This is a genomic window from uncultured Winogradskyella sp., assembly GCF_947495255.1.
GTDB lineage: Bacteria > Bacteroidota > Bacteroidia > Flavobacteriales > Flavobacteriaceae > Winogradskyella.
Map to the genome: position 1 here is coordinate 173,015 of NZ_CANLYI010000006.1, position 57,671 is coordinate 230,685.

A 57,671-nucleotide genomic window follows, 5' to 3' on the forward strand; every position below is an offset into this window, starting at 1 on the left:
GCAACTTCAGCAATATTTCTAGCACAAAGTTCTACATATTTTAAATCTGCAGCCATACCTTTTCCTTTACCATAAGTTTTGGTTGGAGTGTTAACTGAGATAAAAATCATTTCAGATTCTCTAATTGTCTCATCTATATCAGTAGAGAAAAATAGGTTTTTTCCTCTTGTTTCTTCAACAATTTCAGCTAATCCTGGTTCGTAGATTGGTAATTTAGATACATCTTTGTCGTTCCATGCAGCAATACGTTCTGCATTGATATCTACAATTGTAACTTTTATATGTGGGTTCTTTTTTGCAATTACGGCCATAGTAGGTCCGCCTACATATCCAGCACCAATGCAACAGATTTTTGTGATTTTCATTGTTTTAAAGTTTATTTAGATTTGAGTTGAATTTGTAAATGAATGCAAATTTGACTGAAATAAGTTTATTGAGGCAATTTTTTATACCAAAAACACTTTTTTACGATTAAGTATTATTTTTTTGTAAAAATAAGAACAATAGTTAAAAACAGGAACTTAATTATAAAAGTTTTTAAACCAATCAATAAATGATTTTACACCATGTTTAATTGATGTATTCGGTCTATAATCGTAATCCTTGATTAATGCATCTACATCTGCCCAAGTTCGTTCTACATCTCCTGGTTGCATTTTCATCATGTTTTTAGAAGCTTCTTTATCTAGGTTAACTTCTATCTCTTTAATAAAATCTAAAAGTTTAACTGAATTGTTATTTCCAATATTATAAACCTTGTATAAGTTATTAGATTCAATTCTTGTTTTTGGAGATTTTTCAATAATCCTAACAACACCTTCTACAATATCATCAATATAAGTGAAATCACGCTCCATATTGCCGTGATTAAACACATTAATTGTTCTATTATTTACAATAGCATCTGTAAATAGAAACATTGCCATATCAGGCCTTCCCCAAGGACCATAAACAGTAAAGAACCTTAGTCCTGTAGTTGGTATTTTAAACAAATGGCTATAAGTGTGTGCCATAAGTTCATTACTTTTTTTAGTTGCTGCATACAAACTTATAGGATGATCAACGTTATCATCTGTAGAGAATGGAATCTTTTTATTCATTCCATAAACACTAGAGCTACTAGCATAAACTAAATGCTTAATGTCGTTATTTCTACAACACTCTAAGATATTTAAGAAACCTACTAGATTAGAGTCTACATATGTTTCAGGATTTTCTAAACTATATCTTACACCTGCTTGAGCAGCAAGGTTACAGACAATATCAAATTTTTGTGATTTAAATAATTTTGGAAGTTCTTCTCGGTCTTCAAGATTCATTCTTACAAATGAGAAATCATTCGAAGAACTATTACAAAGTGTATTAAATTCGGCGGCTTCATTTTTATCAATACCTAACTCATTAAGTCTAGAGTATTTTAAGTTAACATCATAATAATCATTAATATTATCTAAACCAACAACACTATGACCTTTAGACGTTAATATTTTTGAAACATAGAACCCGATAAATCCTGCTGCCCCTGTTACTAATACTTTCATGATAATTAAGGTTTTACTTATTTCGTTTTCAAATATTAAAATTTAGTTTGAGAACTCTAAATTTTATTGTTATCAATTTCAACAAATTAGATGTTTGTATACTTAATATCGAGGAGTGTCGCTAAAGAATCACAATTTTGAATTTTTAACTCCATTTCTTGCTCTTTGAAGCTATTTTCTATAAGGTATACCTTACAAGAATCTAATTTAGTTTTACTCTCTGAAAAATTCACGTTTCCAAACTTAACTAAGTTAATAATAGTAGCAGAATCTAATTGTTGCTGATTAATAAATTTAAAAGCCTTTTCTGAGTATTGAATTGGCTTAGAGCTTATGTTTTTTGTAGTTCTAGCATTAGGGCTATAATCACAAGAGGCATCTTTACCATTTAAAAAAAACATTAGTAAAATTAAACCAATAGCAAATCCGCCAAGATAGTAACCTAAACGATGTATAAATTTCATAAATAAAAATAAGATTCCGTCAGTTCAATCGCAGTTGAGAACTGAATTTTAAAAAATCAGTAAATTAGCATCATTGTAATCTAAACCAAACCATTCTGCAACTGATTTATTAGTTAAAATGCCGTGGTAAAAATACAACCCATTTTTTAAACCTCGATCAAAACGAAGTGCATTTTCTATACCACCATATTCACCAATTTCTAAAAGGTAAGGTGTGAAGATGTTACTTATAGAAACTGAAGCCGTTCTAGAATAACGTGCAGGAATATTTGGAACACAATAATGTATTACACCATTATGATTAAATACAGGCTTATCATGTGTAGTAACTTCGCTTGTTTCAAAGCAACCTCCCATATCAATACTAACATCAATTACTACTGAGCCAGATTTCATGTGGTCTACCATATTTTCAGTAACTACAATAGGAGCACGGTTTGTACCTCTAACTGCACCAATAGCAACATCACAACGTTTTAAAGCTTTAAGTAAGTTTTTAGGTTGCATGGTTGAAGTATAAATAGTACGACCTAAATTATTTTGAAGTCTACGTAACTTAGTAATTGAACTATCAAAAACCTTAACGTTTGCACCTAAGCCAATTGCAGAACGTGCCGCAAATTCACCAACAGTTCCTGCTCCCAAAATAACGACTTCTGTTGGAGGTACGCCATTAATGTTACCCATCATTAAACCATTTCCACCATTAACATTAGATAGTAATTCTGAAGCAATTAAAATAGAAGCAGTACCTGCAATTTCACTTAAAGAACTTACAGCTGGATATTGTCCATCATCATCTTTTATGTATTCAAAAGCTAAAGCTGTAATTCGTTTTTTAGCTAATGCTTCGAAATATGATTTACTTTGAGTTTTTATCTGAAGAGCAGAAATTAAAAGTGTTTGCGGATTAATAAGTTTAATTTCGTCTAACGATGGCGGCTCTACTTTGAGTATAATAGGGCAGGAGTAAACCTTAGCAGTATCTTTGGTTACTTCTGCGCCAGCTTCACTATAATTTTTATCTTTGAAATTTGCACCTTCACCAGCACCAGATTCTAATAACACGCGATGTCCATTGGCCGTTAATGCAGAAACAGCATCAGGAGTTAAACAAACGCGACGTTCTTGAAAATGCGCTTCTTTAGGAATACCTATAAACAGCTCGCCTTTTTGTTTTAGAATTTCTAAAGTTTCTTCTTGAGGTAATAATTGGGCTTTGGTAAAAGGTGATAAAGATTTACTCATCGAAGTTATTGGCTTTTGTTTACCATTGCAATATAATGAATAACGTTATATAATTGGTTGTTAAATCTAAACTTCAAATTACAAATAAAAATTAAATAATTTTTAGAGTTCTAAAAATACTGTTTAACTTTTCCCCAAACACCTTTAGGTTTAATCATAAATTCTTCCTCGAGCTCTTCAAGGGTTTTGTCAGCAGTGTTAATTTTGTTGAACATTTTTGCTCTAATAAGATAAATTGAAGGGACCACAAGTACTAAAATTGGTAATAATACAACAAATGTACCCTCATCAATATTCCCAGCTTCTGCATTCCAGCTATTAACCCCTTGAAAAGCAAACATTACTATAGGTACCAGAATTGCATGATACCACCAATGTCTGCAAGTAAAAAACCAAATTACAAGTAGAATAAGAGGAATAAGTTTACTAGTATATACCCACATGGCATATTGTGCCTCTTTCCAAGCTCCACTCTTATAAGTAAATAAAAAAGTGTCCCAAACCTCTGTGGTCGGAACACTTTCGTGTAAAGAATATAAAAGCGGGGTAGAAGCAATTATTGTAGCGATTATTGTTCCAACTACAGCACTTCTACTTAATCTTTTATTAGCCGTTTTTAATGAGCTTTCTGAGTTTCTTTTCAATTTTTGTAGTGGTTTGTCCATCTAAATCAATAATGTTTGTAGCTTGTACAGTAAATAACATTCCTCCGAAGATAGCGATTGCCAATACTAGATTTTTTTTGTTTTTCATAATTCAAGGGATTTAATTAATTACAACAAAAATAAAAGCATTGCTAAGTGCTTACAAATGTTAAATTGTTAAAGTCCAATAAATTTTGAGACATTGATTACGGTTTTACCGTAACTGTTGTGTAATCTTGTAGGAATATTAATAAAATTTTAATTAAAATTTCACTGTTTTCATGGCTATATTTTTGGTTAAATGATTTGTGCTTATGGTCAACTTTAGGGATCTTATGTTAGTATCTAAATCAGTAATAGTAATTGTTTGGCTATCTTCTGGGATTAAATCTTCAATACGCTCTGGCCATTCCATAAATAGCCAATGATTACTACTTAAATAGTCCTCTATTCCAAAATTATAGGCTTCATCTAGTGATTCAATCCTGTAAAAATCAAAATGATATACTTTATCATTAGGTAAAACATACTCATTCACTATCGAAAAGGTTGGGCTAGTAGCAACATCATTACTTTGCATTGCTCTAAGTAATGCATTAATAAATGTTGTTTTGCCAGATCCCATACTGCCATTAAAAAGCACAGTTTTAGAATCTAAGTGTTCTAACACACTTGATGCTATAGCGTCAATATCTTTTAAATGGTATGTAAACTCAATTGTTTTCACTATTCGATTATAATCTCATGGGAAGCAATGTTAATGATAAAATCTGACTTAACCAAGAAAAACATGTATTTCATCGGTTTTTTTTGCGTTTTAAAGGGTTTTCTGTCATGATTTTGAAATCTTGTTTTATTCAAAAGCAATTGATTATTAGTTATATATATTAAAAAACCATAGAATCTATTTTGGATCCATAACGACAAAAGGAATAATCATTTCCTCTAAAGAAACGCCTCCATGTTGATATGTATTTCTGTAGTAATTTACATAATGGTTAAAATTATTAGGGTATGCTAAAAACATATCGCCTTTTGCGAAAATGAAAGAACTACTCATTGTTAATGACGGTAGATGTATCGATTTTGGATTCTTAATAGCTAAAACATCTTTTTCTTGGTATGTTAAGCTTCTACCAGTTTTGTAACGTAAATTTAGACTTGTGTCTCTATCTCCAATGACTTTAGAAGGTGCTTTTACATTTATGGTGCCGTGATCAGTAGTTAAAATTAATTTAAAACCAAGTTGTTGAGATAATTGAATCATTTCTAACAATGGTGAATTCTTAAACCAACTAACAGTAAGTGAACGATAAGCCTTATCATTAGAGGCTAATTCTTTAACGACTTCCATTTCTGTTTTAGAATGCGAAAGCATATCTACAAAATTATAAACAATTACATTGAGGTCGTTATCTTTTAAAGATTTAAAGTTCTCTACGAGTTTTTTACCAGCTTTTAAATTCGTGATTTTATGATATTCATGTTTTAAATTACCTAAACCTAATCGTTTTAATTGTTCTCTTAAAAAATCACCTTCGTGCATGTTTTTTCCTCCTTCGTCAGTATCATTTTTCCAATATTGAGGAAATAAACTTTCCATATCTGCAGGCATTAATCCAGAGAAAATTGCATTTCTGGCATATTGTGTAGCTGTAGGTAAGATGCTGTAAAATGCTAATTCTGAAGCTTTTTTGTAATAATTATTTACAATTGGCTCAAAAGCTTTCCATTGATCATAGCGTAAATTGTCTATGACGATTAAAACTGTTGGCTGTTTGTCACTTAATTCTGGTACAACTTTATCTTTAAACAGTGTGTGCGACATTACAGGAGTATCTGTGTTTGGCTGAAACCAGTCTTCATAGTTTTTTTCAATAAACTTACCAAATTGCATATTAGCTTCTGTTTTTTGAGAATCTAAGATATCTGTCATTCCGGCATCTTCAATGCCTTCTAGTTGTAATTCCCAATAAATCAATTTTTGGTATAATTCCACCCATTCTTCATAAGAATTAACCATAGATAAATCCATAGCTATCTTTCTAAATTCTTGCTGATAATTAGAAGTTGTTTTTTCAGACACTAAGCGAGAATGGTCCAAATTCTTTTTCAAACTCAATAAAATTTGATTTGGATTTACGGGTTTAATCAAATAATCAGCAATTTTATTACCAATTGCCTCTTCCATTATATATTCCTCTTCACTTTTGGTAATCATTACCACAGGTAAATTAGCACGTCGTTCTTTAATTTCATTTAAAGTTTCTAGACCTGTTAACCCAGGCATATTCTCATCTAAAAAGACAATATCGAAATTAGTATCCGTAATAATTTCTAAAGCTTCAGTACCACTTTGACACTTGGTTACCGTGTATCCTTTTTGCTCTAAAAAAATAATATGTGGCTTTAATAAATCGATTTCATCGTCAACCCAGAGAATATTTATCATGTTATGGTATATTTGTTTATTAATTTTTGAATTCTATAATTTTGCCTACAAAAAATAAGCTTAAAATCTTTAACGACCCAATTTACGGATTTATTACTATTCCGAACTCGTTAATTTTCGATATAATTCAGCATAAATATTTTCAGAGATTACGTCGTATTAGTCAAATGGGATTATCATATTTGGTATATCCTGGTGCACATCACACACGTTTTCATCATGCATTAGGCTGTATGCATTTAATGCAAAAAGCTATTAATGTGCTTCGTTTTAAGGGAGTTACCATTTCTGATGACGAAGAAAATGGATTATTAGTAGCTATTCTTTTGCATGATATTGGACATGGTCCGTTTTCTCACGCTATGGAACATAGTATTGTAAATGATGTTTCTCATGAGGAGATTTCACTCCGTTTTATGGAAGAACTAAATATAGAGTTTAACGGAAGTTTAACGTTAGCCATCTCTATTTTTAAAGGAGAGTATCCTAGACAATTTATGTGCGAGCTTATTTCTAGTCAATTAGATATGGATAGAGCTGATTATCTCAAACGAGACAGTTTTTATACAGGTGTTGCGGAAGGGAATATTAATAGTGAGCGTTTAATAACAATGCTCAATGTGGTTGACGACCAATTATTAGTAGAAGAGAAAGGTATTTTGAGTGTAGAGAAGTTTTTAATTGCCAGACGATTTATGTATTGGCAAGTCTATATGCACAAAACAGGAGTTGTTGCAGAACAATTACTAATGGGTGTTTTAAAACGGGCTAAAGAATTAGTGCAACAAGGCGTAAAGCTGAATTGTAGTGATGCTCTATTTTATTTTTTGTTTTCTGAAATAAATGGTGAAAGTTTTACAAATGAAACTTTAATGGTTTTTTCAAAATTAGATGATTATGATATTGTTGCTGCATTAAAAGATTGGCAAAACCATGATGATTTTGTTTTAAGTAATCTTTGTCAAATGATTTTAGACAGAAATCTATTAAAAGTAAAGTTGAAAAACAAAGCGATAAAACCTTCAGAGTTAAAAGCACATTCAGATGCGCTAATAAAAAAGCATAATATTTCTAAGCATGAAGCTTCATATTTTGTGTTTCATGGAGAACTAACCAATCAGGCGTATCAGAATAAATTTCAGAAGATTAACATCTTATTTAAATCCGGAAAAGTTAAGGATATCGTTAAAGCATCAGACCAATTAAACTTAAAAGCGCTTAGTAAACCCATCACTAAATATTATATGTGCTATCCTAAAAAGAAAATGTAATCCTTTTTTTCTATTTTTGCGTAAACATCTATGACAATTAAATAATATCCTTTGAAATTTACAGCTGAACAAATTGCAGGTATATTAGACGGAACCGTTGTTGGTGACCCTAACATAGAAGTTTCTAAACTTTCTAAAATAGAAGAAGGAACTTTGGGCTCATTAACCTTTTTATCTAATTTAAAATACACACCTTATATATATACTACAGAAGCTTCTATAACTATTGTAAATGATAATTTTGAACCTGAAAAACCAATTTCAACTACACTTATAAAAGTTGAAGATGCTTATGAGGGGTTTTCAAAATTATTAGAGTATTATGATAGAATTAAAGCAAACAAATTAGGCATAGAACAACCTTGTTTTATTAATGACACCGTTAAAATTCCAGAAAACATCTATATAGGTGCATTTGCTTATATTGGTAATAATGTTGAAATTGGAGATAATGTAAAGATTTATCCAAATTCGTATGTTGGTGATAATGTGAAGTTGGGAGATAATACTATTATATTCCCTGGAGGAAAGATTTATTCTGATTGTGTCATTGGAAACAATTGTGTCATTAATTCTGGTGCTATTATTGGAGCTGATGGATTTGGTTTTGCACCAACGAAGGATGGTGGCTATTCTAAAATACCTCAAACAGGAAACGTTATTTTAGAAGATTACGTAGATATTGGTGCAGGTACTACAGTAGATAGAGCTACAATGGGTTCTACAATTATTAGGTCTGGTGTAAAATTAGATAATCAAATACAAATTGCTCACAATGTAGAAATTGGAAAGAATACCGTAATTGCTGCACAGACAGGAGTTGCTGGTTCTACTAAAATTGGCGAACATTGCCAAATAGGAGGACAAGTTGGAATTGCTGGGCATTTAGTAATTGGAAATAATGTGAAAGTACAAGCGCAATCTGGTATTGGTAGAAATGTAAAAGACGATGAAGTTTTACAAGGCTCACCATCTTTTGGATATTCTGATTGGAATAAATCTTATGTTTATTTCAAAAACTTACCTAAGCTTGCAAAAACTATTAATGAATTAGAAAAGAAAGTAGATGGCAATAATTAAAACTGATATCAAGCAAAAAACCATTGAAAAAGAAGTAACCCTTTCAGGAGTTGGACTTCATACTGGCGCAGATGTAAAATTAGTATTTAAACCAGGTTTGGAGAATTCTGGTTTTGTATTTGTTCGTGTAGATTTAGAAGGAAGTCCTAAAATGCAAGCAGATGCTAATTTTGTTACAAGTACACAACGTGGTACATGTTTAGAAAGAAATGGTGTTACAATTCAGACTTGCGAGCATGTTTTAGCGGCATTAGTTGGTTTAGATATTGACAACGCTGTTATAGAATTAGATGCTTCAGAGCCACCAATTATGGATGGTTCTTCAAAGTTTTTTGTAGAAGCAATTGAAAAAGCAGGTATAGTAGAACAAGAAGCTTTTAGAGAAGAATATGTTGTAACACAAGTTGTATCTTATGCAGATGAAGAAACAGGAAGCGAAATAATTTTAATGCCTTCTAATTCTTATCAAATTACAACAATGGTAGATTTTGGGACTAAAGTTTTAGGAACTCAAAATGCAACATTAAATAATGTTTCAGATTTTAAATCTGAAATTTCAAATGCTAGAACGTTTAGTTTTTTACATGAAATTGAGATGCTTTTAGAGCATGGCTTAATTAAAGGTGGTGATTTAAATAATGCTATTGTTTATGTAGATAAAGAATTGTCTCCTGAAACTATGGAGAAATTGAGAGTAGCATTTAATAAAGATAACATTGCTGTAAAACCTAATGGTATTTTAGATAACCTTACGCTACATCATCCTAATGAAGCTGCACGTCACAAATTATTAGATGTCGTTGGAGATTTAGCTTTAATAGGTACGCGTATTAGAGGAAAGGTTATTGCAAATAAGCCAGGACATTTTGTAAATACTCAATTTGCTAAAAAACTGTCTAAACTTATAAAGAACGAAAGACGAAATAATGTACCACAAGTTGATTTAAATGCAGTTCCATTAATGGACGTAAATCAAATTATGGATATGTTACCACATAGACAACCATTTTTATTATTAGATAAAGTTTTTGAATTATCTGATAACCATGTGATTGGAATGAAAAATGTGACTATGAACGAAGAGTTCTTTAGGGGGCATTTTCCAGGAGCACCAGTTATGCCAGGTGTTTTAATTGTTGAAGCAATGGCACAAACAGGTGGTATTTTGGTTTTAAGTACTGTACCAGACCCAGAGAATTATTTAACATTTTTCATGAAAATGGATAATGTGAAATTCAAACAAAAAGTAGTACCAGGAGATACCTTAATCTTTAAGTGTTCATTAATTACACCTATTAGAAGAGGTATTTGTCATATGCAAGGTTATGCCTATGCTAATGGTAAATTATGTGCAGAAGCTGAATTAATGGCACAAATATCAAAAGTAAAGTAGAAATAAGTTTAGCCTCGTAACTTTCCGCATAATAATTAAAGAAGATTATAAAGCTTCAAAAGCGAACATTTTTTAACGCTTTAGAAATATAAAATATAGAAAAATGAACCAACCGTTAGCATACGTACATCCTGGAGCAAAGATTGCTAAGAATGTAGTAATAGAACCTTTTACAACAATACATAATAACGTAAAGATTGGAGAAGGCACTTGGATTGGAAGTAACGTAACAATTATGGAAGGTGCTCGCATCGGAAAAAATTGTAATATTTTTCCAGGTTCTGTAATTTCTGCAGTACCTCAAGATTTAAAATATAATGATGAAGATACAACCGTAGAAATTGGTAATAATGTTACTATTCGAGAATGTGTTACAATCAACAGAGGTACAACAGATAGAATGAAAACAATTGTAGGTGACAATTGCCTTATAATGGCTTACTGTCATATTGCTCACGATTGCATTGTGGGTAACAATTGTATCTTTTCTAATAATAGTACACTTGCAGGACATATAACTGTTGGTGATTATGTTATTTTAGCAGGTATGACTGCTGTACATCAATTTTGTTCTATAGGAAATCATGCTTTTGTAACTGGTGGATCATTAGTTCGTAAAGATGTTCCTCCATACGTGAAAGCGGCAAGAGAGCCTTTATCTTATGTTGGTATTAATTCAGTAGGATTAAGAAGAAGAGGATATAGTACTGAAAAGATTAGAGAAATTCAGAATATTTACAGAATGCTCTATCAAAAAAATTACAATAATACACAAGCTTCAGATTTAATTGAAGCAGAAATGGAAGCCACTCCAGAGCGTGATGAAATTTTACAATTCATCAAAAACTCGCATCGTGGTATAATGAAAGGATATTTTAAATCGAATTAATTTCGAAAATATTCAAATCAAAAACAGCTTTAAACTTAGAATTAATAATTAAACAACAATAATGGCAAGTACTTCAGATATTAGAAACGGATTATGTATAAAGTATAATAACGACATTTATAAAATCATAGAATTTCTTCATGTAAAGCCAGGTAAAGGACCTGCTTTTGTAAGAACCAAAATGAAAAGTGTAACTACTGGTAAAGTTTTAGATAATACGTTTTCTGCAGGTCATAAGATTGAAGATATACGCGTAGAAACTCATAAGTTTCAGTATTTATATAATGATGGTGAATTTTATCATTTTATGAATGAAGCAGATTATACGCAAATTAGATTATTAGAATCTGCTTTAGATAGACCAGATTTAATGAAGGAAGGTGAGGTTGTAACAATTCAGATTAATACTGAAGATAACATGCCACTTTCAGTCGAATTACCTGCTTCGGTTGTTTTAGAAATTACAGCTACCGAGCCTGGTGTTAAGGGAAATACGGCAACAAATGCTACTAAACCAGCAACTGTAGAGTCTGGCGCAACTGTTAATGTACCATTATTTATTAACGAAGGTGATAAGATAAAGGTAGAAACGGCTAAAGGGACTTATAAAGAACGTATTAAAGAATAATTAAGTAGAAAGCAGTAACTGATGACTTACTTATTGAAGACTGAAATATGAAATTCCCAATTCCACATTCCTTAAAACAAATAGCATCCTTAATTGATTGCGAATATAAAGGTGCTGAAGATTTTGAAATTTTAGGTATTAACGAAATTCATGTTGTTGAACCAGGTGATATTGTTTTTGTTGATCATCCTAAGTATTATGATAAAGCTCTAGAATCTGCGGCAACTATTGTTTTAATCAATAAAGATGTTGAATGTCCTGTAGGGAAAGCCCTTTTAATTTCAGACGACCCATTTAGAGATTTTAATAAACTTACTGAACACTTTAAACCATTTAAGGCATCTCATAGTGCAATTGCAAGTGATGCAATAATTGGAGAAGGTACAGTAATCCAACCAAACTGTTTTGTTGGTAACAATGTAACAATCGGTAAAAATTGTGTCATTCATGCTAACGTTAGTATTTATGATGATGCTATTATTGGAGATAATGTTACCATACATGCAGGCACCGTTTTAGGAGCAAGCGCATTCTATTATAAAAATAGACCAGAGGGCTATGACCAATTAAAATCTGGTGGTCGTGTAATTATTGAAAACAATGTAGATATTGGTGCTTTATGTACAATTGATAGAGGTGTTACAGGTGACACAACTATTGGAGAAGGCTCAAAATTAGATAACCAAATTCAGATAGGACACGATACCGTAATTGGTGAAAAATGTTTAATAGCTTCACAAACCGGAATAGCAGGTTGTGTTGTTGTTGAGGATAATGTAACTATTTGGGGACAAGTTGGTGTTAAAAGTGGTATTACAATAACTAAGGGTACTGTTTTATATGCACAATCTGGTTTAGGTCATACAACAGAAGAGGGTAAAACATATTTTGGATCGCCTGCAATAGAAGCAAGAGCATTTTTTAAGGAACGTGCTTATGTGAAAATGATTCCTGAGATACTTCAGAAATTGAAAAAATTGTAATCTTACTACGATAAGTTATTAAAGATTTTTACAAGGAAATAAAATTATAAAAGAGGTCGCTTTTGCGTAATAAATCTCTTATTTTTGTGCAACAAAATTATAAAACTTAAAAACAACAATATCAAATGAGCGTTTTAGTTAATAAGAATTCTAATATTATAGTTCAAGGTTTTACAGGTAGTGAAGGTACTTTTCACGCTGGTCAAATGATTGAATATGGAACAAATGTTGTAGGTGGTGTAACTCCAGGAAAAGGAGGACAAACACATTTAGACAAGCCTGTTTTCAATACAGTTTCTGAAGCTGTTGAGAAAGTTGGAGCTGATACTACAATAATTTTTGTACCACCAGCTTTTGCTGCAGATGCAATTATGGAAGCTGCAGATGCAGGTATTAAAGTAATTATTACAATTACTGAAGGTATTCCTGTTGCAGATATGATTAAAGCTGCAGACTATATTAAAGATAAAGAATGTCGATTAATTGGCCCTAACTGTCCTGGTGTTATTACTCCTGGCGAAGCTAAAGTTGGTATTATGCCAGGTTTCGTATTCAAAAAAGGTAATGTTGGTATTGTTTCTAAGTCTGGTACTTTAACGTATGAAGCTGCTGATCAAGTTGTAAAACAAGGTTTAGGTATTACAACTGCTATTGGTATTGGAGGAGATCCAATTATCGGAACTACTACAAAAGAAGCTGTAGAGCTATTAATTAATGACCCAGAAACTGAAGCTGTTGTAATGATAGGTGAAATTGGAGGTCAGTTAGAAGCTGATGCTGCAAACTGGTATAAGGAAAGTGGAAGTAAAAAACCAGTTATTGGTTTTATTGCTGGAGAAACTGCTCCTGCTGGTCGTACAATGGGACATGCTGGTGCTATTGTAGGTGGTAGTGATGATACTGCACAAGCAAAAAAGAAGATTATGAGAGCATGTGGAATACATGTTGTTGATTCGCCTGCAGAAATTGGCAAAAAAGTAGCTGAAGTTTTAGGTTAAGCTTCTGTTAAAATATATACAAAAACTTTACGTTATAAATCCATTGGCTATATTTTTAGCTAATGGATTTTTTTTATTCAATTAATCAACTAAAATCAAAAAATGAAAATCACTAAATCAGTCTTACTGCTACTATTAGTTGCAGTGGTTTTTGGGTGTAAAACCGAAAACGATTCCAAAAAACTCGGTTATTCAACCGAAACCAATCAAGATGCTAATGGCTTTAATTATGAAACCGTAGCAAACGACCCAACTGGCTTACGCCTTTATACTTTAGACAATGGTCTTAAAGTTTATTTGGGTAAGAATGAAGAAGAGCCTAAAATTCAAACTCTTATTGCTGTGCGTGCAGGTTCTACTTATGACCCTGCAGACAATACAGGTTTAGCGCATTACTTGGAGCATATGGTTTTTAAAGGTACAGATAAATTTGGTACTCAAAATTATGAAGAAGAGTCTAAGTTAATTAAGCAAATATCTGATTTGTACGAAGAGCACAAAGCAGAGAAAGACCCAGAAAAGAAAAAAGCACTTTACAAGAAAATTGACGAGGTTTCATTAGAAGCATCTAAATTGTCTATTGCTAATGAATATGATAAAATAACAAATTCATTAGGAGCAGAGGGTACAAATGCCTTTACATCTAATGAGCAAACAGTATACGTCAACAAAATCCCTTCTAACGAAGTAGATAAATGGTTAAAAGTAGAAAGTGAGCGTTTCAGTAAATTAGTATTACGTTTATTTCATACAGAATTAGAAGCTGTTTATGAAGAATTCAATAGAGGTCAAGATAACGATGGACGTAAGCAATACTTCGCTACTTTAGAAGGTCTGTTTCCAACACATCCATACGGAACACAATCAACAATTGGTATTTCAGAGCACTTAAAAAATCCTTCAATGGAGGCTATTAATGCTTATTTTGATAAATACTATGTGCCAAATAACATGGCAGTAATCATGGTAGGTGATTTAGATTTTGATTCAACAATTAAAAAAGTAAATGATGCTTTTGGAAGTTATGAGAAAAAAGAAGTTACTCATCCTACTTTTCCAGAGTTAGAGCCAATTACAGCTCCTGTTAAAAAAGAAGTATTAGGCCCAACTGCAGAATCAATTTACATTGCTTTTAGATCAAAAGGAAAAGGATCGGACCAAGAAGTTATTCTAAACCTTGTAGATTATATGTTAGCTAATTCTCAAGCTGGTTTAATAGATTTAAATCTTAACCAAAAGCAATTAGTACAAAGAGCATCGTCTTTTACAAATTTCAATAATGATTATGGATTTCATTTACTCTATGGTTCGCCAAAAGCAGATCAAACTTTAGATGAAGTTAAAGGTTTGTTATTGACACAAGTCGATAAAATTAAGAAAGGTGAATTTGAGGATTGGTTATTAGATGCAGTTATCAATGATATGCGTTTATCTCAAATTAAAGAGTACGAGAATGGTTCTGCTACAGCTTACGCATATTTAGATGCTTTTATTGGAGAGCAAGAATGGAAAAACCGTTTAGAAATATTAGATGAAATGAAAAAAATCACAAAACAAGAAGTTGTTGATTTTGCAAATACATTTTATGGCGATAATTATGTAGAAGTACATAAACTACAAGGTGAAGACACATCAATTGTAAAAGTTGAAAATCCTGGGATTACACCTATTGAGTTAAATAGAGGTAAAGAATCTGATTTCTTAAAATCTATAAATGCAATAGTTTCTCCAGATTTAAAACCTCAGTTTATAGATTATAAAACCGCAATTAAAGAATCTAAAACAGATAATGGACTTAAGCTTTCATATATAGAAAACCCAAACAATGATATTTTTGATTTGAATATCATTTTTGATATGGGACAAGACAATGATAGAATGGTGTCTCTTGCAGCTGGTTATTTAGATTATTTAGGGACTGATAAATATACGCCAGAGCAGTTAAAACAAGAGTTTTACAAAATAGGAGTGAGCTACAATGTGTTTTCATCTAGTGATAAGACTTATGTAGGTATTTCAGGTCTTAAAGAAAATTTAGATGCTGGTTTAGCATTGTTAGAACACTTATGGAATAATGCGGAAGCAAACCAAGAGTCTTACGATAAGTATGTTCAAAGTATTTTAAAAGGTAGAGAAGATGGTAAAACTCAAAAAGGAAACATTTTTTGGAATGGTTTAATGAGTTACGGACAATATGGTGAGAATTCTAGATTAAGAAATATTTATTCTGAAGCAGAATTAAAAGCAATAAGTCCAACAGAATTAGTAAATAAGGTAAAGGAAATGCGTGCATATAAGCAACGTATATTTTACTATGGTAATGCACAAGATGAAGCAAAAGCAGCTTTAAATAAGCATCATAAAATTCCTGAAACATTATTAGATTATCCTGAAAAAGTAGAGTACACTAATTTAGAAACTGGTGGAAATGTTTACTTTGTAGATTACGATATGGTACAAAGTGAGATTTTATTATTAGCTAAAGGCGAAGAATTTAGTCCGGAGAAAATGGCAGCTTCTCAGTTGTTTAATACATATTTTGGTAGAGGGTTATCTTCAATTGTTTTTCAAGAAATAAGGGAATCTAAATCTTTAGCTTATTCTGCATTCTCTAGCTATAACATGGCAAGTGAGCAAGGAAAGCCAGATTACACAATGGCTTATGTTGGTACACAAGCTAATAAATTAGAGCAAGCAGTTAGTGCAATGATGGAGTTAATGACAGATATGCCAGAAGCAGAAGATCAATTCAATCAAGCAAAAGAGGCTACTTTAAAGAAAATTGCAGCTAAGCGAATTACTAAGTCTAATATATTTTGGACGTATGAAGGGTTAAAAAAGCGTGGAATTGATAATGATAATCGTGAGGAAATTTACAATGCTATTAAAAACATGACGATGGATGACCTTAAAGCATTCTTTAATAATAACATTAAAGGTGAAAACTATAATGTTATGGTTATAGGAAACAAAAAGGACATGGATTTTGACGCTTTAAGTAAATTAGGAACGATAAAAGAAATGGATATCGATTATCTTTTTAATTATAATCAACCAGAAGAGTTAAAGCAATAAGAATAAATCTTTAAACTTAAATTAAACCTCATATTGATATAAAAATATGAGGTTTTTTTATGTCTTAGAATTTTTAATTTATAGTATATTTGAATTGAAGTGTTAAGTACAATCTTAAGTAAATTAGATTTGTGCTATACTTCTCTAATAAAGACAACACTAACTAAACGATTATATTAATATGAAACTTTTAGAAGGAAAAACAGCTATTATAACAGGTGCAAGTAGAGGTATAGGTAAAGGAATTGCAGAAGTCTTTGCAGATCATGGTGCTAATGTAGCCTTTACATACAGTTCTTCTGTTGAAGCAGCAAATGCTTTAGAAAAAGAATTAAACGCTAAAGGAATTAAAGCAAAAGGTTACCAAAGTAATGCCGCAAATTTTGATGAAGCTCAAAAACTAGCAGCTGATGTTTTAGAAGAATTTGGAGCTATTGATATTTTAATAAATAATGCAGGTATCACAAAAGACAACCTTTTAATGCGTATGCAAGAAGCTGATTTTGACAAAGTGATTGAAGTGAATTTGAAATCGGTTTTTAACATGACTAAAGCTGTACAGCGTACCATGTTAAAACAACGTAAAGGTTCCATTATAAACATGAGCTCTGTTGTTGGTGTAAAAGGAAACGCAGGACAAACAAACTACGCAGCTTCTAAAGCCGGAATCATTGGTTTTTCTAAGTCTGTAGCTTTAGAATTAGGTTCTCGTAATATTAGAAGTAACGTCATCGCACCTGGTTTTATAGAAACTGAAATGACGGCGAAATTAGATGAAGAGACTGTAAAAGGTTGGAGAGCTGGTATTCCTTTAAAAAGAGGAGGTACACCAGAAGATATCGCTAACGCTTGCGTGTTTTTAGCAAGTGATTTAAGTGCTTATATTACAGGACAAACTTTGAATGTAGATGGAGGAATGTTGACTTAAGTTATAATTAAAATGCATAAAACAAAAACAGCGCTATAATTAGCGCTGTTTTTGTTTTTTACAAATAAACATTTAAGTTTTAATTTAAATATTAAGACGACTATAAACCATAGATTTATAGCTTTCTCCAATCGGAATTCTTTCGTCTTTAATTACAATTCTATTTTTCTGAATGGATGTAATTTTATTAACATTAACAATGTATGAGCGATGGACTCTAATAAATGTATTTTCAGGTAATTTATCTTGAATTTCCTTAAAGCTCATTAAGGTTAATATAGGTTTGGATGCTTCAGAATGAATTTTTAAATAATCTTTTAATCCTTGAATATGCTTAATTGATTTAATGTCAATCTTTAAGTTTTCGTATTCAGATTTTACAAAAATAAAATCATCTTCATGAGGTGCTGATGCAGTTGTTGTTTCTCCACCTGCAGAAGACACATTGAAAGAAGTATTAACCTCACTCAGCTTCATCATTTCTTTCACTCTGTTAACTGCTTTTAGAAAACGAGGAAATGGTATTGGTTTTACGAGATAATCCACAGCATTTAAATCAAATCCTTCTAATGCATATTCTGGATAAGCTGTTGTAAATATAAAATAAGGTACTTTTCCTTCTAATGATTTTATAAGTTCAATGCCTGAGATATTTGGCATTTCAATATCGGAGAATACTAAATCAATACAGTTACTATTTATAAAATCTAAAGCTTCAATGGCATTTGTAAATGTGCTTATAACTTCTACTGCGCTTAAGGCTTTACAATAAGATTCAATAACATCTATAGCTAATGGCTCGTCATCAATTATTATACATTTCATTCTTATTTAGATTTATAGTTAAGTAAACTCTATAATGAGTTTTGTCTTGCTCAATAGTTAATTCGTGATTATTACTATACAAATGGTTCAGTTGATTTTTTATGTTCTCTAAACCAACGCCCGAATTTTTATCATCGCGTTTATATAAGCCTACTATATTTTCTACATTAAAAATGAGTTTATCGTTTTCCACAATAATTTTAATGTCAATATGTGTGTTTCCTTTATAGTCTGTGCCGTATTTAAAAGCATTTTCAATAAATGAAATTAATAACAAAGGATAGATTTTTAGGTGTCTTGTCTCACCTTTTATGTTAAGTTTAACAGCTTCCGTGTTTTTTAGTCTTAACCGTTGTAAAGCGATGTAGTTTTGTATGTAATTCATCTCCTTTTCTAATGGTACTTGTTCATCACCAGCTTCATATAACATATAACGCATTAACTCAGAAAGTGTAATTACAGCTTCTGGTGCATTATCAGATTTACTTCTAACTAAGGAGTAAATACTATTAAGTGAGTTGAATAAAAAATGTGGGTTTAATTGATTTCTTAAAAATTGAAGTTTTATTTCTTTCTGTTCGTTCTCAAGTTCTTTAGACTCGCGATCTCTTTTATAAAAATCAACCACTAAACTAAAAATTCCGCCTAAAAGAAATATTGATAACGAAAAAACAATAGGTATAGCATGTCTTATTCCAAATGGTCCACCTCGCATATTTGGAGGTCTGGGCATATTCCTAAATTCGTTAGCAACAGTGTTAGAGATTAGCTCTACACTTACATAATTGTAAAGAATTAGAAAAGCAATTGAAAGAATTATATATAAAAACAACTTTCGTTTCAATAAAAAATAAGGAACAAGAAGGAGGTAATTAACATAAAATAGAATAGGACGTATAGCTTGCCTAAAATATAAGTCTGCTGGTATTTCGCCTAAATCAATGTAAGCTGTAAATAAGGGGAATATGCTTATACATAACCAAACGAAGATATGTATTAGAAGTTCTTTATGTGAGATGTTTTTTATCAAAATTGAATAATTAATGCAAACTAAATATGTTCAAAATTAATGTTATTATCATTAAGGTCGTCCTTGCTTATTACGGGAAATACATTTTTAGAAAGCTTACTAACTACAAGATTACCAATTTTTTCAGCATCTTTCTTTGTTTTAAAACTTTGTTTACCATTAACTGAAGGAATATACTCTTGTCTAATAAACAAACTGTCGTTATTATAGATTTCATATATCCAAGAACTGTCTTGCTCTATTACTTGCAAAGTATAAGGCGAATTGTTTATTTCTGTAGTTTCGTTTCTAGTGTTTTTCAAATATAAAAACAGAATAGTTAGTGTTGAAATCACCAAAAATGCCAAGAAGTAAGTATATAATTTTTTCATAATGTTGTTTTAAAAAATAAGAGTCAGAAAAAATGAAGGATACCCAACATTATCCTGACTCTAAGGTTGGCTATTAACCAGTGTCTAAAAAGCTAATAGCCCATTTCAATCAATCTAAACAATGCTTTATATTTTAATTGTCGTCGTCGTCTTGTTCTGCATTTGGGAAAAACTCCATGTTATCATCTAGATATAACGTTCCGTTTCTTCCTAATGCTACAAATGCTCTTGATCCATTACTAAATGAAATCGCATCTCTTCTTGCGTACAATTCAAACTCCGTTTTTTCTTCCCATTCTTCTGTACTTGGTGTGTATTCATAAACCGTATTTGTACTCCCTCCATATTCACCGCAAGCAACATATCCTTTTCCATCTATAGTGAAGGCAACAGCATTAGATCTATACACGTAATCATCATCATCTTCATCGATATCTTCAAGCTCTGTCCATGTTTCAGTATCTAAGTTAAATACCCAGAAATCTGTTTCGTAAACACCATTACTAATTCCTGTTCCCAAATACACATCACTACCAATAGTAAATGTTATACCATCTCTTCTTTTATCACCTCCAAAACCAAAAACTTCAGTCCAAGTATCTGCAATAGGGTCGTATTTCCAGAAATCTTTTTTGTCGCTACCATCATAACCCGTCCCAACGTAACCATAGTTGTCAGAACCAAAGCCTACAGTTCCGTATCTCGCTGAACCACCAAAATCTGCAATTTGTGTCCAACTATTTGTATTTGTATTGTATTTATAAAAATCTGATAATTCTTCGTTAGAGTCACCGTTATAACCAGTTCCCATATAACCTTCATTATTAATTACAAATGATGAAGCAGAACTACGTTCTACACCAGGAAAATCTGATAATTGTTGCCAAGAGTTAGTGTCCATATTATAGCTCCAAAAATCATTGTAGTAATCATCACCATCATAACCAGTTCCCATGTAACCGATATTATCGATAGTGAAGGCAGAAGAACTACTTCTTGCTTCTTCATTAAAGGTAGATTTCTTAACCCAGTTTCCTGAAGTGTCATCACTGTCATCATCACTATTACAATTATAAAAAAGTGTTAGTATAGCACTTAAATAAAGTAATCTTATTGCTGCCTTGCTGTTAATTTTTTTCATTTCACTTATTATTTTATGTTTAAACTAATTGGTTGCTAATTGCGCTTTTATTTTTCGCTTACAGTGCGAACTTACTACCTCAAACTTTTACGATAATTATAAAATAGACCTAGACTATTTTTTTGTAGACAAACACGGTAATTTAATCTACAAATCCATCAACTTATTTTTATAGTATAAAATGGCTTATTTGTAGATAAATAAAGGTCATAGGTCTATTTTACTTTTTATTAAACAGATTGCTTAGTTGATTTGTACAAATAATAAAAAGCAAATGTCTAAATCTTATCTAAAATTATTCTCTGCAATTGCTATTGCAATATTTGTAATTTCTTGTTCTACAGACTCGGACGAAGAAAGTACCTTGGCAGGAGAAGACTTTACAAATACAAATATTAGGGTCTTATCAATTGATACATTTTCCGTTAAATTTTCTACTATGAAGTTTGATTCTATTTCAACTTCAATAAGCAGTAGATTATTAATTGGCAAGTATGAAGATGATGATATGGGAATTGTAAGTTCTTCTTCATATATGCAATTAAATCCAGATTCATATTACATTGATAATGATGCGGTATTAGACAGCGTGGGTTTAGTACTTGGTTATGATACGTATTACTATAATGATACTACACAAGTGTCAACGCTTAATATTCATAAGCTAATTGATAAAATGAGCAGTGATGATGATGTTTTTTATAATACATCTGAAACGGCTTATGAAACGACGCCTTTAATAAGTAAATCTTATATACCAACACCAAATAGAGATTCTCTATTTGTAACATTACCGTATACGTTTGGAGAAGAATTATTTAATGATATTAGAGATAATAATATTACAGATGCTGAATCTTTATACCAGAAGTTAAAAGGAATAACAGTACAACCTGGTACTGATGATGATGGCTCAATAGTTGGTTTTTCAACGTCTAGTACGGATACCTATATTCGTTTTTATTATACCATACCAGATGAGCTAGAAACTGATGAGTATACTTACGATTTTTCAATAAACACCTTTTATAATCATTCAGAATCTGATGTTACAGGTTTACCGCTTGAAGTAATAACAGACCAAGAATATAACTTAGATTCTTCAGATAGTTATGGTATTAGCTATAACCAAGCAGGTACAGGTTATGTGACTAAGATTGAATTTCCAACGATAAAAGATATTTATGATATAGGCAGAGAAGGTACCATTTTAGATGCTGTGCTTTACATAGAGCCTAATACAGTTTCGCATTCAGATCTTCAACCTTTAAGCGAATCATTATTACTTTATACAATAGATCAAAATAATGATTTGGCGAGTCAGATTTCTAATAGCTCAGATGTTGTTTCAGGAACACTATCAACAGACAATTCCGAATTTAATCTCATCACTTATGAGGTTCCTGTAATTGATTTTATAGATCAAAAATTAAGTGAAAGTCCTGAGACTGAAGATGCCCTTATTTTAATTCCTAATGATTACAATTCAACAATAAATAAAATAATTTTTAATGACGCTGAAAGATCTAGTTATAATACCAGATTAGTCATAACCTATGCGATATATGAATAAATCTAAATACACAATTATTTTTGCAATGGTAATAGGATTATTTGGCTATTCTCAGTCTAATAATTTAACCAGTTCTCCTTATTCACTTTTTGGCTTAGGTGTAGAAAGCAATTCAGGGACAGGACGAAATAGTGGACTAGGTAAAACAGGAATCTCTTTAGATGCTAATTATGGTTTAAACCTTTATAATCCGGCTTCATTGGCGACTGTAAATGCAGATGAATTTATTCTAGATTTTGGAGGAACTGGTGAGTTTGTGAACTTAACAGGAAGTGATTTAAACGAACAAAAATCGACGTACAATTTTACCAATATGTCCTTTGGTTTTAACAGTGGCGGAAAATATGGAATGGCATTAACACTTAAGCCAGCCTCTAATGTTGGCTATGCGTTAACAGGTATACAGAGTAATATAGAAGGTAGCACTGAGCAGTTTACAACTAATATTGAAGGTTCTGGTGGATTAAATGAATTACGATTAGATTATGGAAGACCATTAACCAAGAATTTAAACGTGGGTCTAAAAGCATCTTATTTATTCGGAAAAATTGAAGAAACAGAATCTATTATTACCACAAACAGTTATTTAATTGTTGAAGAAATTAATTACTACAGAGGAGCGCAACTTGGATTAGGTTTACAATATAAATTTAAAGAAAAACACAATTTCGGATTCACATTAGATTTTCCAACGGTGTTATCAGGTACAAAAGATACTGAAGTAAGCAAATATTCAAATTCTGCATATTCGTTGTTAGAAGAAACTGAAGACGAAGATATTGATAACTTTTCTATGCCATTTAAATTAGGATTTGGTTATAGTACAAAAATTAAAAACCTAATGTTATCAGCTGATTATAATAAGAGTTTTTGGTCAGCGACAGATCAGTCTGATGCTATTGGAGAATACGTAGATCAAGACGTTTATAGTTTTGGAGCCTCATATTCTGCAGATCCAAAGAGTTATAAGTATTGGAAACGTGTAGATTTTAGAATGGGCTTAAACTATAATTCTGGTTATCTTAAAGTAGATGATACAAGAATTGATACTTTTGCGGCATCAGTTGGTATAGGATTACCAATTGGTAAAAAATCTTTATTAAATGTGTCGTATTCTCTAGGTAAAAAAGGGACTACAGATAGCATACTTATTCAAGAGTATGTGAATACATTAAATATTAATATTTCGCTATCAGATTTATGGTTTCAACAGAGAAAGTATAATTAATGATTGCTAAAAATTGTAAAAATCTCTTCGGTAAAATAGGCGTTTTCGTCTAGACAATAAGGGTAAACATCTATTACAGTTTTATACATTATTATATAGTTTCATTTTTGAAGTGTTAATTAGAAAACACCTTAAAAATGAAATTATTCTTATTTATAACAAGTTTAATCTTTGCGCAAATAGCTTTTGCTCAAGATACGTCGCCAAAACCAGATGTTTGGACTCTAGAAGATTGTATTACTTATGCTTTAGAAAATAATATTACTGTTAAAGATGCAACCTTAACTAAGGACATTGCAGAAGTAGATTATAATAAAGCTAAATCTTCAAGATTACCAAATCTATATGCTAGTGCTTCACAGAATTTCTCAAACGGAAATACAATTGATCCTATTACTAGTGATTATGTTACGGATCAAATTCATAGTACCAACGTTGGTATTAACAGTTCTGTAACCTTGTTTCAAGGGAGTCAAATCAGTAATCAAATCAAACAAAATAAATTATTATTTGAGCAAAGTATTTTTCAAGAAGAAGTAGAGAAAAATAATATTGTTTTAAACATATTAGAAGTTTACTTACAAACACTCTACAGTAAGGAAAGTATCATTATAGCTGAGAATAATGTGTTAGCTTCAGAAAAGGAAGTTGAAAGAGCAAAGGCTCGGTTAGATGCTGGTACTATTGCATTGAGCGATTATACAGAAGCACAAAGCCAAGCTGCAACTAATAAATACAATGTCATTGCAGCTAAAAATGATTACCAACAATATATCATACAATTAAAACAATTATTAGAATTAACACCTTTTGAAACTATAGAAATTGAAACCATTGATGAAAACATGGATTTGGTTAATCTAGAACTTAACAAGGTTGATGTTTATAACAAGGCGTTAGGCTTTTTACCAGAGATACAAGCGAGCAACCTAAATATTGCCGCTAATGAAAAAGATTTAGATATCACTAAAGGTGCCTATTTACCAACTTTATCTTTATTAGGAAGTTTAGGTTCTGGTTATACAAGTATTAATGACAATACATTTTCTGATCAGTTTGATGTGAACTTTAATCAACAATTAGGCTTGTCTTTAAGTATCCCAATATTCAATAGAAACCAAACAAAAGCAGCCGTAAAAACAGCTACAATTAATATTGAAAAAGCTGAAATACAAAAACAATCTACAGAGAAGGAAGTCTATAAAAAGGTAGAAACAGCGTATCAAAATGCATTATCTGCACAAGAGCAAGTTTTAGCTTCTGAAGCTTCAAAAATAGCAGCAGAACAAAGTTATAATCTAGCACAGAAAAAATACGAATTAGGTGCTTTAAGTACAACAGATTTGGTGATAAGTCAAAATACTTATACCAATACGCAACAAAACTATTTACAAGCTAAATACTTAAATATTTTATATCATCAATTATTACAATTTTATCAAGGAAACGACATTAAACTTTAATCAATTTAATCATGAAAAATAAAAAGAACATTATAATAATCGGTATTGCATTAATTGTAGTTGCTATTGTAGCTTTTAGTTTTATAAAAGGCGAAGATGCTATAATTATAGAAGCCAAAACTGTTGCAGCTAAAAAAGCAAATGTGACCACAATGGTTACAGCAACCGGAACTATTGAGCCTATAAACCAAGTCGATGTTGGTACACAAGTATCTGGCGTTGTAGAAAAAATATATGTAGACTATAATAGTGAGGTCAAAGAAGGACAACTCATTGCAGAGTTAGATAAAACAAATTTAAAAGCTTCACTAACACAAGCACAAGCCGCTTATGATAATGCTATAAGCCAAAGAAATTACACAAAGACCATTTATGATAGACAAAAAACACTCTTTGATAATCAGGTTATAAGTAAATCAGATTTTGATGATGCAGACTACAATTATCAAACAGCAAAGGGTACCGTGACGCAACGTTATTCGGACCTGCAATCTGCAAGGACCAATTTAGGTTATGCCAATATTTATTCGCCAATTGATGGTGTTGTGCTTTCAAAAGATATAGATGAAGGGCAAACTGTTGCAGCAAGTTATAGTACACCAACCTTATTTACAATTGCTCAAGATTTAAAAGAAATGCAAGTAGAAGCGGATGTAGATGAGGCAGATATTGGGCAAGTTAAAGATGGCCAAAGAGTAGAATTTACAGTAGATGCTTATGTAGGTGAAACTTTTAATGGTGTTGTTACTCAAGTTCGTTTAGACCCTACAGTAACTTCTAATGTAGTGACTTACACTGTGGTTATTAAAGCAGAAAATGAGGACTTAAAATTAAAACCAGGTTTAACAGCTACCATTTCAATTTACACATTAGAATTAAATGATGTCTTAACCGCAGAAGCAAAAGCCATAAACTTTAGCCCAGAAACTGAGATGTTAGCAACCTATAATATGCATCATAATTTATCTGATAACACTAGTGATATTCCTAAAAACGAAACGACACTTTGGGTTCTTGGAAACAATAAAAGTATAACACCAAAAATGGTAACATTAGGAGCTAGTGATGGTGTAAATGTTCAGATTTTAAGTGGAATTTCAGAAGGAGATGAATTAGTATATAGTTTAAAAGGTGTTTCTAAATCTGAAGCAAAATTAGATGGTACAAATGAAAGTCCATTTATGCCACAACGTCCAGGAGGAAAGAAAAAATAAGAAGCCATGAGTAAAGAAATCATTAAAATAGAAGATTTAAAACGTGAGTTTACCATGGGAACCGAAACGGTTCATGCATTAAGAGGAATTTCATTTTCTATTAAAGAAGGTGAGTTTGTAACTATAATGGGATCGAGTGGATCTGGTAAAAGTACGATGTTAAATATTTTAGGTTGCTTAGATCAGCCAACTTCTGGGTTGTATAAAATTGACGGTGTGAGTGTAAAAGATTTAAACCGAAATCAATTAGCGACTATTAGAAACGAAAAGATAGGATTCATTTTTCAATCTTATAATTTATTAGCAAGAACATCTGCTATAGAAAATGTAGAATTACCCTTATTATATAACAGTAAAGTAACTTCTGAAGAGCGAAGGAAACGAGCAATCAAAGCCTTAGAGATGGTTGGTTTGGGTGACAGATTGCATCATACACCTTCGCAACTTTCAGGAGGACAACAACAACGTGTCGCTATCGCAAGATCATTAGTGAATAACCCGGTAATGATATTAGCAGATGAAGCAACAGGGAATTTAGATACACGTACATCTTACGAGATTATGTCATTATTTCAAGAGTTAAACAAAAAGGGAATAACAATCACTTTTGTTACTCACGAGCCAGATATAGCAACATTTAGTAGTAGAACGGTTGTATTAAAAGATGGAGCTATTATGCAAGATTATCTAAACCATAATGTACAATCTGCTGCTGCAGAATTAGCAAAATTACCTAAACAAGACGATTAATTATGAGACTATTAAATTTATTAAAAATCGCAACAAAAGCCATTGTTCTTAATAAAACAAGAACGTTGTTAACCATGTTAGGTATCATCATTGGTGTGGCTTCAGTTATAGCAATGTTGGCTATTGGAGAAGGTTCTAAAGAAAGTATTCGTACTACGATTTCAGCAATGGGTTCTAATATGATCACTATAAGACCTGGAGCAGATGATAGAGGTCCTGCAAGAGGAAGTGGAGGTGATGTGCAAACATTAACTTTAGATGATTACGAGGTTATAAAAGAAGAAGCCACAACGTTAAGTTATATTACACCTGTAGTAAATGGAGGAGGACAGGTTATAAATGGCTCTAATAACTGGCCAACTACTATTTATGGTGTAAACCCTGATTACTTAAATATAAAAGTGGTCGACCTACAAAGTGGAAGTATGTTTACAGATGCTGAAGTAAAATCAGCTTCAAAAGTGGCTTTAATAGGTCAAACGGTTGTAGATAATGTGTTTCCTGATGGTCAAGAGCCTGTAGGGCAAATGATTCGTTTTGATAATATTCCGTTTAAAGTGATTGGAGTTTTAGAAGAAAAAGGAGAGAATACCTTTGGGCAAGATCAAGATGATGTGGTTATTGCACCTTATACAACTGTGCAGAAACGTATTTTGGCTATCGATTATTTAAATCAAGTTATGGCATCTGCAGTTAGTGAAGATGATGCACCAGAAGCTGTAACGCAAGTCACAGAAATTTTACGTTCACAACATAAATTATTAGAAAGCGAAGACGATGATTTTACGGTTCGCTCTATGGAAGAGTTGATTTCAACATTTAGTTCAACTAGTGAGATGCTGACTATTCTATTAGTAGCTGTTGCGAGTATTTCATTATTAATAGGTGGAATTGGAATTATGAATATCATGTATGTTTCGGTAAAAGAACGTACTAAGGAAATAGGATTACGAATGGCAGTTGGTGGCAAAGGCTCAGATATCTTATTACAGTTTTTAATTGAAGCCATTTTAATTAGTATTACAGGTGGTTTACTAGGAGTATTATTAGGCTTAGGAGCTACTGTATTTATTGAAAAATTTCTTAATTGGCCTACTAGCGTTGCTTTGTATTCTATTGTAATTTCGTTTGCTGTTTGTGCAGTTACAGGTATCTTTTTTGGTTGGTATCCGGCAAGAAAAGCTTCTGCTTTAGATCCAATAACAGCTTTGCGTTATGAGTAAACTTTATAAATTATTAAACATAAAATTATGAAAACGAATGCATTTAAAATAAGTGTTTTTAGTATTGTTTTAGTTTGTTTAGGTTGTATGGATACGACTAAAAAAGTAGTAGTAGTATCATTAGATACAGTTCAAAATACAGAAAGGAATTATGTACAAATAGCAACTGGTCAAAATTCATTATATGGTGAAGATGGACAAATGATTACTGCTTTGAAACTTAGTGATTCATTGTTTGGCCAAGATGCCAACTATTTAAAAGGCAAAAAAATGTCTTATCAAAAAAATGATAATGGCATCACAATAGATTTGAACACAGGCTTAATGTGGCAAGAAATCCCTACAACAGAAGGGTTTGATTGGCAAGGCGCAAAAGATTATGTAGAGAATTTAGAATTGGGAGGTTATGATGATTGGAGAATGCCAACAGCTAAAGAGTTATATTCAATTAGCGATTTTAGTGAAGGTTGGCCTTATTTAAATACTACTTATTTTTCTCTGGTAAATAATACGCATGTCGATAAAAGTGAACAATACTGGACAAGGAATAAATATGTTGGTCATACCGAAGAAGGTGGTTATACTGCTGCCTTTGGTGTTAATCATGCCACAGGACATATTAAAGCTTACGCAGCTGAGTCACCTAAAGATATGAAAGATAGAAAAGGTCCTCTTCCAAGTGGACAAGATAGACCAGAAGGAGATGAAGATGGACATAGACCACCTCCTCCAAGGAATAATGGAGATAGACCAAAGGGAAATCCGATGCTTAAACATGTCCGAGCAGTACGTGGTAACGCTTATGGAATTAATGATTTTAAAGATAATGAAGATGAAACTATTACGGATAAAGCTACTGGGTTAATGTGGTCTAAAAATGATAGTGAAAAAGGTTTAGATTGGAAAAACGCACTATACTATGCAGAGCATTCAAAATTAGCTGGATATACGGATTGGCGTTTGCCAAATGTGAAAGAATTACAAGGTATTGTGGATTACGATTTTGCTCTAGGTGCAAAAGATTCTAAATTAGATAGAGCTGCTATTAATCCAATCTTTAATTCAAGTGAGATTACTAACGAAAATGGAGATAAGGATTATCCGTATTATTGGTCTAGTACTTCTGCAAGATTTCAAAAAGGAAAACCATATTACTATGCGTGGTATGTCGCTTTTGGCCGTGCAGTAAATAATGAAGGTTTAGATTTTCATGGTGCAGGAGCCGTTCGTTTCGATACCAAACATGAAAACGGACCAGCAAGTGAAGGTGGAGAGCGTTATTATAACTATGTGCGTTTGGTAAGGAATATTGAATAATTAAATTTATAAATGTTGACGATAAATTTAGATTTAGGATTGTTACTTTTGAGAGTAATAATAGCATCTAAATCCAATAATTGGGATTAATCAAAATTAATACAATGCATAAAAATATAAAAATAACAATCTTTTCTCATCTTCTCGTATGGTTAGTACTGTTTAGTATGCCTTACTTGCTGTCTTACGGTCAAGAACAAGAAATAGCTAGAGTTATTGCTCACTTTTGGATTCCTTTGGTGTTTTCTGCAATTATCTTTTATCTTAATTACTTTATTGTAATAGATCGTTTTTTATTCACAAAAAAGATGGTTCTATTTGTTGTAATTAACTTAGTACTTATTTCTAGTTTCATATTTTTAAAAGAGTATATAGAGGATACTTTTTATAGTGATTTGGCAAGAAAGCGAACTGAAGTCAACAAAGTCGGTCCTCCTTTTAAAATGTTTGTGTACATTCAAATACTATCTTACATGGCACCTTTGTTGTTTTCTATTGCTGTAAAGAGCACAAAACGCTGGGTAAAGACTGAAGCAGAAAGAAAAGAAGCTATTAATATTAAACTAAAGTCAGAGCTTCAGCATTTGCATTACCAATTGCAGCCACATTTCTTTTTTAATTCGTTAAATAATATTTATGCTTTAGTAGATATATCTCCAGATCGTGCAAAATCTTCAATCCATAGCTTGAGTAAGTTAATGCGCTATATGTTGTATGAGACCAATGAAGAGTCAGTTTCGTTATCTAAGGAAATCGATTTTATGAAAAAGTATATAGAGTTAATGAAGCTTCGTGTTTCAGATAAAACAAAGGTTAATTATAGTTTTCCGTCTGAAGAAACAGGAATTAATATAGCACCTTTATTATTTGTATCATTAATAGAAAATGCCTTTAAGCACGGTGTTTCAGCAAGTAAAGAAAGTGAAATTGATATAAAAATGACGGTTCATGAGCAAAATGTTTTATTCACAATTGAAAATGCTAACTTCCCTAAAAAGACAGATGACAAAAGTGGATCGGGAATTGGGCTTCCAAATATTGAAAAACGTTTAGAATTGCTATATCCAAATAAAAGCAGTTTTAAGACATTTGTAAAAAACAACCATTATATAGCACAATTAGAAATTGAAACCAACTAAATAATTAATACAATAAACAGAAAATTGAGTTAATGAAAAATGCTATAATAATTGTCTTTTTTTTGATATTAAATGGCAATCTTTTTGCACATGGAGGTGGACATGGTTTGCCTTTAAAGCAATGGGAAATAGTCTCTGTAAATGAAATAATTAATGCTGATTTTATTAAATATGAAAACAATGAAGTTTGGCTTATGGATGTCAACCATAGAATTAAAATTTTTAAAATTTCAGATTTTAACGCAGCTGACCAAAAGTTTATTAAAACTAAAAGTGAATTCATATATTCTTTAAATAGTAATAATGCTATTGAAGCTGATGTACTGTCGTTTTCAAATTTTAGTTGGGTGCTTATTGGTTTAGGTATTTTTCTTTTGTCATTTTCTATTTTTAAACTTACAAAACAACGAAAAGAGGTATACTTAACACATGGAGCACTTGGTTTAGGTGTTCTTTTAATTGTATCATGTAAAAATACAAGTACTAATAAAACGAGTGATATAGTAGTACCTCCCAGTGATGTTGCTATGATGCAGACGTTTTTTGAAAAATTTGACGGTGTTACAACGTATAGAGACGAAAACTATCTTTATGTGTCATCAAATGGTTTACCAAATCATGATATGATGGTTGGTATAACAAACTGGCAACAACAAGTGCCTATTAATCAAAATTACACAGGTGATAATAGTTGGGCTATACCTACACACCCAAAAATGGCAGAAAATCCGTTATCTACAAAAACCAATTTGCTAAAAGGGGCTATTGCTGTTGCTGTAAATGGAATTCCTATTTTTAACCCTTTAAATAATAGAGGAGAAGATGCTAATGCTATTGGAGAATTAGACAATTGGGGCGGACATTGTGGACGTGCAGACGATTATCATTACCATTTACCACCATTACACTTGCAAGATCAAGTTGGCGAAGGAAATCCAGTTGCTTACGCTGTTGATGGTTTTCCTGTCTATGGAGAAACAACAGATATATTAGATGAGTATTTAGGAAAAACAAACTCAGATGGCTCATACCAGTATCATGCAATTAAAGAATACCCTTATTTAATTGCAGGCATGAGAGGTGAAGTTATTATTGACCTAAAAACAAAAGCGCCAGAAAATCAAGTATATCCTCAACCTAGAACACAAGAATTAAGACCTGCGTTAAGACCTTTACGAGGTGCTGAAATTATTGATTTTAAATCTTTAGGAGAAAACTCATATGGCTTAACCTATAGTTTAGATTCAAAAGAATATATCATAAATTATAGTTGGGATAGCGAAGATACTTACACCTATCAATTTATTAATTCCGATGGTACATTAACAGTTGAAACCTATAAACCAAGAAAAAAATGAAGCATTCAAAATTTATAGTTCTTATGCTTTTTACTGGTTTGATGTCTTGTAAAAACAATAATAGAGAGATTACAAAAGTGAATCATGATGATTTTAAAACCATCCATTCCAACTTTAAGATAAAGAGTATTGCTATAGAGAATGGTGTTTTATTAGATGCTTATAAATGTGAGGAAAAAGTGAATGATGTAGAAAACTCCATACCGCTTTCGTGGGAAAATGTCCCAGAAGGCACTAAATCTCTAGTGGTTGTAATGTATCATTATCCTAAAAAAGATGATAAAACAGAAATCAATTCCTATTTACTATTATGGGATATAGATCCCGAAACAACAGAAATACCATACAAAATGGCGTCTAAAGGTAATTGGTTTATGGGCGGAAATAAAGACGGAACAGCTATATCGTATACGTCTCCATGTTCTCGTGGTAAAGGTAAGCATGAATATACCATAGGACTTTATGCCTTATCAGAAACACCTGCTGCGTTACCCCAAAAGCACAGTTTAAATGTAGATTACAATGTGTTTATGGATGCATTAGATAGTGTAAAAATTATAGATAGGACCACTTTAACATTTATAGATTCTAATTAAAAATAATTGTAAAATGATACTTTTAAAGAAGACTGCATTATTGATTTTTTTAGCTTGCTTTATAATAACAGCTTGTAAAAACAGTAAAAATACGACAACTAATAATACAGAAGTTTATACAGGAACAGCTTCTGTTTCTCAAGGACCAGCAACTGTGTTAACTCAAAATATATTTGAATGTGATAGAGGTAGAGAAGCGCCAATTGGTGTATCTACAGCAACAGATGGCAGTAAATGGACAGTTCCTGCTGAGGTTAACTTTGCTGATGATAGTTTTCCTATTGCATCTGATTTGTTTAACCCGTGTACAAAAGTAGAATACGCTTCGGCAGATGAAGCATTACTAGCTTTAGATGGAACAGATATTATTGAGGTTGATAGCGATGGTGAAATAGTTACGGCTTATGTATTTGCCGACAACTATTTTGAAATGTATATTAATGGAATTCCTGTTGGTAAGGACAATGTGCCTTTTACGCAGTTTAATTCTAATATAGTTCGATTTAAGGTAAACACGCCTTTTACAATCGCCATGAAATTGGTGGATTGGGAAGAAAATAGTGGCTTAGGATCTGAAGCTAATAGAGGACAAGCATTTCATCCAGGAGATGGAGGCATGGTAGCTGTATTTAAAAATGCTAAAGGAGAGACAATTGCAAGTACAGATGCTAATTGGAAAGCTCAAACTTTTTATACAGCACCTATAAGAGATTTGTCTTGTGCTAGCGAAGAAGGAACTTTACGATTAACTAAAACGTGCAGTACAGAGGATTCTAATGACGGAACATTATATTACGCATTGCACTGGAAAACGCCAACAAATTGGCAATCTGCAGATTTTAATGATAGCGAATGGCCTAACGCAAACGAGTTTTCAAACAATACGATAGGTGTAGATAATAAACCTTCTTACACCAATTTTACAGATATTTTTGATGATAACGAAGTGGATGCTCAATTTATATGGTCTACAAATGTAATTTTAGATAATGAGGTGATTGTGAGATACACTGTAAACTAATATAAACCTATTTTTAATAAAACAAATTTAGCTTATGAGTAACTTAAAAATATCTTGTGTCATTGTAGACGATGAGCCTATGGCTTTAAACTTAGTAGAAAGTTATGTTGAAAAAACACCTTTTTTATCTTTAAAAAAGAAGTGTAGTAGTGCTATTGAAGCAATGGAGTTTATAAAAAACGAACCTGTAGATTTACTGTTTTTAGATATACAGATGCCAGATTTAACTGGTATTGAGTTCTCAAAAATGTTACCTAAAGAAACACGAGTAATTTTCACAACCGCTTTTGATCAATACGCACTAGAAGGTTTTAAAGTAGAAGCTATAGATTATTTATTAAAGCCTTTTGACTATGCAGAATTTTTAGCTGCAGCAAATAAAGCAAACACTTGGTTTGAGTTGGTGAAAGGGAAAAAAGGCAGTATTCTTTCTGATGAAAAAGAATTTCTATTTGTTAAATCTGAATACAAACAATTACGAATAAAACTTGCTGACGTATTGTATTTTGAAGGTCTAAAGGATTACATCAAAATTTGGCTAAAGGCTAATCCAAAACCAATTCTAACTTTAATGAGTTTAAAATCTCTAGAAGAAGAGTTGCCAGATACTCAATTTATGCGTGTGCATCGTTCGTTTATTGTGTCTTTAAATAATATTGATGTTATTGAGCGAAGTCAAATAATAATCAACGAACAACGTATTACTGTTTCTGAGCAATACAAGCCAAAATTCTTAGAGTTTATTAATAATAATTCTCTTTAACTCAACGTGTTTTTTATTTTGTCTATAGATTCATTGTATTAAGATAGACATATTCCTCATTGGTCTATTCTCTTTCCTTAATCTAAAGGGGAGAACTACTTTCGCCGTAATATTTAAAATTATATAATATTATGAAAAAAATCTTACTATCATTAGCCGTTGTTATAACTATGTTTAGCTGTAATAGCGTAAAAAATGTAAATACATCTAATATCTCAGATGCAGCAACATTATTGAGTTCATTAAGTTCTAACTCAACAGTTCAGCAAATCACAAGTCTTTTTAGTTTGTTAGACACTAATAAGGATGAAGCTATCAGTTCTAAAGAAGCAATTGGTTCTGTAGCAGATAATTTTAATATTTTAGATACTGACAGTAATTCTAGCTTAAACTTAACCGAATTAACAGGTTTGTTAGGTTTATTAAAATAAGATATTAGCCCTTAATTAATAGAAGGCATACATTAAATTGTATGCTTTTTTTTATGTTTAATTCTTAATTATAATTAACAATATCTATAAAATTATCTTATTCGTAGATACAATTAAGGCAAACGTCTAGTTGCTTTTTTTTCAAGAATTAATGCAGCTACCTTTAAACTATCGCTATTAAAAACAGTCTTAATAGTAAGAGAGAAGTTTAATCCTTAAAAAATTAAAAACATGAAAAAATTTATAAAAGCCTTCATTTTGCCAGCATTATTTATAATGGCAATTTCAACAACAGTTACTGCGCAAACAAAAAGAAGTACAGCAACTAAGAAAGCAGAAAAGACTACGACAACAACAAAAAGAACGACTACAAAAACTAAAAGTACAAGTAGAAGAGTGCCAAGTACTAAAGTAACTTATAAAAAACCGACACGAAAAGTGGTTTCAGTAAGAAATGTACCGAATAGAAAAGTTATTAAGCATAAAGGACAAACCTATTACTATGCTAATAACAAGTATTACACACAATCTAGAGGTCGTTATATTGTTATTGCACCAAAGGTTGGCTTCAGAATAAAAGTATTACCTACACATTATAAGAGAGTAAGACATAATGCACACAATTATTATAACGTAGATGGTACATTTTATGTTCAAATTGATAATGAATATGAAGTAGTAGATCCAGAAGTAGGTACAGTTGTATATGAGTTACCAGATGATTACGAAAAAGTAACTATAGATGGACAAACTTATTATGAATACGCAAATATTTTATACGAAAAAGTACAAGTAGATGGTACAAGAGCTTATGAAGTGGTTGGTATTATAGACATGGAATAAATAAGAGAATTAGATTAGATTGATTGGTTGATTAGTTGAAAAGGAGGATGGTTTTTTAAATCATTCTCTTTTTTTGTTTTTAGGAACTGTTTTTTATAATTGCATTATAATTAGTTCTTCTATTTATTCGTAATTTTGAATCTTTAGGAAACACAAATTAAGAATAGTTTTTTATTAATGAATCCTTAACTACTGTACCCAGAATAGAATTAATGCAAAACATAACAATATTATTTATAGCCATTGCTGCAGTTACAGCGCTTTTATTAGCGCTGTTTCAGTATTTATATAAATCGAATTTAAAATCTAATTTAAAATATTTATTATTAGCATTAAGAACAATTTCAATTTTTGGGATTTTAGTATTACTCATTAATCCTAAGTTTGAATCTTTTACTTATTTTGATGAAAAGCCAACACTAGTCGTTGCTGTTGATAATTCAGAGTCTATTTCATATTTAAAACAAGACGAAAAAGCTAGGGAAGTTGTTAAAGCCTTGTCGAATAATTCAGAATTGAATAACCGTTTTGATATTCATACTTACAGTTTCGGAAAATCGGTTTCTACCTTAGATAGCTTAAATTTTAACGAGCGTCAATCTAACTTAGCATTGGCTTTAAAGCAATTAGGAGAAGTATATGCAAACCAAACGGCTCCAATTGTAGTATTGAGTGACGGAAACCAAACGTATGGCTCAGATTATAGTTATGTTTCTAAAGGTATTAAACAATCTGTTTATCCTGTTATTCTAGGCGATTCAACAGTATATTCAGACTTAAGTATAAAGCAATTAAACGTTAATCGTTATGTGTACTTAAAAAACAAGTTTCCGGTTGAGGTCATCGCTAATTACAGTGGTAAGGATGCTATTAATACTGAACTAAAAATATGGTCTGGTAATGCTGTGGTATTTAGAAAATCATTGCAATTTAATGCTTCAAAAACATCCGAAATTATATCAACAGCTTTAATAGCAAACAGTGTTGGTGTAAAAACATATAGAGTTGAATTGGTGGCTTTAGAAAACGAAAAAAATAAAGTTAATAATACTAAGAATTTTGGGGTAGAAGTGATAGACCAAAAAACAAATATTGCTTTGGTTTACGACAGAATGCATCCAGATTTGGGAGCATTAAAGAAGTCGATTGAAAGTAATGAGCAACGAAGCGTTTCAATTTTTAAACCAAAAGAATTATTAAATAAAATTAATGATTTTCAATTAGTTATATTATATCAGCCAAACAATAGATTTAATTCAATTTTAAAAGAAATTAAAGAACAAAAAATCAATACATTCATTATTTCAGGTGAAACTACCAACTGGAATATCTTAAATGAAAGTCAAGATTATTATAAGCAAAAAATAACCAATCAAACTGAAAACTATCAACCAAGTTTAAATAAAAACTATGGAACTTTTATTGTGGAAAATATTGATTTTAATAATTTTCCACCTTTAAAATCTGAATTTGGTACACTACAAATTTCTGTTCCTCATGATATATTATTGTATAAATCGGTCAACGGAATTACAATAGAAGATGCTTTATTGGCAACCTTTGAAGCTAATGGTACAAAACATGCAATTCTAAATGGTGAGGATATTTGGAAATGGAGAGCACAATCATTCATAAACACCAATAGCTTTAATAATTTTGACGAATTCATTAATAAACTCGTTCAATATTTAAGTTCAAATAAAAAACGAAAACGCATCAATATTGATTATAAGTCGTTTTATAATGGTAATGACGATGTTATTATTTCTGCGCAATACTTCAACAAAAATTTCGAATTTGATAATTCGGCTTCATTAAGTATCATCTTAAAAAACAAAGATGATGAAAGCGTTAGGGAAGTGCCTCTTTTATTAAATAATGGTAATTATACAGTAGACTTAAGTGGCATAAATGCAGGTTTATATGATTTTACAATAAAGCATAATGTAGAGTCTGTAGCTGCGTCTGGAAGTTTTCAAATTTTAGAGTATAATGTTGAACAACAATTTTTAAACGCTGATATCACAAAGTTAGAAGCATTGGCTTCCAATAGTAAAGGCGAAGCATATTTTGTTAATCAGGCGAGTGCTCTAATAGATAATCTTCTTAATGATAAGCGTTATACAACCATTCAGAAAAGCACTAAAAATATCGTACCTTTGATAGATTGGAAATATCTGCTCGGTTTAATTGTTTTAAGCCTTTTTATTGAGTGGTTTATTAGAAAATATAACGGATTAATTTAAAGAAAAACAAATGGAAAAATTACCAAAGATTGGATTACCGATTTTAATAGGAGTAATAATAGTGGTTATTTTAGTCGCTAAATCGTTAGTAACTATAGGACCTGGGCAAGGTGGTGTTTTGTTTGAACCACTTGGAAATGGTATAAACACAGAACGTACTTATGGTGAAGGATTTCATATTGTAGCACCATGGAATGATATGATTGTTCAAAAAGTGCGTCAGCAATCTATCTCAGAAAACATGAATGTACTTTCTGTAAATGGTTTAGATATTACAGTAAGTGGAACGATTTGGTTTGAGCCAGAATTTAAAAACTTAGGTAAATTAATTCAGACTAAAGGTGAGGATTATATTAACGAATTATTAAATCCGGCAATTAACGCAGCAGCAAAAAGTGTTGTTGGTCGTTACACGCCAGAGCAACTATATTCTAGTAAAAGAGATATTATTGAGCTAGAAATTTTAGAAGAAGTAAGAAATGAGCTAGAAGGTCAATTTGTAAACGTAAAACGTGTTCTGGTAGAAAATGTAAAATTACCAACGACTATTAAAGATGCTATTGAACGTAAATTGAAGCAAGAACAAGAGTCTTTAGAATATGAGTTTAGACTTGAAAGCGCAAGAAAAGAAGCTGAAAAAGTAATTATAGAAGCTAAAGGTAAAGCAGAATCAAATAGAATTCTAAGTGCATCATTAACAGATAAGATTCTTCAAGATAAAGGTATTGAAGCTACAGTGAAATTATCTGAATCGCCAAACAGTAAAGTAATTGTTATTGGCTCTGGAGATTCTGGAATGCCTATAATTTTAGGAAATCAATAATTTACAAGTTGAATTATTAATATTTTGCTAAAAATGTATTTTTTTTTAATCATTAATTAGGATTTAAAAGTTTTATTTAGCAATCTTTGTAATAAGAAATAAAAACATGACATTTATTCAATTCCATCATCATTTTCATTTAATCGTTCAAACGAGATGAAAGTGTATTGAGTAAATTCAAAATATATTTAAAAACCCGTTTGAGAATTTCAAGCGGGTTTTTTATTTTCTAAACTCAGGGATTCTTAGATATTATCAAATTAGAAATGAATAAATTAAAAATTGCAGTACAAAAATCAGGACGTCTTAATGAAGACTCCATGAAAATTTTAAAAGAAATAGGTATTTCTATAGATAATGGAAAAGACCAACTAAAAGCTTCGGCTCGTAATTTTCCTTTAGAAGTATTTTATCTAAGAAATGGTGATATCCCTCAATATCTTAAAGATGGTGTGGTAGACGCAGCAATTATTGGCGAAAACGTATTAATAGAAAAAGGAAACGAACTTACAATTGTAGAGCGTTTAGGGTTTTCTAAATGTAAAGTTTCTATAGCTGTACCAAAGTCTTCAAAAGCTAAGAGTTTAAAGGATTTAGAAGGTAAACGCATTGCGACCTCATATCCAAACACCGTAAACCAGTTTTTAGATAAAGCAGGCATTCAAGCTAATTTGCATATCATTAATGGTTCTGTAGAAATAGCACCAAATATCGGTCTCGCAGACGGAATTTGTGATATCGTTTCTAGTGGAAGTACATTATTTAAAAATGGACTTAAAGAAATTGAAACGCTATTAACCTCTGAAGCCGTTTTAGCGACATCACCTGTAATCTCTGAGGAAAACCAAGCCTTAATCAACACGTTGCAGTTCCGATTAAAATCGGTTTTAAAAGGTAGAGAAAGCAAGTATATCTTACTAAATGCACCAAACGATAAGCTTGATGCGATTATTAAAATACTTCCTGGTATGAATAGTCCAACCATTATGCCATTAGCTAAAGAAGGTTGGAGTTCTATTCACTCGGTATTAAATAAAAATGATTTTTGGAACATCATTGATGCCTTAAAGGCTAATGGCGCAGAAGGTATTTTGGTTAGTCCTATTGAAAACTTAGTGTTGTAATATGAAATTAATAGAGAATCCAAATAAATCAGATTGGTCAGCGCTTTTAAAAAGGCCAACACAGACTATAGGTGACATTGAAGCTACCGTTAATGCGGTTTTTAATGATGTTGCCAAAAATGGAGATAAGGCTATTGAAAAGTATACTACTAAATTTGATGGTGTTTCACTTCATAGTAATGTGGTTACCCAAGAGGAAATCAATAAAGCAGTTGCTTTAGTAGATGAAAATCTAAAATCGGCTATTCAGCTTGCAAAATCAAATATTGAAAAGTTTCATAGTGCTCAAAAAACAGATAGAGTTTTTGTTGAAACGATGTCTGGAGTAAGCTGTTGGCAAGAAAAACGTCCGATTCAAAAAGTTGGACTCTATATTCCTGGAGGAACAGCACCTTTATTTTCAACTGTTTTAATGTTGGCTGTACCTGCACAAATAGCAGGTTGTAAAGAAATTGTTTTGTGTTCGCCACCAAATAAAGAAGGAAATATTGCCAACGAAATTTTATACGCAGCGCAACTTTGTGGTGTCACTAAGATTATAAAAGTAGGAGGTATTCAAGCTATTGCAGGTTTAACTTTTGGTACAGCATCTATTCCTCAGGTTTATAAAATATTTGGTCCTGGTAATCAATTTGTAACAGTCGCTAAACAATTGGCAACACAACATGGAGTGGCTATAGATATGCCAGCTGGTCCAAGTGAACTTTTGGTAATGGCAGACGATTCTGCAAATGCTGCATATGTGGCTTCAGATTTATTAAGTCAAGCCGAACATGGAGCAGATAGTCAAGTGATATTAGTAACCACTTCAAACGATTTTGCAAAACAGGTGAGTGAAGAAGTTGAAAATCAATTAGAGCAATTGCCAAGAATAGAAATGGCAACAGTATCTATTTCTAATTCAAAATTAATTGTTGTTAAGGATTTTGAAACAGCACTAGAATTAATTGACACTTATGGTCCAGAACATTTTATCGTTGCGACTGAAAATGATGATTTCTTCATAGAAAACATTAGTAATGCTGGTTCTGTATTTATTGGGAATTACACACCAGAAAGTGCTGGTGATTATGCTTCTGGCACCAATCACACCTTACCAACTAATGGATTTTCTAAAGCCTACTCTGGCGTTAATTTAGATAGTTTTCAAAAGAGCATGACGTTTCAGAAAATATCTAAAGAAGGCATTCAAAATATAGGTGATGCTATAGAATTAATGGCAGAAGCAGAAGGCTTACAAGCACATAAGAATGCTGTAACTTTAAGGCTTAATGATTTAAAAACAAATTAACTAGTGTCACTTCGAGTGATTTTGAGGAACGAAAAATTGTATCGAGAAGAAATAATGAAAAATTTCAATCTAAATAATCTATTAAGAGATAACATTAAGACTATCAAACCCTATTCTTCAGCAAGAGATGAATACAAGGATATTACAGATGGTATGCTTTTTATTGATGCTAATGAAAACCCTTTTAATACTAATGTTAATCGTTATCCAGATCCTCAACAAGTAAAACTAAAAAGTCAATTAGCGGATTTAAAAGGAATTTCAGAAAACAACATTCTTTTAGGTAATGGAAGTGACGAAGTTTTAGATTTAATATTTAGAGCGTTCTGCGAACCAAATAAAGATAAAATTATCACATTGCCGCCAACATATGGTATGTATGCTGTTTTGGCTAATATTAATGCCGTTGAAAACTTGGAAGTTCCATTAACTGAAGATTTTCAACCAAATTTTGATGAAATTTCAAGAACAGCACATTCACACACCAAACTCTTATTTGTATGTTCACCTAACAATCCAACAGCCAATAGTTTTGATGCTAATGTTATCGAGGAATTGATTGAGGAATTTCAAGGCATTGTAGTCATAGATGAAGCTTATATTGATTTTTCAAAAGAAGAAAGCTGGTTGAGCAGATTGAATGAATTTCCTAATTTAATAATTACACAAACCTTGTCTAAAGCTTATGGTTTAGCCGGAATTAGACTAGGTATTTGTTATGCTTCAGAAGACATTATCTCAGTTTTAAATAAAATAAAGCCACCATATAACATCAATCAATTGACACAAGATAAAGCCTCAGAACGATTGAGTAATATTGAAGAGATTCAAAATGAGGTTGACATTATTTTGAATGAACGTGAAAAATTAGCTACTGAATTAGAATTAATTCCACTTGTAGAGATAGTTTATGCATCAGATGCTAACTTTTTGTTAGTCAAGGTTGATGAAGCTAATAAACGTTACAAGCAGCTTATTGAAAAAGGTATTGTTGTAAGAAACAGAACTACACAACCATTGTGCGAGAATTGTTTACGATTTACAGTAGGAACAACGGTTGAAAATGAAAAATTAATTAAGACATTAAAAGCAATATAATAATCACGTCAGTTCGAGTGATTTTCCATTAAAGAAAATTGTATCGAGAACATATTAACTCAAATTGACAATAGTAAATAAAGTTATGAAACCAGTATTATTCATAGATAGAGACGGAACACTAATTAAAGAACCTGCAGACGAGCAAATAGATGCGTTTGAAAAACTAGAGTTCTATCCAAAAGTATTTCAATTTTTAAGTAAAATCGCTAAAGAATTGAATTTTGAAATTGTAATGATTACTAATCAAGATGGTCTGGGTACAGAGGTTTATCCTGAAGACACTTTTTGGCCAGTTCATAATTTTGTTTTAAAAGCATTTGAAGCCGAAGGTGTTGTTTTTAAAGAACAATTTATAGATAGAACTTTTGCAAAAGACAATGCACCAACCAGAAAGCCAAATACAGGATTATTAACCAAGTATTTTTCTGAGGATTACGATTTAGCGAATTCATTTGTAATCGGTGATCGTTTAACAGATGTTGAATTAGCGAAAAACTTAGGTGCAAAAGGGATTTTTATAAACGATAATACCAACTTAGGGACTGATGAAGTAACGGTTAGTAATAACGAGCTAGAAGGATTCATCGCATTAGAAACAAACGATTGGGAAGAAATTTATAAATTCTTAAAAACTACTGAACGCGTTGGTTATATTGAAAGAAACACCAACGAAACCAAGATTAAGATTGATGTTAATTTAGATGGAACAGGAAAAAGTAACATTGATACTGGTATTGCTTTTTTTGACCATATGTTAGACCAAATTGCGCGTCATGGTCAATTAGATTTAAACATTAAAGTGGATGGCGATTTAGAAGTAGACGAACACCATACTATAGAAGATACAGCAATCGCTTTAGGTGAAGTATTTGCCACCACATTAGGAAATAAACTAGGTATAGAACGTTATGGTTTCTGTTTGCCAATGGACGATTGTTTAGCGCAAGTTGCTATTGATTTTGGTGGAAGAAATTGGTTAGTTTGGGATGCGGATTTTAAACGTGAAATGATTGGAAAAATGCCAACAGAAATGTTTTATCATTTCTTTAAATCTTTTACCGATGGTGCAAAGTGCAACTTAAATATTAAAGTTGAAGGCGATAACGAGCATCATAAAATTGAAGCGATTTTTAAAGCGTTTGCAAAAGCAATTAAAATGGCAGTGAAACAAGATGTTGAGAAAATGATTTTACCTAGTACAAAAGGAATGTTATAAAATTCGTCACTTCGAGTGATTTCGAGGGACGAGAAATTGTATCGAGAAGCATATATATGAAATTATCAATAGTAAATTACGGAGCAGGAAATATTAAAAGCATTCAATTTGCATTTAAACGATTAGGTGTTGATGCTATTCTAACAGATAATCCAGATGAAATAATTGCTTCAGACAAAGTAATATTTCCTGGAGTTGGTGAAGCTAGTTCCGCTATGATAATGCTTAAAGAAAGTGGATTAGACCTATTAATTCCCAAACTGACACAACCCGTATTAGGCATTTGTTTAGGTATGCAATTAATGTGTAATCATACCGAAGAAGGCGACACTAAAGGTTTAGGTATTTTTGATGCTGATGTCAAACGATTTTCAAATAAAGTGAAAGTTCCGCAAATGGGGTGGAATACGATTTCAAACTTAAAATCTGATTTGTTTAAAGGTATTAAAGAAAACGATTTCATGTATTTAGTTCATAGTTATTATGCTGAAAATTGTGAAGCGTCTATTGCAACTACAGATTACGAATTAGAATACGCATCAGCACTAGAAAATGAAAATTTTTATGGTGTACAGTTTCATCCTGAAAAGAGTGGAATTATAGGCTCAAAAATTTTAGAAAATTTTTTAAGTCTCTAATTTCATTCTGAACTTGTTTCAGAATCTTTTGAATATGAAAAAATATTATTGTTATATCCTGTCAAATAAAAATAGAACAGTTTTGTATGTTGGTTATACTGATAATTTAAAGAGAAGAGTTTTACAGCATAAACAAGGAAGTGGAGCTTTATTTACCAAGAAATACAATATAGTTGATTTAATATTTTATGAAGGGTATGATAATTCTAAAGAAGCTAGAAATAGAGAAAGGCAACTTAAAAATTGGCATAAAGAATGGAAGTGGAATTTGATTAGAGAATCTAATCCAAAATTAGAAACGATAGAAATAAACTAATAGACCCTGAAATAAATTCAGGGTTGATTAACAGGTTAATCAATGAGAATTATACCAGCCATAGATATTATAGACGGAAAATGTGTTCGACTTACAAAAGGCGATTACAACACTAAAAAAATATACAACGAAAGCCCTTTAGAAGTCGCCAAAGAATTTGAAGCTTCAGGAATTGAATATTTACATGTTGTAGATTTAGATGGTGCAAAGGCAAGTCATATTGTAAATTATAAAGTATTAGAGCAGATTGCATCTCAAACCAATCTTAAGATAGATTTTGGTGGAGGATTAAAAACAGACGAGGATTTAAAAATAGCTTTTGAGTCTGGAGCCAATCAAATTACAGGAGGAAGTATTGCTGTTAAAAATCCAGAAATTTTCGAAAACTGGATTTCTAAATATGGAGCAGAACGCATTATTTTAGGCGCAGATTGTAATAATGAAAAAATTGCGATTAGCGGCTGGCAAGAAGAAAGTAGTTTAGAAGTGATTCCTTTTATTAAGGACTATCAGTCTAAAGGAATTCAATATGTAATATGTACAGATATTTCAAAAGATGGTATGTTAGAAGGCCCTTCTTTTGAATTGTATCAGCGAATTTTAAAAGAATGTCATTCAAAGCAAAGCGAAGATTCTATAAAGCTCATAGCCTCTGGTGGAATTTCAAAATTTGATGAATTACCACAATTATTAGAAATGGGTTGTGAAGGTGTAATTATTGGTAAAGCCATATATGAGAATAGAATCTCATTAAAAGAATTAGAACAATTTATTATTAATAACTAGATATGCTCACAAAACGAATAGTACCATGCTTAGATATTAAAAATGGTCGCACTGTAAAAGGAGTTAATTTTGTTGATTTAAGAGATGCAGGTGATCCTGTAGTATTAGCTAAACAATATGCCGATTTAGGAGCAGATGAATTGGTGTTTTTAGATATCGCAGCAACATTAGAAAACCGAAGAACTATGCACGATATGGTTTTAAAAGTTGCTGAACAAGTTAATATTCCATTTACGGTAGGTGGTGGAATCTCGTCTATAGAAGATGTTGATGACTTACTACATTGTGGAGCAGATAAGGTCTCTATTAATTCTTCGGCAGTAAAACGACCAGAATTAATTAATGAGTTATCTCAAAAATTTGGACGTCAATGTGTCGTTGTAGCAATTGATGCAAAGGAGGTTGAAGGTGAATGGCTAGTGCATTTAGCAGGAGGAACAATTCCAACTGAAATAAAACTATTCGATTGGGCAAAAGAAGTAGAACAACGTGGTGCAGGCGAAATTCTATTCACGTCAATGAATCATGATGGTACAAAAGCAGGCTTTGCAAATGAAGCTTTAGCTAAATTATCAGATTTAGTAAATATTCCAATTATAGCATCAGGAGGTGCTGGTACAATTCAGCATTTTGTTGATACATTTATAGAAGGAAAAGCAGATGCCGCATTAGCAGCTAGTGTTTTTCATTTTGGAGAAATCCCAATTTTAGAGTTAAAAAAAGAATTAAAAAATAAAGGAATCCCAGTAAGGATATAAAATATTATGAACGTAGATTTTAATAAAAACCCAGACGGACTTGTACCAGCAATAATTCAAGATGATTCAACTAACAAGATTTTAATGTTGGGCTATATGAATGCTGATGCATTAAAAAAAACCATTGAAACTAAATTAGTAACCTTTTTTAGTAGAACGAAACAAAGACTTTGGACTAAAGGGGAAGAGAGCGGTAATGTTTTAAAACTAGTTGATATTAAACTAGATTGTGATAGCGACTCTTTATTAATAAAGGTAAATCCAAAAGGACCAACATGCCACAAAGGTACTGATACCTGTTGGAATGAAACAAATACTGAAACGTATGGTTTTATTTCTAACCTAGAAGACACTATTGAATCTAGAATAAAAGCAGGGAATTCGGAAAAATCTTATGTAGCTTCTTTATTTGAAAAAGGAATTAATAAAATTGCTCAAAAAGTAGGAGAGGAAGCGGTTGAAGTGGTCATTGAGGCTAAAGATGATAATGATGATTTGTTTTTAGAAGAAAGTGCAGATTTACTTTTTCATTATTTAATGTTATTACAAGCAAAAGGTTTCAAATTAAATGATGTTGTTGAAGTATTGAAAAAAAGAAATGGCTAAATCTGAATAAAATGTAATAATTTTAGAATTTTAATAGTTTTTCAATATAAAAATTATTAAAAATGTATTTTGTATCCCTAAGCAACATAAAATTAACATTTTCCCTAAAATTATATGAAGTCCTCTAAACTTTTTTTTTCTTTATTTTTTATTTTTTCAATAGTCTCAATTTCTAAAGCACAACAGAAATGTGGTTTTGATGGAATTAGAGAACAACAACTTCAAGATTCAAATTTCGCAGGTATAGCTCAACAAGCAGAGTTGAAATTGCAAAAAGCCATTAGGGAAAGAGATTTGTTTAAAATGAATGGCACAGTATTGACAATTCCTATTGTAGTGCACGTATTGCATTTAGGGGAAACTGTTGGTGCAGGAACTAATATTTCTGACGCACAAATTCAGAGTAGTATTGATAATCTTAATGACTATTACAGAGGGCAGATTGCAACTAGTCCAATAGATTTTGAAATAGAATTTACCCTTGCCCAAAGAGATCCTAATTGTAATGCTACAACTGGTATTAATAGAATAAATGCTTCTGGTTTACCAGGATATTTAGATTATGGTGTTAATGTAGCAAATACAAACGGAGCTGATTATAGTGATATTGTAGCATTGAGTAGCTGGCCACAGACGGATTACTTGAATGTATGGATAGTAACAGAATTAGATGGTAATGATGGAGGATATGGATATCAAGGGTATGCCTATTTTTATAATGAAACATTTAGTACACACGGGTCTGTAATGATGTCTTCAGTTTTTGGTTATGATCCAGGTAACACAAATGGTTGGGGACTTAATTCTAATGGCGACAATAGTACTGTAGTCCATGAGGTTGGACATTTTTTTCATTTGTATCATACGTTTCAGGGTGATGGCACAGGGAGTACTTGTCCTTTAGATTCAATTGTTGGCACTGATAGTGATGGTTGTGCAGATACAGTGCCACACAAAAGAGAAACTAGCACATGTCCTACAAATAATAGTTGCACAGGTAGTCCTTGGATAGATAATAATACCATTAATAATATAATGAGTTATTATAGTTGTTCAGATAGACTTACCAATGACCAAAAAACGAGAGTTCGTGCAGCAATGGAAGGTACGTCTATTGCTAGTTCTAAGGGTGCTGAGCCATTAGATTTGAGTTACGAAGCTCCTTCTGTGGTTTGTAGTGTAAATCCAGCGGCAGATTTAACTGCAAATTATGCAGGAATTACTAATGTTGAATTAAATGGAATAAGTTTTACTTCTTCAACAGCTGCAAACGATGGAGGAAACATAGATGAAAGTGGTAATTGTTCTAATTATTTTGAAATTGATACTTCTGTTTCAAATACCCTAAATGTTGAACTAGGGCCAAATCTTAATCAATTAGGTGTATGGATTGATTGGAATGACGATGGTGATTTCGATGATGATTCAGAAGAGCAATATCCAGTAACTCAAGGGATTTCTGGCTATAGTAATATTGCGATAAATCTTACTTATCCAACTTTAATTCCATATAATGACTATGTAAGAATTAGGATTGTCAACGATTTAGATACTGGGTATGGTCTTAATCCAATAGATTCTGCATGTTACCAAAGTTTAGCATATGGCCAATCAGAGGATTATTCTATCTATATAGAGCCCAGCGTATTGCCAACAACTTATACATACAATAATGCATGGTCACCAAGTAACCCAATTGGAACTTCAACTTCAAGCGATACAATTATAATTGAAACTGGTACTGCTAATATTTCTGCCAATACAGATTGTAATAGTTTAACAGTAAATCCTGGAGCAGCATTAACAATTGATTCTGGTATAACACTTACTTCTAACACAGTCGACTTAAATTCTACGTCGCAATTGTTTTCTAGTCTAGTTTCAGATGGCACAATTACAGGTCTAGTTAATTATAATAGACATGTTTCTTTAGTTGGTTTGGAAGTGGGAGGAACAAATGACTTAATTTCAGCACCAATTCCAGGTCAGCTTTTTCCAGCATTCGCAGCGTTAAATAGTTCCAATTTACCTGAATCTGGTTCAATAAGAGCTTTTGCGCCATATAATACTTCGGCTGGAGCTTATCAAAATTATGATTTAGTTACTAATGCGCTCACTACTATTGATTCTGGTGTGGGTTATAGAACAGCTACAACAGATGCAGGTACATTAACCTTTTCTGGTACACCTATTATTAATGATGTCTTAGACCTGCCAATTAGTGATGCAGCAACAGGTTATGCGTGGAATCTTATTGGGAACCCATATCCTTCTTATATAGATTTTAATGAGTTTTTTACAGCTAATGCGGCCGAATTTGCAACGGGTAGTGCTTTTCAAGCTGTGTATGGTTATGATGGTAATGCTGATGATGGTTGGACTGTTTGGAATTTAGCCACAATTGCAGACGGAACAATTACTGAGCTATTAGCTCCTGGTCAAGCATTTTTTGTAAAATCAAAATCAGGTGGTGGCTTAGTAGATTTTACAACAAGCATGAGACGTGTTGGTAACTCTGATGATTTCATTGCCGGAAGAAATGAAGAGTCTAATGTTGCATTGTGCAAATTAAATTTAGAGAGTAGTTCTAAATCCGTTTCAACACAAATTTACTTTATTGAAGGAACCACTAGAGGTTTAGACTCGGGTTATGATGCTGGTTCTTATAAAGGTAGTGCAGGTGATTTTTCTATATTTTCAAATTTAGTAGACAATAATTCAGGTTTAGATATGGCTATCCAGTCTTTACCTTATAATGACTTAAATAATGTTATTATTCCTATTGGCATAAATGCACAAGCTAATGAGCAATTAACTATTTCTATGGATAATGTAACTAGTTTGCCATCAGGTGTTAATGTATATTTAAATGATACAGCAGAAAATACTTTTACTTTATTAAATACATCAAACTATGTGTTTATAGCAACAGAAGTGCTTTTAGGAACAGGTCGCTTCTATATTCAATATTCAACAGAGGCTTTGTCTATTAAAGGTAATGATTTAAGTAGTTTACAAATCTATGCATCTACTACACCTAAAAAAATTGTTGTTAATGGATTATTAGCAAATGAAACTATAGCTCATATATATGATATTCAAGGTCGAATGATTTTAAGTAAAGAATTAAACCCATTGCAAGTTATAAATCATATTAATGTGTCTTCATTTTCTACAGGAATTTATATGATAAGATTAATAGATGGGAACCTAATTAAAACGCAGAAACTGATTATTAAATAATGAGTTGGTATATTTTAATTCTAAAGCAATCTTAAAGTCTAATTAAGATTGCTTTTTATTTTTAAATGATGATATAATATGCTAACATCAAGGTAATTAAATTTATTTTTCATCAAAACATATCTTTAATTAGGTTTTTCTAGGTTGAATTGTTGAAGTTTATGTTAAAAAAAATAAACAGAGTAGTGCTAAGTTCTAAATATTAGCATTTTACAGCAATTTTGCTTAAAAAATAAAAACGTAGTTTATCGATTAAATATGCTTTTTGACGATAAAAAAATGATTTCATCGATTTTTTGAATTTTTTTATCGATTTATTTGGTATTTCAACGAATGATTTTAGTGTTTTCCTAAGTTTGTTAAACATAAATTTAACATAAATCAAAAACCCTAATCTTATGAAATTTTTAAAAACTACTCTATTATTACTATTTGCGTTATTTGCATCTAATGCTTTAAAAGCACAAGAAAGTTATACTTATAACGGTACTTGGTCTCCAAGCAGCCCAGTAGGCGTTTCAACCTCAATCGATGAAATTGAAATTGAATCTGGTGTTGTGAATATCGATGCTAATACCATTTGTGCAAGTTTTACTGTAAACGAAGGTGCTACTGTATTTCTTCGTTCTGGTTATACACTAACTGCAGGTGTTGTAGAATTGTATTCTACATCTACACAATTTGCTAGTTTAATTTCTTACGGAACAATTGTTGGTGTTGTTAATTACTATAGACACACATCGCAAATAGCACCAATTGGTACAAACGATTTAATTGCTTCACCACTTTCTGGACAGTTATTTCCTGCATTTGCAACTGCAAATTCTAACTTGCCTGCTCAATCAACACTTAGAGCTTTTGCTCCTTTTAATGCTATAACTGGTACTTATGAGAACTATGACGTCGTTGGTAACGCAACAACTGAAATTTTATCTGGACAAGGATTTAGAACTGCTACAATGGATGGTAGTGAGTTGGTTTTTACAGGTGATGTAAGATCAGACGATGTTCTAGATATACCAATCTATGATAATGTTGCCGCTAATGGATGGAATCTTGTAGGAAACCCTTACCCATCATACATTGATTTTGAATTATTCTTTGAAATTAACGAAGATCAATTAGATTCAGGTTCTGCTCATGCTGTTTATGGTTATGATGGAGATACATCTGATGGTTGGGTAGTATGGAATCAAGCAGTTATTGATTCACCAGAAATTCCTGAGGTTATTACTCCAGGTCAAGCATTTTTTGTGAAGGCTAAACCAGGCGGAGGATTAATTGATTTTACAAGAGCTATGCGTTGTATAGGAGATTCAGATGATTTTATTGCTGGTCGTTCAGAGACTACTTCTCCTCACCATGGACATATTAAATTAAACTCTAGTGCAAATGGTGCTAGTTTTGAAACTGATTTTTATTTTAATGACAATGCAACTTGTGGTTTTGATCCTGGATATGATTCTAGTATTTATGGACAAACGCCTCCAGAATTTTCAATATACTCTAATTTAATTGAGGAGAATACAGGTGCTGCACTTGCTATCCAAGCAATGGATCCTGCTTCTATGAATGATGTTGTTGTGCCTTTAGGAGTTCACGCAACTCAAGGTCAAGAAGTAACATTCAGTATTACTGAGACTGATATGCCAGATAACATCGATGTGTATTTAGAAGATGCTGCTACCAATTCTTCAATGTTATTAAATTCTAATAATTATGTATTTACTGCTGGTTCTGATATTTCTGGTGTTGGTCGTTTTTACTTAAGATTCACTAATCAGGCACTTAGTGTTTTAAATTCAAAATTAGATGAAATAAGTATTATTTCTAACAACAGTAACGATACTATAGAGATTAAAGGTCAGTTAAATAATGACACAAAAGCAGAATTGTTTGATACTAACGGACGTCTTATATTAGAAAGCGCTCTAAATACAAATAGTACAACTCAAATCTTGGATGTGAAATATTTAATACCTGGTGTATATATTATTTCTCTAAATGGAGATAATGCAAATGAAAAACGTGTAGAAAAATTAATAATTAAATAGCCTCTAATTACTGCACTAATAAAAACTATCATAATCTCACGGTTATGGTAGTTTTTTATTTAATAATATTAAGTAATATTTTTGCTATCTTCTATAAAATAGCGTTCTTGTCAACATGTTCGACAAACGTTACTATTACCTTATAAAACTACAATATTTAGGCTATCGTTTTCATGGTTGGCAAAAACAACCAGATGTAAAAACAGTGCATCTTATGATAGATCGTACACTTAAATATATTCTCCAAGATATAAGATTTAAAACTTTAGGTGCTGGTAGAACTGATGCCATGGTATCTGCAAACGAAGCTGCCTTAGAGTTATTTATATATAATGAACCTATTGAAGATTTTGACGAATTTTTAGATCTGTTCAATCATAATTTACCGCAAGATATTAGAGCCTTGTCTATAAAAGAAGTAGATAAGAAATTTAATATTATAAAAGATTCTAAATTAAAGGAATATCATTATGTGTTTTCAGAAGGTCAAAAAAATCATCCCTTTTGCGCACCAATTCTTACTACTATTTTAGAACCATTGAATGTTGAACTAATGAAACAAGGAGCAAAATTGTTTGAAGGTTCACATAATTTTAAAACTTATTGTTACAGAGCTACAGATAAAGGCGAATATTTTAGAACCATTGTAGCTTCAGAAATAGTAGACAATACTATTTACACAGCAAACTTCTTTCCTGAAGAGTCTTATGTATTTAAAGTTGTTGGTAAGGGATTTATGCGAAACCAAATACGCTTAATGTTTGGTTGTTTAATTAAACTAGGTAGAGGAGAAATAACATTAGATTATATAGAAGAGACTCTGAAAATTGAAAGTACTGAAGTGATGGATTATATCGCACCCGCTTCAGGCTTAATACTTCATTCTTTAGATTTTGAATAAAAAAAAGGTATTAGAACAAACTAATACCTTTTTAAATTTTGGTTGGTTAAAATATCTTCTTATTCAAAATACAATAAAAAAGATTTCAATAAATATACTATTTTGAAGTTGATTCAATAATACTAATATTATAATCAACAATTAAATAATGCATTATATCATCTTAATAATTAGTAAATATTTGAATGAGAAAAATGCTACAAATTAATCTGCAACATGAAGTTTTGGCTCTTTGTTAACGAATTTTCCGTCAACAGACTCGCCTAAAATGATCACTTCTTTAGATCGTTCGTACATTTTTATAGCACGATGCATCTGTAATTTAGTTCCACTGTAAAGTTTTACACCTGATCTTGAGCCCTTGTTTCTGATTTCAATATAGTAACCGTCCTTTAGTTTGGTTGGTCTTGTTGCTGGTCTACCCATAAATATAATATCTGTTTTTAAAAGTAGTGCATAATAGGAAAAATTAAAACAACTCACAAGTTTATTCAATAACATTTATTCATGAGATATACACTAGTCTAACATCTCATTATATATCGCTACAAAAGTTTGTGATAATTAATAATTATTGGATTCCTAAATATGATATAAAACAAAATGCAAATACAAAATAGTAGACTCTTTTAATTACGAAATATATAATGTGAATGAATTTTGCTTTTTTTGAAAAGAGCTAAGACTATTAGTAAAAGAGCAAAACGAATCTCTTTAACATTACCACCTTTGTATTGTAGATGTTTAGAGAATATCATTTGCATATTTAATGATTTATAATTTAAAAAAAATAGATATTACTATGAAAGAACAATTTAATACTGCCTTTGGCAATCTTGTAGACAAATTAATAGGATGGTTTAATGCCATTATAGAAAGTATACCAAATTTAATATTGGCCGTTTTAGTCATGGTTTCAACATACTTTGCTGCAAAATACATTAGCAGATTAGTAGTTAGGTTAATTGATAAAAAAATAGAACAAGCTTCAATTAAAAACGCTATAAGTAGAGTAAGTGCTGTAGTTGTTGTGGCTTTAGGTTTATTTATTGCTTTGGGTGTTTTAAACTTGGGTAAAGCACTAACCTCATTATTAGCAGGTGCTGGTGTTGTTGGTTTAGCAATTGGTTTAGCGTTACAAGGAACTTTAGCAAACACTTTTGCAGGACTTATATTATCCTTTAGAAAGAAAATACAAATTGGTCATTGGGTAGAAACTACAGGGTTTTCGGGAGAGGTGATGGATATTAACCTTAAAGATTTCACGTTAAAAGAAGCTGATAATAATATTGTCATTATTCCCAATAAAACAATTCTAGATAATCCTTTAAAAAACTATTCCTTAACTACAAGAATGCGTGTTTTTATTGAATGTGGAGTAGGCTATGAGTCCGATTTAGAAAAAGTAGAACAATTAACAAAAGATGTGATTGCTAATACATTCGACCAAGTAAAAACTGCAGATGATGTAGAGTTTTATTATACAGAATTTGGCGGAAGCTCTATCAACTATTTATGTCGCTTTTGGATTGATGCAGATAGTATGCTCGAAAAGTTAAGAGCAAAAACTAAAGCGATTATTGAGATTAAGAAAGCTTATGACAAAGAAGATATTAATATTCCGTTCCCAATTAGAACTTTACAATTCGATAATAAGTTAAATGTTAAAGCGCCAGATTTAAAAGAAGCTTTTGCAAGTAATTAAAAAAGCTAGTAATAATAAATGCGAAAGTATTCGAGTTAATATGCATCGCAAAAGAATAAAACCAAACAACATATCATAGTGATATTTGTATATATTAATTATTTAAAACAAAAAAAAGCATGAAAAAATTAAGTTATTTATTTATAGCCTTATTTAGTTTAAGTTTAATGACAACAAGTTGTAGAGAACAAAAATTTACAGGTGAAAAAGTTGAAGAAGCTGTTGAAGATACAGGCGACGCAATTGAAGATGCGGCAGATGATGTTTCTGATGAAGTTGAAGATGTCGTTGACGACAATAAATAATACTAAATAGTAAAATTAAAAAGCCATCGTTACGATGGCTTTTTATATTTTTATAAAAATAAGACCATATTAGAAATAACACCTATGAGTAATTCCATCCCAAAAGAAATATTAACCTTTTTTAAAAAGCTTGAAAAAAATAATAATCGCGATTGGTTTAATGAGCATAAGCCAGATTTCAAGACTATTGAAGCTAAAGTTAAGGCGTGTTATAATTATTTGGGTGAATTAATGAATACTCATGATCAAATTGAAAAAATAAAGATTTTTAGAATCTATAGAGATGTCCGTTTCTCTAAAAATAAGTTACCCTATAAAACACATTTTGGTGGTTCTTTTGCAAGAAAAAAGCCAGAACTAAGAGGTGGTTACTATATGCATATTCAACCCAATAATGAATCTTTTATAGCTACAGGTTTTTGGGACCCTAGTAAAGAAGATATTTTACGAATAAGAAAAGAATTTGAAATGGATGATAGTGAAATACGCAACATTTTAAACGATAAAACCTTTAAAGACACTTGGGGAAATTTTACAGGAGACGAACTAAAAACAGCACCAAAAGGATTTGATAAAGAACATCCTGCTATAGACTTAATAAGAAGAAAGCAATTTATCTTTGTAAAGAAGTTTACCGATAAGGAAGTCCTTGCAGATAACTTTTTAGACGAAGTTAATCAAGCTTTCAAAAATGTAAGACCATTTTTTGATTATATGAGTGATGTGCTTACAACTAACCTTAATGGAGAATCGCTATTGTAAAATTTTAGATTTCCTGTAATTCTGGCTGATTAAAAAGTTGGATACTATGTATTAAGCGCTCTTTTATAATATTAGTTATTCGCTTATTTAATGCCGAAGAGTTTTTAATGTAAATTTCGTATTCTTCAACCGTAAACTGGCCAATAACCATTCCTTTTAAAGCGTTTCTAAATTTTATATCTTTCTGTATAGCATTAGAGATATACTTTAATTGCTCATCTAAAATTAAACTTAGAAATACATTTTTGTGTTTTCTAATATAGTTTTTAAAGACTGCAATAAATAAATCGTGTTGAAGCTTAATAATAGGTCTCAATGTTTTATTCTGAAATGCTTCCTCAGCACTTGTGCCTTCATGTACTTTGGCAGATAGAATTTCTGGTCTAATTGATAGTAGGTCATTAAATCTTGAGGACATAATATGGTAATTAAGGATTAATTCGGTATTAAAATTAATGAATTACATACCGTTTCAACTTAAATGCACCATTATCTTGTTAACGCTGTTATTAACATTGTGCATTTTAATATTTAAAAATCCTATTCTGTTCAACTTATAAAATGGTAATGATATCTTACCTTTATCATAGAAAACAACACTACTAAAAACATTATAAAAACATATGAGATTTCACACTAGAAAATGGGTAAAACCCGAAGATTTAAATCCTAATGGTTCATTATTTGGAGGACAACTTTTAGCTTGGATAGATGAAGAAGCGGCTTTATACACAATTATACAATTCGAAAATTCAAAAATTGTAACAAAGTTTATATCCGAAATTAATTTTATGAGCTCAGCTGTGCAAGGCGATATTGTAGAACTTGGTATTGACGTTGTTAAATTCGGAAAATCTTCCGTAACACTTAAATGTGAAGCTAGAAACAAAATGACAAGAGAAACAATTTTAACTGTAGATAATATTGTAATGGTTAACTTAGGAGAAGATGGAAAACCTAAACCTCATGGAAAAACAGAAATAGAATTTGTAAAAGATAGGCTTGCTGACGATTAGGACTTTTTCCCTAAATCTAATTCATAAATTTCTAAATCAAAATATTTTACGGCTGCTAAAACGTGGTCAAAAATATCGCCAATTATAAACTCATAGTTTACCCAACGTTGATCTTTGCTAAAGGCATAGATTTCCATAGGTATTCCTTGAGCTGTTGGCTCTAATTGTCTAACCATTAATGTCATATCTTTATTTATGGCAGAGTGGCTTTCAATATAGGTTTGCAGATATTTTCTAAAAACACCAAAATTAGTAAGATTGACACCATTAATTAAAACCGATTTGTCAGCACCATGTGCTTCATTGAACTTACTTAATTCAACGTCTTTACGCTCAAGATAATCGGTCACTAACTGAATCTTTTTCAGTTTTTCAATATCTTCAGCATTCAAAAATTTAATTGTAGAGACTTTTATAATAACCGATCGTTTAATACGTCGACCTCCAGAAGCCATCATGCCTCTCCAGTTTTTAAAAGAATCCGATATTAAGGCATAAGTTGGTATAGTGGTTATGGTTTTATCCCAGTTCTGTACTTTTACAGTTGCTAAGTTAATTTCAGTAACATCACCATCTGCGCCATATTTCTCAAAAGTAATCCAGTCACCGATGCGTACCATGTCATTAATAGAGACTTGAATACTTGCAACAAAACCAAGAATCGTGTCTTTAAAAATTAAGATGATAACTGCAGAAGCTGCTCCTAAAGTCGTAGCGAATTTTAAAAATGAAACACCTGTTACAATAGCTAAAATAGAAAATAGTCCCAGTAACCAAGCAAAAATCATAAAGACCTGTACGTAACTATCAATAGGTTTATCTTTATATCTTGCCAGAGTCTTTAAGTAATCTTTAACTGAACTTAATAAACTTCTAATAATTTGAAGTGTTAAGAGAATA

Annotated in this window: 56 protein-coding genes (2 of these 56 running past the window's edge); 41 read left to right on the forward strand and 15 right to left on the reverse strand. The window is 31.5% G+C overall.

The window, feature by feature from the left end; all coding sequences use genetic code 11:
• From Q0807_RS11070 to Q0807_RS11105, 8 genes are all read right to left on the reverse strand, one after another.
• On the reverse strand, positions 1-365 hold the beginning of the coding sequence (locus Q0807_RS11070) for a nucleotide sugar dehydrogenase (RefSeq protein ID WP_299109771.1). The gene continues 1,015 nt to the left of window position 1, outside the view; the window shows 365 of its 1,380 coding nt (coding positions 1-365); it begins with the start codon at positions 363-365; its stop codon lies off the left edge, out of view.
• A gap of 156 nt (positions 366-521) precedes the next feature.
• Positions 522-1,541: an NAD-dependent epimerase gene (locus Q0807_RS11075; RefSeq protein ID WP_299109774.1), complete on the reverse strand. Its 1,020-nt coding sequence runs from the start codon at positions 1,539-1,541 to the stop codon at positions 522-524.
• Positions 1,542-1,627: 86 nt separating this feature from the next.
• On the reverse strand, positions 1,628-2,005 hold the full coding sequence (locus tag Q0807_RS11080; RefSeq protein WP_299109777.1) for a hypothetical protein: 378 nt from the start codon (positions 2,003-2,005) through the stop codon (positions 1,628-1,630).
• 48 nt (positions 2,006-2,053) lie between these two features.
• Positions 2,054-3,253 carry an alanine dehydrogenase gene (locus Q0807_RS11085; protein WP_299109780.1) on the reverse strand — a complete coding sequence of 400 codons (1,200 nt, stop codon included), beginning with the start codon at positions 3,251-3,253 and terminating at the stop codon, positions 2,054-2,056.
• Positions 3,254-3,363: 110 nt separating this feature from the next.
• Entirely contained in the window at positions 3,364-3,897 is a 534-nt protein-coding gene (locus Q0807_RS11090; RefSeq protein ID WP_299109782.1) for a hypothetical protein, read from the reverse strand.
• Complete coding sequence (locus Q0807_RS11095; protein WP_299109785.1) at positions 3,860-4,006, reverse strand: hypothetical protein; 147 nt, start codon at positions 4,004-4,006, stop codon at positions 3,860-3,862. The genes Q0807_RS11090 and Q0807_RS11095 overlap by 38 nt, the downstream gene beginning before the upstream one ends.
• 153 nt (positions 4,007-4,159) lie before the next feature.
• The gene (gene tsaE / locus Q0807_RS11100; protein ID WP_299109788.1) at positions 4,160-4,624 is read right to left on the reverse strand and encodes a tRNA (adenosine(37)-N6)-threonylcarbamoyltransferase complex ATPase subunit type 1 TsaE; all 465 of its coding nucleotides are present in this window, start codon (positions 4,622-4,624) and stop codon (positions 4,160-4,162) included.
• A gap of 177 nt (positions 4,625-4,801) precedes the next feature.
• Positions 4,802-6,349 carry a bifunctional response regulator/alkaline phosphatase family protein gene (locus Q0807_RS11105; RefSeq protein WP_299109791.1) on the reverse strand — a complete coding sequence of 516 codons (1,548 nt, stop codon included), beginning with the start codon at positions 6,347-6,349 and terminating at the stop codon, positions 4,802-4,804.
• A 41-nt stretch (positions 6,350-6,390) separates the two neighbouring features.
• On the opposite strand from Q0807_RS11105, the gene Q0807_RS11110 reads away from it, so the two are divergent.
• The 9 genes from Q0807_RS11110 (at position 6,391) to fabG (ending at position 17,594) form a co-directional block, all read left to right on the forward strand.
• The gene (locus Q0807_RS11110) at positions 6,391-7,620 is read left to right on the forward strand and encodes an HD domain-containing protein (RefSeq protein WP_299109794.1); all 1,230 of its coding nucleotides are present in this window, start codon (positions 6,391-6,393) and stop codon (positions 7,618-7,620) included.
• Between the two features lie 51 nt (positions 7,621-7,671).
• Positions 7,672-8,700, forward strand: coding sequence for a UDP-3-O-(3-hydroxymyristoyl)glucosamine N-acyltransferase (gene lpxD, locus Q0807_RS11115; protein WP_299109797.1), 1,029 nt, complete (start codon positions 7,672-7,674; stop codon positions 8,698-8,700).
• Complete coding sequence (locus Q0807_RS11120) at positions 8,687-10,093, forward strand: bifunctional UDP-3-O-[3-hydroxymyristoyl] N-acetylglucosamine deacetylase/3-hydroxyacyl-ACP dehydratase (RefSeq protein ID WP_299109802.1); 1,407 nt, start codon at positions 8,687-8,689, stop codon at positions 10,091-10,093. Before lpxD ends, Q0807_RS11120 begins: the two co-directional genes overlap by 14 nt.
• 103 nt (positions 10,094-10,196) lie before the next feature.
• Entirely contained in the window at positions 10,197-10,982 is a 786-nt protein-coding gene (gene lpxA, locus Q0807_RS11125) for an acyl-ACP--UDP-N-acetylglucosamine O-acyltransferase (RefSeq protein ID WP_299109805.1), read from the forward strand.
• Positions 10,983-11,043: 61 nt separating this feature from the next.
• Positions 11,044-11,610 (forward strand): elongation factor P, encoded by a 567-nt coding sequence (gene efp, locus Q0807_RS11130; RefSeq protein ID WP_299109808.1) that lies wholly within the window; start codon positions 11,044-11,046, stop codon positions 11,608-11,610.
• 47 nt (positions 11,611-11,657) lie between these two features.
• Positions 11,658-12,593: a UDP-3-O-(3-hydroxymyristoyl)glucosamine N-acyltransferase gene (locus Q0807_RS11135; RefSeq protein WP_299109810.1), complete on the forward strand. Its 936-nt coding sequence runs from the start codon at positions 11,658-11,660 to the stop codon at positions 12,591-12,593.
• A 125-nt stretch (positions 12,594-12,718) separates the two neighbouring features.
• Positions 12,719-13,591, forward strand: coding sequence for a succinate--CoA ligase subunit alpha (gene sucD / locus Q0807_RS11140; protein WP_173301178.1), 873 nt, complete (start codon positions 12,719-12,721; stop codon positions 13,589-13,591).
• Positions 13,592-13,693: 102 nt separating this feature from the next.
• Complete coding sequence (locus Q0807_RS11145; protein WP_299109814.1) at positions 13,694-16,666, forward strand: pitrilysin family protein; 2,973 nt, start codon at positions 13,694-13,696, stop codon at positions 16,664-16,666.
• Positions 16,667-16,847: 181 nt separating this feature from the next.
• A complete protein-coding gene (gene fabG / locus Q0807_RS11150) occupies positions 16,848-17,594 on the forward strand; it encodes a 3-oxoacyl-[acyl-carrier-protein] reductase (RefSeq protein WP_299109816.1) in 747 nt (248 codons plus the stop codon).
• Between the two features lie 84 nt (positions 17,595-17,678).
• Here the strand turns inward: fabG and Q0807_RS11155 are convergent, their stop codons facing one another.
• The 4 genes from Q0807_RS11155 to Q0807_RS11170 all read right to left on the reverse strand — a co-directional run bounded on the left by Q0807_RS11155 (position 17,679) and on the right by Q0807_RS11170 (position 20,961).
• The gene (locus tag Q0807_RS11155) at positions 17,679-18,419 is read right to left on the reverse strand and encodes a LytTR family DNA-binding domain-containing protein (RefSeq protein ID WP_299109818.1); all 741 of its coding nucleotides are present in this window, start codon (positions 18,417-18,419) and stop codon (positions 17,679-17,681) included.
• A complete protein-coding gene (locus tag Q0807_RS11160; protein WP_299109821.1) occupies positions 18,400-19,152 on the reverse strand; it encodes a sensor histidine kinase in 753 nt (250 codons plus the stop codon). The genes Q0807_RS11155 and Q0807_RS11160 overlap by 20 nt, the downstream gene beginning before the upstream one ends.
• A gap of 317 nt (positions 19,153-19,469) precedes the next feature.
• Entirely contained in the window at positions 19,470-19,820 is a 351-nt protein-coding gene (locus Q0807_RS11165) for a DUF4907 domain-containing protein (protein WP_299109823.1), read from the reverse strand.
• A 133-nt stretch (positions 19,821-19,953) separates the two neighbouring features.
• A complete protein-coding gene (locus Q0807_RS11170; protein ID WP_299109824.1) occupies positions 19,954-20,961 on the reverse strand; it encodes a kelch repeat-containing protein in 1,008 nt (335 codons plus the stop codon).
• Between the two features lie 274 nt (positions 20,962-21,235).
• On the opposite strand from Q0807_RS11170, the gene Q0807_RS11175 reads away from it, so the two are divergent.
• From Q0807_RS11175 to truA, 28 genes are all read left to right on the forward strand, one after another.
• Complete coding sequence (locus Q0807_RS11175) at positions 21,236-22,534, forward strand: DUF4270 family protein (RefSeq protein WP_299109825.1); 1,299 nt, start codon at positions 21,236-21,238, stop codon at positions 22,532-22,534.
• Positions 22,527-23,762, forward strand: coding sequence for a hypothetical protein (locus Q0807_RS11180; protein WP_299109827.1), 1,236 nt, complete (start codon positions 22,527-22,529; stop codon positions 23,760-23,762). Before Q0807_RS11175 ends, Q0807_RS11180 begins: the two co-directional genes overlap by 8 nt.
• Before the next feature lie 137 nt (positions 23,763-23,899).
• Positions 23,900-25,225, forward strand: coding sequence for a TolC family protein (locus tag Q0807_RS11185; protein WP_299109829.1), 1,326 nt, complete (start codon positions 23,900-23,902; stop codon positions 25,223-25,225).
• 11 nt (positions 25,226-25,236) lie between these two features.
• Positions 25,237-26,439 (forward strand): efflux RND transporter periplasmic adaptor subunit, encoded by a 1,203-nt coding sequence (locus tag Q0807_RS11190; RefSeq protein WP_299109832.1) that lies wholly within the window; start codon positions 25,237-25,239, stop codon positions 26,437-26,439.
• Positions 26,440-26,445: 6 nt separating this feature from the next.
• On the forward strand, positions 26,446-27,189 hold the full coding sequence (locus tag Q0807_RS11195; protein ID WP_299109834.1) for an ABC transporter ATP-binding protein: 744 nt from the start codon (positions 26,446-26,448) through the stop codon (positions 27,187-27,189).
• Between the two features lie 2 nt (positions 27,190-27,191).
• Positions 27,192-28,412, forward strand: coding sequence for an ABC transporter permease (locus Q0807_RS11200; RefSeq protein WP_299109836.1), 1,221 nt, complete (start codon positions 27,192-27,194; stop codon positions 28,410-28,412).
• A gap of 27 nt (positions 28,413-28,439) precedes the next feature.
• Positions 28,440-29,729, forward strand: a complete 1,290-nt coding sequence (locus Q0807_RS11205; RefSeq protein ID WP_299109837.1) for a DUF1566 domain-containing protein — start codon at positions 28,440-28,442, stop codon at positions 29,727-29,729.
• Positions 29,730-29,833: 104 nt separating this feature from the next.
• Positions 29,834-30,868 carry a sensor histidine kinase gene (locus Q0807_RS11210; RefSeq protein WP_299109838.1) on the forward strand — a complete coding sequence of 345 codons (1,035 nt, stop codon included), beginning with the start codon at positions 29,834-29,836 and terminating at the stop codon, positions 30,866-30,868.
• Between the two features lie 32 nt (positions 30,869-30,900).
• Positions 30,901-32,226 carry a YHYH protein gene (locus Q0807_RS11215; protein WP_299109840.1) on the forward strand — a complete coding sequence of 442 codons (1,326 nt, stop codon included), beginning with the start codon at positions 30,901-30,903 and terminating at the stop codon, positions 32,224-32,226.
• Positions 32,223-32,822 (forward strand): YbhB/YbcL family Raf kinase inhibitor-like protein, encoded by a 600-nt coding sequence (locus tag Q0807_RS11220; protein WP_299109842.1) that lies wholly within the window; start codon positions 32,223-32,225, stop codon positions 32,820-32,822. Before Q0807_RS11215 ends, Q0807_RS11220 begins: the two co-directional genes overlap by 4 nt.
• Positions 32,823-32,835: 13 nt before the next feature.
• On the forward strand, positions 32,836-33,843 hold the full coding sequence (locus Q0807_RS11225; protein WP_299109845.1) for a hypothetical protein: 1,008 nt from the start codon (positions 32,836-32,838) through the stop codon (positions 33,841-33,843).
• Between the two features lie 34 nt (positions 33,844-33,877).
• Positions 33,878-34,606: a LytTR family DNA-binding domain-containing protein gene (locus Q0807_RS11230; RefSeq protein WP_299109848.1), complete on the forward strand. Its 729-nt coding sequence runs from the start codon at positions 33,878-33,880 to the stop codon at positions 34,604-34,606.
• Between the two features lie 131 nt (positions 34,607-34,737).
• Positions 34,738-35,037: a hypothetical protein gene (locus tag Q0807_RS11235; protein ID WP_299109851.1), complete on the forward strand. Its 300-nt coding sequence runs from the start codon at positions 34,738-34,740 to the stop codon at positions 35,035-35,037.
• Positions 35,038-35,268: 231 nt separating this feature from the next.
• Positions 35,269-35,880, forward strand: coding sequence for a DUF6515 family protein (locus tag Q0807_RS11240; protein ID WP_299109853.1), 612 nt, complete (start codon positions 35,269-35,271; stop codon positions 35,878-35,880).
• A gap of 212 nt (positions 35,881-36,092) precedes the next feature.
• The gene (locus tag Q0807_RS11245; RefSeq protein WP_299109855.1) at positions 36,093-38,126 is read left to right on the forward strand and encodes a VWA domain-containing protein; all 2,034 of its coding nucleotides are present in this window, start codon (positions 36,093-36,095) and stop codon (positions 38,124-38,126) included.
• A gap of 10 nt (positions 38,127-38,136) precedes the next feature.
• Positions 38,137-38,949 (forward strand): prohibitin family protein, encoded by an 813-nt coding sequence (locus Q0807_RS11250; protein ID WP_299109857.1) that lies wholly within the window; start codon positions 38,137-38,139, stop codon positions 38,947-38,949.
• Between the two features lie 266 nt (positions 38,950-39,215).
• Positions 39,216-40,073 carry an ATP phosphoribosyltransferase gene (gene hisG, locus Q0807_RS11255; RefSeq protein ID WP_299109860.1) on the forward strand — a complete coding sequence of 286 codons (858 nt, stop codon included), beginning with the start codon at positions 39,216-39,218 and terminating at the stop codon, positions 40,071-40,073.
• 1 nt (position 40,074) lies between these two features.
• Positions 40,075-41,364: a histidinol dehydrogenase gene (gene hisD, locus Q0807_RS11260; protein WP_299109863.1), complete on the forward strand. Its 1,290-nt coding sequence runs from the start codon at positions 40,075-40,077 to the stop codon at positions 41,362-41,364.
• Positions 41,365-41,418: 54 nt separating this feature from the next.
• On the forward strand, positions 41,419-42,462 hold the full coding sequence (hisC, locus tag Q0807_RS11265; protein WP_299109868.1) for a histidinol-phosphate transaminase: 1,044 nt from the start codon (positions 41,419-41,421) through the stop codon (positions 42,460-42,462).
• Between the two features lie 85 nt (positions 42,463-42,547).
• Complete coding sequence (hisB, locus tag Q0807_RS11270) at positions 42,548-43,681, forward strand: bifunctional histidinol-phosphatase/imidazoleglycerol-phosphate dehydratase HisB (protein WP_299109870.1); 1,134 nt, start codon at positions 42,548-42,550, stop codon at positions 43,679-43,681.
• 56 nt (positions 43,682-43,737) lie between these two features.
• On the forward strand, positions 43,738-44,319 hold the full coding sequence (gene hisH, locus Q0807_RS11275) for an imidazole glycerol phosphate synthase subunit HisH (protein WP_299109872.1): 582 nt from the start codon (positions 43,738-43,740) through the stop codon (positions 44,317-44,319).
• A gap of 34 nt (positions 44,320-44,353) precedes the next feature.
• Positions 44,354-44,635, forward strand: a complete 282-nt coding sequence (locus tag Q0807_RS11280) for a GIY-YIG nuclease family protein (RefSeq protein ID WP_299109874.1) — start codon at positions 44,354-44,356, stop codon at positions 44,633-44,635.
• Positions 44,636-44,677: 42 nt separating this feature from the next.
• The gene (gene hisA / locus Q0807_RS11285; protein WP_299109877.1) at positions 44,678-45,421 is read left to right on the forward strand and encodes a 1-(5-phosphoribosyl)-5-[(5-phosphoribosylamino)methylideneamino]imidazole-4-carboxamide isomerase; all 744 of its coding nucleotides are present in this window, start codon (positions 44,678-44,680) and stop codon (positions 45,419-45,421) included.
• 2 nt (positions 45,422-45,423) lie between these two features.
• A complete protein-coding gene (hisF, locus tag Q0807_RS11290) occupies positions 45,424-46,179 on the forward strand; it encodes an imidazole glycerol phosphate synthase subunit HisF (RefSeq protein WP_299109879.1) in 756 nt (251 codons plus the stop codon).
• Positions 46,180-46,185: 6 nt separating this feature from the next.
• Entirely contained in the window at positions 46,186-46,785 is a 600-nt protein-coding gene (gene hisIE, locus Q0807_RS11295) for a bifunctional phosphoribosyl-AMP cyclohydrolase/phosphoribosyl-ATP diphosphatase HisIE (RefSeq protein WP_299109882.1), read from the forward strand.
• 114 nt (positions 46,786-46,899) lie between these two features.
• Complete coding sequence (locus Q0807_RS11300) at positions 46,900-50,028, forward strand: M43 family zinc metalloprotease (protein ID WP_299109885.1); 3,129 nt, start codon at positions 46,900-46,902, stop codon at positions 50,026-50,028.
• Positions 50,029-50,426: 398 nt separating this feature from the next.
• Positions 50,427-52,082, forward strand: coding sequence for a T9SS type A sorting domain-containing protein (locus Q0807_RS11305; RefSeq protein WP_299109888.1), 1,656 nt, complete (start codon positions 50,427-50,429; stop codon positions 52,080-52,082).
• 115 nt (positions 52,083-52,197) lie between these two features.
• Entirely contained in the window at positions 52,198-52,983 is a 786-nt protein-coding gene (gene truA, locus Q0807_RS11310; RefSeq protein WP_299109891.1) for a tRNA pseudouridine(38-40) synthase TruA, read from the forward strand.
• A gap of 204 nt (positions 52,984-53,187) precedes the next feature.
• On the opposite strand, the gene Q0807_RS11315 is transcribed toward truA, so the two are convergent.
• On the reverse strand, positions 53,188-53,409 hold the full coding sequence (locus Q0807_RS11315) for a hypothetical protein (protein WP_173301208.1): 222 nt from the start codon (positions 53,407-53,409) through the stop codon (positions 53,188-53,190).
• 376 nt (positions 53,410-53,785) lie between these two features.
• Here Q0807_RS11315 and Q0807_RS11320 point away from each other — a divergent pair, with 376 nt between their 5' ends.
• The 3 genes from Q0807_RS11320 (at position 53,786) to Q0807_RS11330 (ending at position 55,755) form a co-directional block, all read left to right on the forward strand.
• Positions 53,786-54,688, forward strand: coding sequence for a mechanosensitive ion channel family protein (locus Q0807_RS11320; protein ID WP_299109895.1), 903 nt, complete (start codon positions 53,786-53,788; stop codon positions 54,686-54,688).
• Between the two features lie 119 nt (positions 54,689-54,807).
• Complete coding sequence (locus tag Q0807_RS11325) at positions 54,808-54,993, forward strand: hypothetical protein (protein ID WP_299109898.1); 186 nt, start codon at positions 54,808-54,810, stop codon at positions 54,991-54,993.
• Positions 54,994-55,077: 84 nt separating this feature from the next.
• Complete coding sequence (locus tag Q0807_RS11330) at positions 55,078-55,755, forward strand: DUF2461 domain-containing protein (RefSeq protein ID WP_299109901.1); 678 nt, start codon at positions 55,078-55,080, stop codon at positions 55,753-55,755.
• Positions 55,756-55,759: 4 nt separating this feature from the next.
• On the opposite strand, the gene Q0807_RS11335 is transcribed toward Q0807_RS11330, so the two are convergent.
• On the reverse strand, positions 55,760-56,173 hold the full coding sequence (locus Q0807_RS11335) for a glyoxalase (RefSeq protein ID WP_299109904.1): 414 nt from the start codon (positions 56,171-56,173) through the stop codon (positions 55,760-55,762).
• Positions 56,174-56,378: 205 nt separating this feature from the next.
• Here Q0807_RS11335 and Q0807_RS11340 point away from each other — a divergent pair, with 205 nt between their 5' ends.
• Positions 56,379-56,771 (forward strand): hotdog domain-containing protein, encoded by a 393-nt coding sequence (locus Q0807_RS11340; RefSeq protein WP_299109907.1) that lies wholly within the window; start codon positions 56,379-56,381, stop codon positions 56,769-56,771.
• On the opposite strand, the gene Q0807_RS11345 is transcribed toward Q0807_RS11340, so the two are convergent.
• Positions 56,768-57,671, reverse strand: the 3' portion of a protein-coding gene (locus Q0807_RS11345; protein WP_299109910.1) for a mechanosensitive ion channel family protein. Its footprint extends 335 nt past the window's final position; 904 of the gene's 1,239 nt are visible here — the last part of the coding sequence; the start codon falls outside the window, past its right edge; the stop codon is at positions 56,768-56,770. The genes Q0807_RS11340 and Q0807_RS11345 overlap by 4 nt on opposite strands.

What these genes read in the sequence shown, in the direction of transcription:
- Q0807_RS11305 (WP_299109888.1), top strand. Translation starts at nt 50,427, where the DNA reads ATGAAATTTTTAAAAACTACTCTATTATTACTATTTGCGTTATTTGCA.
- Q0807_RS11280 (WP_299109874.1), top strand. Translation starts at nt 44,354, where the DNA reads ATGAAAAAATATTATTGTTATATCCTGTCAAATAAAAATAGAACAGTT.
- sucD (WP_173301178.1), top strand. Translation starts at nt 12,719, where the DNA reads ATGAGCGTTTTAGTTAATAAGAATTCTAATATTATAGTTCAAGGTTTT.
- Q0807_RS11095 (WP_299109785.1), bottom strand. Translation starts at nt 4,006, where the DNA reads ATGAAAAACAAAAAAAATCTAGTATTGGCAATCGCTATCTTCGGAGGA.
- Q0807_RS11180 (WP_299109827.1), top strand. Translation starts at nt 22,527, where the DNA reads ATGAATAAATCTAAATACACAATTATTTTTGCAATGGTAATAGGATTA.
- fabG (WP_299109816.1), top strand. Translation starts at nt 16,848, where the DNA reads ATGAAACTTTTAGAAGGAAAAACAGCTATTATAACAGGTGCAAGTAGA.
- Q0807_RS11215 (WP_299109840.1), top strand. Translation starts at nt 30,901, where the DNA reads ATGAAAAATGCTATAATAATTGTCTTTTTTTTGATATTAAATGGCAAT.
- Q0807_RS11230 (WP_299109848.1), top strand. Translation starts at nt 33,878, where the DNA reads ATGAGTAACTTAAAAATATCTTGTGTCATTGTAGACGATGAGCCTATG.
- Q0807_RS11315 (WP_173301208.1), bottom strand. Translation starts at nt 53,409, where the DNA reads ATGGGTAGACCAGCAACAAGACCAACCAAACTAAAGGACGGTTACTAT.
- Q0807_RS11205 (WP_299109837.1), top strand. Translation starts at nt 28,440, where the DNA reads ATGAAAACGAATGCATTTAAAATAAGTGTTTTTAGTATTGTTTTAGTT.
- Q0807_RS11145 (WP_299109814.1), top strand. Translation starts at nt 13,694, where the DNA reads ATGAAAATCACTAAATCAGTCTTACTGCTACTATTAGTTGCAGTGGTT.
- Q0807_RS11300 (WP_299109885.1), top strand. Translation starts at nt 46,900, where the DNA reads ATGAAGTCCTCTAAACTTTTTTTTTCTTTATTTTTTATTTTTTCAATA.
- Q0807_RS11170 (WP_299109824.1), bottom strand. Translation starts at nt 20,961, where the DNA reads ATGAAAAAAATTAACAGCAAGGCAGCAATAAGATTACTTTATTTAAGT.
- Q0807_RS11220 (WP_299109842.1), top strand. Translation starts at nt 32,223, where the DNA reads ATGAAGCATTCAAAATTTATAGTTCTTATGCTTTTTACTGGTTTGATG.
- hisH (WP_299109872.1), top strand. Translation starts at nt 43,738, where the DNA reads ATGAAATTATCAATAGTAAATTACGGAGCAGGAAATATTAAAAGCATT.
- Q0807_RS11075 (WP_299109774.1), bottom strand. Translation starts at nt 1,541, where the DNA reads ATGAAAGTATTAGTAACAGGGGCAGCAGGATTTATCGGGTTCTATGTT.
- efp (WP_299109808.1), top strand. Translation starts at nt 11,044, where the DNA reads ATGGCAAGTACTTCAGATATTAGAAACGGATTATGTATAAAGTATAAT.
- hisD (WP_299109863.1), top strand. Translation starts at nt 40,075, where the DNA reads ATGAAATTAATAGAGAATCCAAATAAATCAGATTGGTCAGCGCTTTTA.
- Q0807_RS11320 (WP_299109895.1), top strand. Translation starts at nt 53,786, where the DNA reads ATGAAAGAACAATTTAATACTGCCTTTGGCAATCTTGTAGACAAATTA.
- Q0807_RS11155 (WP_299109818.1), bottom strand. Translation starts at nt 18,419, where the DNA reads ATGAAATGTATAATAATTGATGACGAGCCATTAGCTATAGATGTTATT.
- Q0807_RS11340 (WP_299109907.1), top strand. Translation starts at nt 56,379, where the DNA reads ATGAGATTTCACACTAGAAAATGGGTAAAACCCGAAGATTTAAATCCT.
- Q0807_RS11200 (WP_299109836.1), top strand. Translation starts at nt 27,192, where the DNA reads ATGAGACTATTAAATTTATTAAAAATCGCAACAAAAGCCATTGTTCTT.
- Q0807_RS11165 (WP_299109823.1), bottom strand. Translation starts at nt 19,820, where the DNA reads ATGAAAAAATTATATACTTACTTCTTGGCATTTTTGGTGATTTCAACA.
- Q0807_RS11120 (WP_299109802.1), top strand. Translation starts at nt 8,687, where the DNA reads ATGGCAATAATTAAAACTGATATCAAGCAAAAAACCATTGAAAAAGAA.
- Q0807_RS11185 (WP_299109829.1), top strand. Translation starts at nt 23,900, where the DNA reads ATGAAATTATTCTTATTTATAACAAGTTTAATCTTTGCGCAAATAGCT.
- Q0807_RS11250 (WP_299109857.1), top strand. Translation starts at nt 38,137, where the DNA reads ATGGAAAAATTACCAAAGATTGGATTACCGATTTTAATAGGAGTAATA.
- Q0807_RS11160 (WP_299109821.1), bottom strand. Translation starts at nt 19,152, where the DNA reads ATGCCCAGACCTCCAAATATGCGAGGTGGACCATTTGGAATAAGACAT.
- Q0807_RS11080 (WP_299109777.1), bottom strand. Translation starts at nt 2,005, where the DNA reads ATGAAATTTATACATCGTTTAGGTTACTATCTTGGCGGATTTGCTATT.
- hisG (WP_299109860.1), top strand. Translation starts at nt 39,216, where the DNA reads ATGAATAAATTAAAAATTGCAGTACAAAAATCAGGACGTCTTAATGAA.
- lpxA (WP_299109805.1), top strand. Translation starts at nt 10,197, where the DNA reads ATGAACCAACCGTTAGCATACGTACATCCTGGAGCAAAGATTGCTAAG.
- Q0807_RS11245 (WP_299109855.1), top strand. Translation starts at nt 36,093, where the DNA reads ATGCAAAACATAACAATATTATTTATAGCCATTGCTGCAGTTACAGCG.
- Q0807_RS11190 (WP_299109832.1), top strand. Translation starts at nt 25,237, where the DNA reads ATGAAAAATAAAAAGAACATTATAATAATCGGTATTGCATTAATTGTA.
- Q0807_RS11335 (WP_299109904.1), bottom strand. Translation starts at nt 56,173, where the DNA reads ATGTCCTCAAGATTTAATGACCTACTATCAATTAGACCAGAAATTCTA.
- Q0807_RS11325 (WP_299109898.1), top strand. Translation starts at nt 54,808, where the DNA reads ATGAAAAAATTAAGTTATTTATTTATAGCCTTATTTAGTTTAAGTTTA.
- Q0807_RS11330 (WP_299109901.1), top strand. Translation starts at nt 55,078, where the DNA reads ATGAGTAATTCCATCCCAAAAGAAATATTAACCTTTTTTAAAAAGCTT.
- Q0807_RS11175 (WP_299109825.1), top strand. Translation starts at nt 21,236, where the DNA reads ATGTCTAAATCTTATCTAAAATTATTCTCTGCAATTGCTATTGCAATA.
- Q0807_RS11135 (WP_299109810.1), top strand. Translation starts at nt 11,658, where the DNA reads ATGAAATTCCCAATTCCACATTCCTTAAAACAAATAGCATCCTTAATT.
- hisF (WP_299109879.1), top strand. Translation starts at nt 45,424, where the DNA reads ATGCTCACAAAACGAATAGTACCATGCTTAGATATTAAAAATGGTCGC.
- hisIE (WP_299109882.1), top strand. Translation starts at nt 46,186, where the DNA reads ATGAACGTAGATTTTAATAAAAACCCAGACGGACTTGTACCAGCAATA.
- Q0807_RS11210 (WP_299109838.1), top strand. Translation starts at nt 29,834, where the DNA reads ATGCATAAAAATATAAAAATAACAATCTTTTCTCATCTTCTCGTATGG.
- hisA (WP_299109877.1), top strand. Translation starts at nt 44,678, where the DNA reads ATGAGAATTATACCAGCCATAGATATTATAGACGGAAAATGTGTTCGA.
- Q0807_RS11235 (WP_299109851.1), top strand. Translation starts at nt 34,738, where the DNA reads ATGAAAAAAATCTTACTATCATTAGCCGTTGTTATAACTATGTTTAGC.
- Q0807_RS11240 (WP_299109853.1), top strand. Translation starts at nt 35,269, where the DNA reads ATGAAAAAATTTATAAAAGCCTTCATTTTGCCAGCATTATTTATAATG.
- Q0807_RS11195 (WP_299109834.1), top strand. Translation starts at nt 26,446, where the DNA reads ATGAGTAAAGAAATCATTAAAATAGAAGATTTAAAACGTGAGTTTACC.
- Q0807_RS11085 (WP_299109780.1), bottom strand. Translation starts at nt 3,253, where the DNA reads ATGAGTAAATCTTTATCACCTTTTACCAAAGCCCAATTATTACCTCAA.
- truA (WP_299109891.1), top strand. Translation starts at nt 52,198, where the DNA reads ATGTTCGACAAACGTTACTATTACCTTATAAAACTACAATATTTAGGC.
- hisB (WP_299109870.1), top strand. Translation starts at nt 42,548, where the DNA reads ATGAAACCAGTATTATTCATAGATAGAGACGGAACACTAATTAAAGAA.
- hisC (WP_299109868.1), top strand. Translation starts at nt 41,419, where the DNA reads ATGAAAAATTTCAATCTAAATAATCTATTAAGAGATAACATTAAGACT.
- Q0807_RS11225 (WP_299109845.1), top strand. Translation starts at nt 32,836, where the DNA reads ATGATACTTTTAAAGAAGACTGCATTATTGATTTTTTTAGCTTGCTTT.
- Q0807_RS11105 (WP_299109791.1), bottom strand. Translation starts at nt 6,349, where the DNA reads ATGATAAATATTCTCTGGGTTGACGATGAAATCGATTTATTAAAGCCA.